The sequence below is a fragment of the Acinetobacter sp. TTH0-4 genome, assembly GCF_015602665.1.
Classification (GTDB): Bacteria; Pseudomonadota; Gammaproteobacteria; order Pseudomonadales; family Moraxellaceae; genus Acinetobacter; species Acinetobacter albensis.
The window spans coordinates 2,593,644-2,651,314 of sequence record NZ_CP059079.1; the positions used below are offsets into that span (position 1 = coordinate 2,593,644).

The 57,671-nt window shown below is 40.2% G+C and carries 53 protein-coding genes, 4 tRNA genes and 1 riboswitch (2 of these 58 cut by a window edge); of the genes, 32 read left to right on the forward strand and 25 right to left on the reverse strand.

Going from position 1 to position 57,671, the window contains the following annotated elements; translation table 11 throughout:
• A protein-coding gene (locus tag H0S58_RS12095; protein ID WP_195726642.1) for a phosphate--AMP phosphotransferase crosses the window boundary here: on the reverse strand, positions 1 to 629 show its 5' end (the start). Its footprint begins 790 nt before the window's first position; only the first 629 of its 1,419 coding nucleotides appear in the window; the start codon lies at positions 627 to 629; its stop codon lies beyond the left edge, outside the window.
• A 203-nt stretch (positions 630 to 832) separates the two neighbouring features.
• Between H0S58_RS12095 and H0S58_RS12100 the strand changes: the two genes are divergently transcribed.
• The 13 genes from H0S58_RS12100 to H0S58_RS12160 all read left to right on the forward strand — a co-directional run bounded on the left by H0S58_RS12100 (position 833) and on the right by H0S58_RS12160 (position 15,529).
• Positions 833 to 1,537 (forward strand): FFLEELY motif protein, encoded by a 705-nt coding sequence (locus H0S58_RS12100; protein WP_195726643.1) that lies wholly within the window; start codon positions 833 to 835, stop codon positions 1,535 to 1,537.
• Positions 1,538 to 1,705: 168 nt separating this feature from the next.
• Entirely contained in the window at positions 1,706 to 2,647 is a 942-nt protein-coding gene (gene ubiE / locus H0S58_RS12105) for a bifunctional demethylmenaquinone methyltransferase/2-methoxy-6-polyprenyl-1,4-benzoquinol methylase UbiE (RefSeq protein WP_195726644.1), read from the forward strand.
• Positions 2,648 to 2,658: 11 nt separating this feature from the next.
• Positions 2,659 to 3,339: an SCP2 domain-containing protein gene (locus H0S58_RS12110; protein ID WP_053578917.1), complete on the forward strand. Its 681-nt coding sequence runs from the start codon at positions 2,659 to 2,661 to the stop codon at positions 3,337 to 3,339.
• 12 nt (positions 3,340 to 3,351) lie between these two features.
• Entirely contained in the window at positions 3,352 to 4,971 is a 1,620-nt protein-coding gene (locus H0S58_RS12115) for an ABC1 kinase family protein (protein WP_195726645.1), read from the forward strand.
• A 162-nt stretch (positions 4,972 to 5,133) separates the two neighbouring features.
• Entirely contained in the window at positions 5,134 to 6,213 is a 1,080-nt protein-coding gene (locus tag H0S58_RS12120; RefSeq protein WP_195726646.1) for a patatin-like phospholipase family protein, read from the forward strand.
• Positions 6,214 to 6,447: 234 nt separating this feature from the next.
• Complete coding sequence (hisIE, locus tag H0S58_RS12125; RefSeq protein ID WP_193889716.1) at positions 6,448 to 7,230, forward strand: bifunctional phosphoribosyl-AMP cyclohydrolase/phosphoribosyl-ATP diphosphatase HisIE; 783 nt, start codon at positions 6,448 to 6,450, stop codon at positions 7,228 to 7,230.
• Between the two features lie 10 nt (positions 7,231 to 7,240).
• Positions 7,241 to 8,746, forward strand: a complete 1,506-nt coding sequence (locus tag H0S58_RS12130) for a UvrD-helicase domain-containing protein (RefSeq protein WP_195727619.1) — start codon at positions 7,241 to 7,243, stop codon at positions 8,744 to 8,746.
• A 561-nt stretch (positions 8,747 to 9,307) separates the two neighbouring features.
• Complete coding sequence (locus tag H0S58_RS12135; protein WP_195726647.1) at positions 9,308 to 12,148, forward strand: monovalent cation/H+ antiporter subunit A; 2,841 nt, start codon at positions 9,308 to 9,310, stop codon at positions 12,146 to 12,148.
• Between the two features lies 1 nt (position 12,149).
• Positions 12,150 to 12,515, forward strand: a complete 366-nt coding sequence (locus H0S58_RS12140) for a Na+/H+ antiporter subunit C (RefSeq protein ID WP_053578922.1) — start codon at positions 12,150 to 12,152, stop codon at positions 12,513 to 12,515.
• The gene (locus H0S58_RS12145) at positions 12,515 to 14,323 is read left to right on the forward strand and encodes a monovalent cation/H+ antiporter subunit D (RefSeq protein WP_195726648.1); all 1,809 of its coding nucleotides are present in this window, start codon (positions 12,515 to 12,517) and stop codon (positions 14,321 to 14,323) included. The genes H0S58_RS12140 and H0S58_RS12145 overlap by 1 nt, the downstream gene beginning before the upstream one ends.
• A gap of 2 nt (positions 14,324 to 14,325) precedes the next feature.
• Entirely contained in the window at positions 14,326 to 14,847 is a 522-nt protein-coding gene (locus tag H0S58_RS12150) for a Na+/H+ antiporter subunit E (protein ID WP_193889710.1), read from the forward strand.
• Positions 14,844 to 15,119, forward strand: coding sequence for a monovalent cation/H+ antiporter subunit F (locus H0S58_RS12155; RefSeq protein WP_092720512.1), 276 nt, complete (start codon positions 14,844 to 14,846; stop codon positions 15,117 to 15,119). Before H0S58_RS12150 ends, H0S58_RS12155 begins: the two co-directional genes overlap by 4 nt.
• A gap of 8 nt (positions 15,120 to 15,127) precedes the next feature.
• Positions 15,128 to 15,529 (forward strand): Na+/H+ antiporter subunit G, encoded by a 402-nt coding sequence (locus tag H0S58_RS12160; RefSeq protein WP_193889708.1) that lies wholly within the window; start codon positions 15,128 to 15,130, stop codon positions 15,527 to 15,529.
• A gap of 105 nt (positions 15,530 to 15,634) precedes the next feature.
• On the opposite strand, the gene H0S58_RS12165 is transcribed toward H0S58_RS12160, so the two are convergent.
• The 10 genes from H0S58_RS12165 to tpiA form a co-directional block, all read right to left on the reverse strand.
• Positions 15,635 to 16,042: a ribosome-binding factor A gene (locus H0S58_RS12165; RefSeq protein ID WP_053578927.1), complete on the reverse strand. Its 408-nt coding sequence runs from the start codon at positions 16,040 to 16,042 to the stop codon at positions 15,635 to 15,637.
• Positions 16,042 to 18,762, reverse strand: coding sequence for a translation initiation factor IF-2 (infB, locus tag H0S58_RS12170; protein WP_053578928.1), 2,721 nt, complete (start codon positions 18,760 to 18,762; stop codon positions 16,042 to 16,044). Before infB ends, H0S58_RS12165 begins: the two co-directional genes overlap by 1 nt.
• Positions 18,763 to 18,772: 10 nt before the next feature.
• Positions 18,773 to 20,257, reverse strand: a complete 1,485-nt coding sequence (nusA, locus tag H0S58_RS12175; protein WP_053578929.1) for a transcription termination factor NusA — start codon at positions 20,255 to 20,257, stop codon at positions 18,773 to 18,775.
• 39 nt (positions 20,258 to 20,296) lie between these two features.
• Complete coding sequence (rimP, locus tag H0S58_RS12180) at positions 20,297 to 20,821, reverse strand: ribosome maturation factor RimP (RefSeq protein ID WP_053578930.1); 525 nt, start codon at positions 20,819 to 20,821, stop codon at positions 20,297 to 20,299.
• 211 nt (positions 20,822 to 21,032) lie between these two features.
• Positions 21,033 to 21,109, reverse strand: a tRNA-Met gene (locus H0S58_RS12185).
• Positions 21,110 to 21,201: 92 nt separating this feature from the next.
• Positions 21,202 to 21,278 (reverse strand) — tRNA-Met (locus H0S58_RS12190).
• Between the two features lie 65 nt (positions 21,279 to 21,343).
• Positions 21,344 to 21,420 (reverse strand) — tRNA-Met (locus H0S58_RS12195).
• Positions 21,421 to 21,466: 46 nt separating this feature from the next.
• Positions 21,467 to 21,551: transfer RNA gene (locus tag H0S58_RS12200), tRNA-Leu, on the reverse strand.
• 53 nt (positions 21,552 to 21,604) lie between these two features.
• Entirely contained in the window at positions 21,605 to 21,934 is a 330-nt protein-coding gene (gene secG / locus H0S58_RS12205) for a preprotein translocase subunit SecG (protein ID WP_053578931.1), read from the reverse strand.
• A gap of 13 nt (positions 21,935 to 21,947) precedes the next feature.
• Complete coding sequence (gene tpiA, locus H0S58_RS12210) at positions 21,948 to 22,739, reverse strand: triose-phosphate isomerase (protein ID WP_193889706.1); 792 nt, start codon at positions 22,737 to 22,739, stop codon at positions 21,948 to 21,950.
• Between the two features lie 280 nt (positions 22,740 to 23,019).
• On the opposite strand from tpiA, the gene pilB reads away from it, so the two are divergent.
• Genes pilB through coaE form a run of 4 tightly spaced genes read left to right on the forward strand, consistent with a single transcriptional unit; the run spans position 23,020 to position 27,452 of the window.
• Positions 23,020 to 24,732, forward strand: a complete 1,713-nt coding sequence (gene pilB / locus H0S58_RS12215) for a type IV-A pilus assembly ATPase PilB (protein ID WP_053578933.1) — start codon at positions 23,020 to 23,022, stop codon at positions 24,730 to 24,732.
• A gap of 29 nt (positions 24,733 to 24,761) precedes the next feature.
• On the forward strand, positions 24,762 to 25,988 hold the full coding sequence (locus H0S58_RS12220; protein WP_195726649.1) for a type II secretion system F family protein: 1,227 nt from the start codon (positions 24,762 to 24,764) through the stop codon (positions 25,986 to 25,988).
• Positions 25,988 to 26,848, forward strand: a complete 861-nt coding sequence (locus tag H0S58_RS12225) for a prepilin peptidase (protein ID WP_195726650.1) — start codon at positions 25,988 to 25,990, stop codon at positions 26,846 to 26,848. Before H0S58_RS12220 ends, H0S58_RS12225 begins: the two co-directional genes overlap by 1 nt.
• A 13-nt stretch (positions 26,849 to 26,861) precedes the next feature.
• Positions 26,862 to 27,452: a dephospho-CoA kinase gene (gene coaE, locus H0S58_RS12230; RefSeq protein ID WP_195726651.1), complete on the forward strand. Its 591-nt coding sequence runs from the start codon at positions 26,862 to 26,864 to the stop codon at positions 27,450 to 27,452.
• Between the two features lie 16 nt (positions 27,453 to 27,468).
• Here the strand turns inward: coaE and H0S58_RS12235 are convergent, their stop codons facing one another.
• The 3 genes from H0S58_RS12235 to H0S58_RS12245 all read right to left on the reverse strand — a co-directional run bounded on the left by H0S58_RS12235 (position 27,469) and on the right by H0S58_RS12245 (position 29,631).
• Complete coding sequence (locus tag H0S58_RS12235) at positions 27,469 to 28,389, reverse strand: DMT family transporter (protein ID WP_195726652.1); 921 nt, start codon at positions 28,387 to 28,389, stop codon at positions 27,469 to 27,471.
• Positions 28,390 to 28,426: 37 nt separating this feature from the next.
• Positions 28,427 to 29,176, reverse strand: a complete 750-nt coding sequence (rlmB, locus tag H0S58_RS12240) for a 23S rRNA (guanosine(2251)-2'-O)-methyltransferase RlmB (RefSeq protein ID WP_092720517.1) — start codon at positions 29,174 to 29,176, stop codon at positions 28,427 to 28,429.
• A 131-nt stretch (positions 29,177 to 29,307) separates the two neighbouring features.
• Complete coding sequence (locus H0S58_RS12245) at positions 29,308 to 29,631, reverse strand: pyrimidine/purine nucleoside phosphorylase (RefSeq protein ID WP_053578939.1); 324 nt, start codon at positions 29,629 to 29,631, stop codon at positions 29,308 to 29,310.
• A 423-nt stretch (positions 29,632 to 30,054) separates the two neighbouring features.
• Here H0S58_RS12245 and recN point away from each other — a divergent pair, with 423 nt between their 5' ends.
• The 3 genes from recN to ruvX all read left to right on the forward strand — a co-directional run bounded on the left by recN (position 30,055) and on the right by ruvX (position 32,823).
• Entirely contained in the window at positions 30,055 to 31,716 is a 1,662-nt protein-coding gene (gene recN, locus H0S58_RS12250; protein WP_195726653.1) for a DNA repair protein RecN, read from the forward strand.
• Positions 31,717 to 31,832: 116 nt separating this feature from the next.
• A complete protein-coding gene (locus tag H0S58_RS12255; RefSeq protein WP_053578941.1) occupies positions 31,833 to 32,387 on the forward strand; it encodes a YqgE/AlgH family protein in 555 nt (184 codons plus the stop codon).
• A complete protein-coding gene (gene ruvX / locus H0S58_RS12260) occupies positions 32,380 to 32,823 on the forward strand; it encodes a Holliday junction resolvase RuvX (protein WP_195726654.1) in 444 nt (147 codons plus the stop codon). The genes H0S58_RS12255 and ruvX overlap by 8 nt, the downstream gene beginning before the upstream one ends.
• 276 nt (positions 32,824 to 33,099) lie before the next feature.
• Here ruvX and H0S58_RS12265 read toward each other — a convergent pair whose 3' ends face one another.
• From H0S58_RS12265 to H0S58_RS12275, 3 genes are read right to left on the reverse strand one after another with little or no spacing between them, the layout of a single operon-like run.
• Entirely contained in the window at positions 33,100 to 34,110 is a 1,011-nt protein-coding gene (locus tag H0S58_RS12265) for an HlyD family secretion protein (protein WP_195726655.1), read from the reverse strand.
• Positions 34,111 to 34,153: 43 nt separating this feature from the next.
• Complete coding sequence (locus tag H0S58_RS12270; RefSeq protein WP_195726656.1) at positions 34,154 to 34,360, reverse strand: DUF1656 domain-containing protein; 207 nt, start codon at positions 34,358 to 34,360, stop codon at positions 34,154 to 34,156.
• 18 nt (positions 34,361 to 34,378) lie between these two features.
• Positions 34,379 to 36,457, reverse strand: a complete 2,079-nt coding sequence (locus tag H0S58_RS12275; RefSeq protein ID WP_195726657.1) for an FUSC family protein — start codon at positions 36,455 to 36,457, stop codon at positions 34,379 to 34,381.
• 474 nt (positions 36,458 to 36,931) lie between these two features.
• Here H0S58_RS12275 and H0S58_RS12280 point away from each other — a divergent pair, with 474 nt between their 5' ends.
• Positions 36,932 to 37,705, forward strand: a complete 774-nt coding sequence (locus tag H0S58_RS12280; protein ID WP_193889695.1) for an IclR family transcriptional regulator — start codon at positions 36,932 to 36,934, stop codon at positions 37,703 to 37,705.
• Positions 37,706 to 38,031: 326 nt separating this feature from the next.
• Here H0S58_RS12280 and H0S58_RS12285 read toward each other — a convergent pair whose 3' ends face one another.
• Positions 38,032 to 38,649 carry an alpha-ketoglutarate-dependent dioxygenase AlkB family protein gene (locus tag H0S58_RS12285; RefSeq protein WP_053578947.1) on the reverse strand — a complete coding sequence of 206 codons (618 nt, stop codon included), beginning with the start codon at positions 38,647 to 38,649 and terminating at the stop codon, positions 38,032 to 38,034.
• A gap of 135 nt (positions 38,650 to 38,784) precedes the next feature.
• On the opposite strand from H0S58_RS12285, the gene H0S58_RS12290 reads away from it, so the two are divergent.
• Positions 38,785 to 40,587 (forward strand): ABC transporter ATP-binding protein, encoded by a 1,803-nt coding sequence (locus tag H0S58_RS12290; protein ID WP_195726658.1) that lies wholly within the window; start codon positions 38,785 to 38,787, stop codon positions 40,585 to 40,587.
• A gap of 56 nt (positions 40,588 to 40,643) precedes the next feature.
• Here the strand turns inward: H0S58_RS12290 and phoU are convergent, their stop codons facing one another.
• Complete coding sequence (phoU, locus tag H0S58_RS12295; RefSeq protein ID WP_053578949.1) at positions 40,644 to 41,363, reverse strand: phosphate signaling complex protein PhoU; 720 nt, start codon at positions 41,361 to 41,363, stop codon at positions 40,644 to 40,646.
• A gap of 95 nt (positions 41,364 to 41,458) precedes the next feature.
• Positions 41,459 to 42,817 carry a TolC family outer membrane protein gene (locus H0S58_RS12300; RefSeq protein WP_195726659.1) on the reverse strand — a complete coding sequence of 453 codons (1,359 nt, stop codon included), beginning with the start codon at positions 42,815 to 42,817 and terminating at the stop codon, positions 41,459 to 41,461.
• 429 nt (positions 42,818 to 43,246) lie between these two features.
• On the opposite strand from H0S58_RS12300, the gene H0S58_RS12305 reads away from it, so the two are divergent.
• From H0S58_RS12305 to H0S58_RS12335, 7 genes are all read left to right on the forward strand, one after another.
• On the forward strand, positions 43,247 to 44,314 hold the full coding sequence (locus H0S58_RS12305) for a hypothetical protein (protein ID WP_195726660.1): 1,068 nt from the start codon (positions 43,247 to 43,249) through the stop codon (positions 44,312 to 44,314).
• Positions 44,315 to 44,400: 86 nt separating this feature from the next.
• Positions 44,401 to 44,532, forward strand: a riboswitch (TPP riboswitch).
• A 110-nt stretch (positions 44,533 to 44,642) separates the two neighbouring features.
• The gene (gene thiC, locus H0S58_RS12310) at positions 44,643 to 46,538 is read left to right on the forward strand and encodes a phosphomethylpyrimidine synthase ThiC (RefSeq protein WP_195726661.1); all 1,896 of its coding nucleotides are present in this window, start codon (positions 44,643 to 44,645) and stop codon (positions 46,536 to 46,538) included.
• A gap of 75 nt (positions 46,539 to 46,613) precedes the next feature.
• Entirely contained in the window at positions 46,614 to 47,234 is a 621-nt protein-coding gene (locus tag H0S58_RS12315; RefSeq protein ID WP_092720527.1) for an NUDIX domain-containing protein, read from the forward strand.
• 10 nt (positions 47,235 to 47,244) lie between these two features.
• Positions 47,245 to 48,054 (forward strand): metallophosphoesterase, encoded by an 810-nt coding sequence (locus H0S58_RS12320; RefSeq protein WP_193889689.1) that lies wholly within the window; start codon positions 47,245 to 47,247, stop codon positions 48,052 to 48,054.
• A gap of 208 nt (positions 48,055 to 48,262) precedes the next feature.
• Positions 48,263 to 48,790 (forward strand): RNA polymerase-binding protein DksA, encoded by a 528-nt coding sequence (dksA, locus tag H0S58_RS12325; RefSeq protein WP_053578954.1) that lies wholly within the window; start codon positions 48,263 to 48,265, stop codon positions 48,788 to 48,790.
• Positions 48,791 to 48,799: 9 nt separating this feature from the next.
• Complete coding sequence (gluQRS, locus tag H0S58_RS12330; RefSeq protein ID WP_227552574.1) at positions 48,800 to 49,717, forward strand: tRNA glutamyl-Q(34) synthetase GluQRS; 918 nt, start codon at positions 48,800 to 48,802, stop codon at positions 49,715 to 49,717.
• 51 nt (positions 49,718 to 49,768) lie between these two features.
• A complete protein-coding gene (locus tag H0S58_RS12335; RefSeq protein WP_193889687.1) occupies positions 49,769 to 50,002 on the forward strand; it encodes a zinc-ribbon domain-containing protein in 234 nt (77 codons plus the stop codon).
• 15 nt (positions 50,003 to 50,017) lie between these two features.
• Here the strand turns inward: H0S58_RS12335 and ftsW are convergent, their stop codons facing one another.
• From ftsW to H0S58_RS12360, 5 genes are all read right to left on the reverse strand, one after another.
• Positions 50,018 to 51,214, reverse strand: coding sequence for a putative lipid II flippase FtsW (gene ftsW / locus H0S58_RS12340; RefSeq protein WP_195726662.1), 1,197 nt, complete (start codon positions 51,212 to 51,214; stop codon positions 50,018 to 50,020).
• A gap of 21 nt (positions 51,215 to 51,235) precedes the next feature.
• The gene (murD, locus tag H0S58_RS12345) at positions 51,236 to 52,582 is read right to left on the reverse strand and encodes a UDP-N-acetylmuramoyl-L-alanine--D-glutamate ligase (protein ID WP_195726663.1); all 1,347 of its coding nucleotides are present in this window, start codon (positions 52,580 to 52,582) and stop codon (positions 51,236 to 51,238) included.
• Positions 52,583 to 52,745: 163 nt separating this feature from the next.
• Complete coding sequence (locus H0S58_RS12350) at positions 52,746 to 52,997, reverse strand: DUF6587 family protein (RefSeq protein ID WP_193889681.1); 252 nt, start codon at positions 52,995 to 52,997, stop codon at positions 52,746 to 52,748.
• 38 nt (positions 52,998 to 53,035) lie between these two features.
• Positions 53,036 to 54,892 (reverse strand): ferrous iron transporter B, encoded by a 1,857-nt coding sequence (gene feoB, locus H0S58_RS12355; RefSeq protein ID WP_053578959.1) that lies wholly within the window; start codon positions 54,890 to 54,892, stop codon positions 53,036 to 53,038.
• Positions 54,889 to 55,152 carry a FeoA family protein gene (locus tag H0S58_RS12360; protein ID WP_053580266.1) on the reverse strand — a complete coding sequence of 88 codons (264 nt, stop codon included), beginning with the start codon at positions 55,150 to 55,152 and terminating at the stop codon, positions 54,889 to 54,891. Before H0S58_RS12360 ends, feoB begins: the two co-directional genes overlap by 4 nt.
• A 170-nt stretch (positions 55,153 to 55,322) precedes the next feature.
• Between H0S58_RS12360 and xerD the strand changes: the two genes are divergently transcribed.
• The 3 genes from xerD to H0S58_RS12375 all read left to right on the forward strand — a co-directional run.
• Positions 55,323 to 56,240 (forward strand): site-specific tyrosine recombinase XerD, encoded by a 918-nt coding sequence (gene xerD, locus H0S58_RS12365; RefSeq protein ID WP_195726664.1) that lies wholly within the window; start codon positions 55,323 to 55,325, stop codon positions 56,238 to 56,240.
• 105 nt (positions 56,241 to 56,345) lie between these two features.
• A complete protein-coding gene (locus H0S58_RS12370) occupies positions 56,346 to 57,158 on the forward strand; it encodes a DsbC family protein (RefSeq protein ID WP_195726665.1) in 813 nt (270 codons plus the stop codon).
• A gap of 123 nt (positions 57,159 to 57,281) precedes the next feature.
• A protein-coding gene (locus H0S58_RS12375) for a homoserine dehydrogenase (protein ID WP_053578962.1) crosses the window boundary here: on the forward strand, positions 57,282 to 57,671 show its 5' portion. It continues 915 nt past the right edge of the window; 390 of the gene's 1,305 nt are visible here — the first part of the coding sequence; its start codon is at positions 57,282 to 57,284; its stop codon lies off the right edge, out of view.

The window sequence follows — 57,671 nt, forward strand, 5'->3', positions numbered from 1 at the left end:
CGCTGTTGCTCATCTTCACAATTTATAATTTGCCAATCATCAGTAAAACGCTGACGCAGTTTTTGCAAATTGTCGTACTGTTTTTTACTGCGCCAGTCCAGTCCATGAAGTTTATGCCAATGCACTTCACTCGGATCTAAATTATCCAACCGTTTCTGTAATGATTTCCACGACAAGTCAAACCAAACTTTAATCACATCGACATGATTATTTTTTAAATCTTGTTCAAAAGCCCGCATATCTTCGACATAACGATCATACTCCGTTTCATCTAAAGGCTTGGAGACGTGCATCGCTGTGACCAGTAAATCACTATACCAATTACCAAACATCACCATCATTTGACCTGTCGCTGGAATAGCATTGGCATAGGCCTGCCAAAAAGGTTGCTGTGGATTAAATATTTTTGGAATATCGGCTTTAACACCTAAATAACGAGGATCGACCCATTCACGCAATTGTTTAACAGCCTCGCCTTTGCCTGCCAATTCAATTCCATTGACCAAAATCATGACACTTTTAGCATTTTTTTGATCACGGGTGTTTTTTAAAAGATATTGTGCTTCAATCAGGTTTAAAGAGAGCTGATCTTCATCTACGATTTGATTTTGCGTGAGTTCTAATGACATATCTTTGTTCTCTTTTTTTGATATCTTTTAATTTATTTCAATATAAAACAAGATTGCAGAAGAAAATATACCGTTTATGTTGTGAAGAATTGTATTTCAACAGCAAACTGACCTATTTAAAGTCATTTTTATCGCATGTTGTCATAGCGACATTGTCCATCTGTCTCTAAAATTTAGCCAACTGAAAAGAATAGAGACTGAGAATGTCAAAACTGGCTGCACTAGATGATTTATTAGCCTTGTATTATCAATTAAATTATCATCAAAACCCTGCTATTTTTCAGCGTTTACAAGATGTACAAGCGTGGCAAAAACAACGTATGCAACGTACCCATGCCAAAACATTTGCAGAAAAACAGAATATTTTAATGTCTGAATATTTTTTGAACCGTTTATATGGTGGCCCCGATTTCGATGCTTTGGCAGGACAAATTGCACGTTTAATGAAATATGTGCACAAAGCAGAAAAACTCATTCCTGAAAATGCGATTAAAACAGGTACATCTGGCGTTGCTTTGGCTATTTTAGCTGTTCGTCTAGATGAACAAGTCGCGATGCAACTGTTACAAGATTATCATCCAAATGAAGCTTTAACTGACGAGATGATGCGCCTAACTTATTTGAAACTAGACCAAGGTCAACAACGCTTAGAACAACTTGATTTACTCGATCAATTGGGTAAGAGTCTAGATAAATATATGCGCTCATTTGTAGTTTATACTGCATTTAAAATGTGTAAAGGAACGGCAAATAAATATCATTTTCAAATCATGTATGAATTTATGCAAGATGGCTTTTTAGCCATGAAACCACTGAAGTCAGCAGAGAAATTTGTCCAAGATTTTACCGCTGTTGAGCGTCAAATTATTCATAAAGTCCATGCAGGTGATCTCGCCCCATTTCAATAATTTTTTCGGATAATTAAAATGGACATCGACATGAAAAATAAAAATACGAAATAGATTTCTGTATATTATTCATAACAATTGCATGCTGATTGCTGTACAACGTCTTAGAATCTGTCATCATGCATGCATTGCCATCTTAACCCTATTTTTATAATTAGGAGCGACTCTATGTCTAATGAAAATCAAGCGCCAACTGCAACTTCTGAGTCGGCACCCAATACAGACAAAGTGAGTCCTTTCTTAACTGAACCTCTGCCACAAGGCACTGCACAAGGTCAGCAACAATCACTACAACAACAATTCACAGATACTCCAACGAATTCAGTGCCGAAATATAACTTACCTCGTGGTGCCAATACAGGCAATGTCGGTGCAACCACTCATTTTGGTTATGCAACGGTCAGCAGCGAAGATAAAGCACAAAAAGTTGCTGAAGTATTCCACTCTGTAGCCAGCAAATACGACATTATGAATGACTTAATGTCCTTTGGTATTCATCGCCTCTGGAAACGCTTTGCGATTAATATGTCAGGTGTACGTCGTGGTCAACATGTACTCGATATTGCAGGCGGTACAGGTGACTTAGCCAAAGTGTTTAGCCGTGAAGTTGGTCCAACAGGTCATGTGGTACTTTCAGACATTAATGAATCTATGCTCAATGTTGGGCGTGACCGTTTAATTGATGCGGGTTGTACCAATGTCGACTTTGTTTTGGCCAATGCCGAAACTTTAGAGCCTTTTGCAGACAACAGTTTTGATTTGCTGACCATCAGTTTTGGTTTACGTAACGTAACCGACAAAGATGCTGCATTGGCTGCCATGTATCGCGTACTTAAACCAGGTGGTCGTTTACTGATTCTTGAGTTTTCAAAACCTGTATTTGAACCTTTCTCTAAACTTTATGACTTATATTCATTCACCGCCTTGCCAATCATGGGTAAAATTATTGCCAATGACGCGGAAAGTTATAAATATTTAGCTGAGTCGATTCGTATGCATCCAGACCAACGTACCTTAAAAGGAATGATGGAAAATGCTGGATTCCAAAACTGTGATTACCACAATTTAACCGCTGGTATTGTCGCAGTTCACCGCGGCTTTAAACTTTAAGGTTTCATGCAATGTGGTCGATTCTCGCACTCGGTGCAGCTGAACGATTAATTCACCATGTGATTGATCTGGATGCGATTAGTCGCATCCAATTAAATAAATTACAAGGCAAAATGCTGCGTGTCGTAATGGACAGTCCGCAGCTTTCAGTCGATGTTTTCTTTGATGAAAACAAAGTTCGTTTAGAACCGACTGTCACTGGACAAAGTGGACACAACTCCATCTTCGAACAACGCCCATTTGATAAAAATGAACAAGTATTTGAAGCGACTGCCACATTACATGTTAAAAATGTGGTTGCACTTTTAAAGCTGTTTTTGGCAGATGAAGTCGGTAATATTCCTTTGCAAGGTGATTATCACCTATTGCAGGATATTCAGCGTATCTTACAACAAGCCGAGCCAGATTTGGCTGCACATTTAAGTCCTTGGATTGGCCCTGCCTTGGCGCATGAACTGGGTAAAATCCAGTTAGCACCTCAACATTTAAAACGCGCTTTGGAAAGTTATGCTTTCTTTGCGGAAGATGCTTTAAAAGAAGACAGTGGTTTATTTGCTTCGCGCTGGCAAATGGACGATTTAAATCAAGACACACGCATCTTTAATCAAAATTTAGACCGTACCGAAGCTAAGATTCAACAGCTTCGTGCAAAAATTGATGCAACGGCAACGTCTGCTTCACCTCAAAATTAGGTAGTTTCACATATGATTCCGCACGTTTCACGTTTACTCGAACTTTGGCGCATTGCGGCGCACTATAGACTCGACACGTTGTTTCCTGCGGAAGAGTTGCCAGAAAAAATGCGTCATGCTTTAAGCCTGATTCGTATGCATCCTGCAGCATGGTCAAGTCGTGAACGTAAAAACTCACTTAAACTTAAACAAGCTTTAGAAGACATGGGCCCCTTGGCGATTAAGCTTGGACAGTTACTCTCGACACGTCGCGATCTGATTGCACCTGAAGTCTTAGAGCAATTGGTGTTATTACAAGACCGTGTCAAACCGTTTGACAATAATGTCGCGAAAATGCGCATTCAGCAATCCCTAAAAGCCGATGTAAATACTCTTTTTTCCCGTTTTGATGAACAACCGCTTGCTGCTGCTTCTATTGCACAAGTGCATACTGCGGCCCTGCATGATGGTCGTGAAGTTGTCGTCAAAGTCACTCGCCCTCATATTCGTCAGCAGATTTTACAAGATTTTGAAATTTTGGAATGGCTGGGTGCAGCATTAGAAAAACGTTTAGAAGCAGCGCGCGCATTGCATTTATCTGAAATTATCCAGAATTATCGTCAAATTATTTTGAATGAACTGGATTTGACCTTAGAGGCTGACAATACCCGTCGTATGCGTCATTACTTCACCGGTTCAAGCATGATGTATGTGCCTGAAGTTTACATGGATAGTAAAGATGTGATGGTGGCTGAACGCATCACTGGTGTACCCATTTCAGATATTGCGACTTTCGACAAAATGGGCATGGATCGTGCAGATTTGGCTGAAAAAGGCTTAACGATCTTTTTTACCCAAGTGTTTCGTGACAACTTTTTCCATGCCGATATGCATCCCGGCAATGTTTTCGTTGAAACCATAAATCCGAGTAATCCACGCTTTATTGCACTCGATTGTGCAATTATGGGTGAGTTGTCCAAACACGACCAAATGACTGTAGCACGCATGTTATTGGCTGTCATGAACAGCGACTTTATGCAGCTCATTTTAGTGGTGCATCAAGCAGGTTGGATTCCACCGGGCACAGATCAAGATGCCTTAGCACGTGAAATGCGCCGTACGGTTGGGCCCATGGTTTCCAAACCCATGCACGAGCTAGACTTTGCTGGCATCCTGATTCAAGTCATGGATATTGCCCGTCGTTTCCATTTAGAAATCCCACCACAATTGATGCTGTTACTGAAAACTTTGGTACATGTCGAAGGCTTAGGCACCGACTTATATCCAGAACTGGATATTTGGAAACTGGCGAAACCAATCTTAACCGATTGGATTAAAACACAAATGAACCCACAGAAAAACTTAAAAGAATTGGGTCAAAAAATTCCTGACTTGTTGCTTGGAGCACAAGATTTACCGAGCTTAATGATCGACAGTTTAAACGGTCTAAAAAATCAGTCTGCTTGGCATTCCAAACAATTGCATGAGCTGCAAAGTATGCGCTTGCAAATGGAACATCAGCAAAAACGCAGCTGGATGTTTGGCAGCATCATGGCTATTTTGTTATCCATTGCCATTATTGCACCGTGGTATGTGTCCATTTTGTTGATCGCACTCTCAAGTATACTGGCAATTTGGCGCGTCGCGAAATAACCCATTTTTTATAAGTTTTCAATATTCAGCAGCCTAATGATAAAAATGATCGGGCTTTTTCCCATCCAGTGACTGTTCAGTCACCAACTGATGTCTCTCGCCATTGTGCCCCACAGCAAACGGATTAAAATTACAGCACACTTGTATATTTAATCGAAGATCATGACGCAAATTATGCAAAAACGGGCTCCTGCATTAAACTTACGTGCAGGTCACCTTGCACGCCAACTGATTGAAAAAGAAGGATTACAAGCCAGTTTTGTCGATATTATACCTGGTGCAGCTGGTGGCCCCAAAGGGATTGGTATTCAAGGTTTAGACCAAGCTATTTTTGGTGATTTTCTTCCTCAAGCACCACAACGCAGAACACTTATTGGTTCATCAATTGGAAGCTGGCGTTTTGCCAGTATTTTGGCTTGGGGCGCACAAGAAGGCACCAAACGTCTTGCTGATTTATACACACATCTTTATTTTCATAAAAAAATGTCGCGAAACGACGTCGGTCATGTTTGTCGCGATATGTTAATTGAACTGATTCAAGGCAAAGAACAACAGCTTATTGAACACCCCGATTATCATTTGGCCATTATTTCGATTAAAGCGCAGCATATATTTCAAAGTGATCATTCTTTGCCACTGCTTGCCTCAGTGGCAGGTATTATAGGAAGTAATGCATGGGGGCGAAAACATAATCGTCTATTTATGCAACGTGTGATTAGTCAACCTGCATCGGCTCAACAGTTTAAAATAGAAGATGACTTTTTTACCCATTATCATGCTTTAAATGAAAAAAATATCACCCCTTGGCTCATGGCCTCAGCCTCTATTCCAGGCCTGATGTCCGCTATTCGTGATATTCCAGATGCACCTAAGGGGAGTTATCGCGATGGAGGCTTAATTGATTATCATCTTGATCTGCCCTTTAAAAGCCAAGGGATTGTATTGTATCCGCACTTTAGCGACACCATTACTCCAGGCTGGTTCGATAAAATGTTGAAAAAGCGTAAAGCTAATCCTGAAAATCAAGCAAGGACATTATTACTTTCACCATCGAAAGAGTATTTACAATCATTGCCGCTCGGGCGTTTACCCGATCGCAAAGACTTTAGCTTAAAAGGTTTAGACCAAAAACAACGTATTCAAATGTGGAACCAGTGTGTGGCTGAAAGCCAACGTTTAGGCGATGAATTTTTAGAGCTGGTCGAAAAGCAAAATTTCCCTCAGTTTATGCACGCTTTATAAATGACGTCAATGTACAGCTTTCTAGGTCTGATGAGCGCTGTACTCTAACGGTCCGTTTTACATCGGGCTGGATGCTAAAAATTGTGGTCGTACTATATCTGGGTAGTGGATCAAGTCAGTTTGAAACGGATCAAATGGATATTTTTTTCTCAAAGCATCGCTTATCACGTACACTATGCAATGGCGATTTTCATTCGCTCTTTTTAATTTTGAATATATTTTGGTGAAATTCTGATGAAAAATCTGCAATGGCTCGATGAAGTAAAATTTAACGAACAAGGTCTCATTCCTGCCATTGCACAACATCATCAAACTGGTCGCGTCCTCATGGTCGCATGGATGAATCGTGAAGCTTTGACTTTAACTGCTGAAAAAAACCAAGCAGTTTATTTCTCACGCTCACGCCAAAAATTGTGGCATAAAGGCGAAGAATCTGGGCATTTTCAAACTGTACATGAAATCCGTTTGGACTGCGATGCCGACGTCATTGTATTACAAATTGAACAACACGGTGGCATTGCCTGTCATACAGGTCGTGAATCGTGTTTTTATCGCAAATTGACAGCCAATGGCTGGGAAATCGTCGATGCACAATTAAAAGATCCAGATCAAATTTATGCGAACAATTCGAGCAATCCACATTCCCTTGCAATGAATGCCTCAACTGCGCAATCTGAACAGATAGAAATACTCGATTATTTGGGTCAAATGATGGCTGAGCGTAAAGCGGCCGATCCTGATTCATCCTACGTAGCAAAGCTTTATGAAAAAGGTTTAAATAAAATTTTAGAAAAAATCGGTGAAGAAAGTATCGAAACCATTATTGCCGCAAAAGATTTTAAATCTGAACCGCAAGAAGACAATAAAAATGATTTGATTTATGAAGTGGCAGATTTATGGTTCCACAGTATTGTAATGTTGGGTTATTTTGACCTTCAACCTCAAGTCATTTTAAATGAACTCGCGCGTCGCCAAGGCTTATCAGGTTTGGTTGAAAAAGCCAACCGTCAACATTAAGCCGATGACTGTGTCTGACTTCAAAAAACCCAGCGCTACTTATGAGCAAGCCATTGCCATAGACAATGCACGTTTGGGCAAATCCTTTAAAGTGATTGCCTATGCAGGTACAGGTAAAACCACCACTTTACAAATGATCAGTGATGCCATGCCCGAACGGCGTGGTATGTATTTGGCGTTCAATAAAGCAATTGCCGCAGAAGCACAAAGTAAATTTCATCGTAATGTTGACTGCCGAACGTTTCATTCACTGGCATTTCGTAGTGTGCCGCGTGGGGTAACGGATAAACTGCGTTTACCCCGATTAAGCCCCAGTTTTATTGCCAAAGAATATCGACTTAACCCAATTACCTTGCGCCGTATGATGGGTGGACGTTATGAAAAATATGTGATGATGCCAAGTCGTTTGGCCAGCTTAGTCGCCAATGCGGTCAGTCATTTTTGTTCGACCAGTTCGCAATACCCTGCTCCGCGTCATCTGCAAGCACCGAGCTGGTTGCATCCAGATGATATTACTGAGCTACAGAATCATCTGTATCCCGCCATTGAACGGCGTTGGTTAGAATCGATTGATCCGAATCATCAGGCGGGTATTGGTCATGATATTTATTTGAAACTTTGGGCCTTATCTGAACCGAATATTCCAACCGATTATGTGCTGTTTGATGAAGCACAAGATGCCGACCCACTCATGCTCGGGATTTTACTGCGTCAAAAAAATACCCAAGTGATTTACGTCGGTGATGCCCATCAGCAAATTTATGCATGGCGCGGTGCAGTTAATGCCATGCAACAACTGCCTTTACCCGAGTCGCGTTTAACCACCTCGTTTCGTTTTGGTGAGGAAATCGCCTTAAATGCCAATGCCATTTTGGGTGCTTTAAGTGAAACTGTACCCCTCTTGGGTAATCCACACCTCAATTCAAAAGTAGTCAATAAACCACATATTAAACAACGTGATGCTATTTTGTGTCGTACCAATGCGCGTGCCATGGAACTGTTACTTGCAGGTTTAGTGCATGGTGACAAAGTTAGCTTACAAGCCGACCATGTTAAATTGAATCGTTTTGTTGATGCGGCCAGTATGCTAAAACAAGGACAGCGCGTTACCGATGTACCTGAATTGGCTTGGTTTAACTCTTGGCATGATGTACATGAATACTGTGAAACCAATGATGGTAGTGACATTAAACCCTTGGTGAAACTGGTAGATGATCACGGTACAGATCCGTTAAAACGTGCACTAGCCAAAATTAGTCCAATTGAGCATGCCGATTATATTATTTCGACCGCGCACAAAGCCAAAGGTCTGGAATGGAATCGTGTGCATATCGAAGATGACTATCAATTTAAGGTCAATGAAAAAGACCATAAAATTAGTGATGAAGAGTTAAGACTACTTTATGTGGCCTGTACCCGCGCCAAAGTCAGTTTGAATATTTACCATATCTACGATTTGGTACAACAACTCAAAAAGCAAATGCCTGTTTCATTGCGTAAAGCGGTAGGAGAATAAGGTGAGCCAATCGCGTTTATACTGAACATAGATATCTTCAGTTCAACGCTGCCCGCCTTTCACCCCAATAACCTTATTTTACTTTTCAAACTCAAAACTTCTGCCCTGAGAAGGTTTGCGTTTAACTCAGAATTTGACTTCAGCAATTGATTGAAACAATAAGAGAGTATTTTTTTCGCCCACAATCAGAGTTTGAAAAAAATAAATTGCATGCATAATTCATGTATAAAATTCAATTTCTAATAACTTTAATGAATAATTTTCAGCCATTAATTACTTCGCCGCATGAAAATCTTAGATGGATGTATAATTATATGGCTCGACGAAAAAAGATTTGATGTTGTTTTACTCATGCAATAAGATCATGTATATTTGAAGTTTGATAGTAAAATCCGATTCTACTATGACTTTCTACAAGCTGCGCAACACAGTTTGTTATTGATTATTTTTCACTACATTTGGCTTTCAAGAATGAACTTTTTTGGACTGCTCTTTGCATTCCTATAATCCTTGAAAGATAACATTCACCCTTTTAGGTTTTAAAAGACCTAATTCACGACAATGGATATGAATGTGCTACCGATTATTATCTTGTTACCGTTAGTACTTGGCACAACCCTTGTCTCGTGGCTGAATCGATTTTCACGCGGGGTAACGGCTTTAGGCGCAATTGCAGTCAGTTTAAGCAGTTTTATTTTGCTACTGACTCAAGCAAAAGCGGTCTTTAATGGTGCCAGTATCACTCAAAGCTGGGCATGGTTACCACAACTTGGTATTCACTTAAGTTTTCGCCTTGATGCTTTGGGTTTAATGTTTTGTTTACTGATTAGCGGTATCGGTACGCTCATTTATATTTATGCCTATTATTATTTAAGTCCCAAAAACTCTCTCAGTAAACTCTATCTGCTTTTAATGCTGTTTATGGCAGCGATGCTGGGTATATCTTTATCGAATAATTTGATTTTATTGCTTATTTTTTGGGAATTGACCAGTATTTCATCTTTTCTTCTGGTCGGTTATTGGAGCAATTACGAAGCTGCACAACGTGGCTCACGCATGGCACTTACCATCACGGGTATGGGAGGGCTGTCGATGCTGGGTGGTTTCATTTTATTGGGTCAAATTACAGGCACCTATGAAATAGACCAAATTTTGGGGATGCGCACACAAATTCAAAATCACTCTCTTTTTGTGCCCACTTTATTGATGATTTTAATTGGTGCATTTACCAAAAGTGCCCAATTTCCTTTCCATTTTTGGTTACCCAATGCCATGGCAGCACCGACACCCGTGTCGGCTTATCTACACTCTGCCACCATGGTGAAAGCAGGCATTTTCTTGCTGGCACGTTTTGCGCCTATTTTTGTTGGTGCGGCGCTTTATCACAACATCGTGACTTTTGTTGGCTTATTTACCCTGTGCATGGCCGCTTTTTTTGCAATCTTTAAAGAAGATTTAAAAGGTCTATTGGCCTATTCGACCATCAGTCATTTGGGTCTCATTGTATGCTTATTGGGGATCGGTTCACCTCTTGCGATTGCAGCAGCCATTTTCCATATTATCAACCATGCAACGTTTAAAGCTGCATTATTCATGCTGGCTGGAATTATTGATCATGAAACGGGAACACGCGATTTACGCAAATTAAACGGTATTTGGCAACTGCTTCCATTTACTGCCACGCTCACCATGATCACCGCAGCATCGATGGCTGGCGTTCCCTTGACCAATGGTTTTTTATCCAAGGAAATGTTCTTTACGGAACTGGTCGCCAATTTGTCTGGACCTATACTGATTTTTTCTATTATCGTCGCTACCTTGGCTGGTGTTTTTGCAGTCGCGTATTCAGTACGTTTGGTACATGGGGTATTTTTCGATGGTCCACTTGGTCCACAGGTTCCCAATCAAAACGCGCATGAACCACCTTTAGGTATGCGTGTACCAGCAATTTTGCTGTCTATTTTATGTATTTTAGTGGGTCTAGCACCTGCCCTTCTGGTTGAAAAAATTGTAAATTCAACCACACGTGCCAGTACCCAGATAGCTGAATTTGAAGGCACACATTTAGCCATTTGGCATGGGTTTAATCTACCTTTACTCATGAGTATAATTGCGCTTTTGGGCGGTATTATTTTCTATTTTGCTCTGGCGAAAGGGGGTAAAATCCGTGAAATTGACCTAGATCCTCTGCTGGGCAAGTTACAAGGTCGAATCTTATTTGACTTATTTTTAAAGCATTTATTACTCAAATCACGTCAATTAAAACGTAAAACTGAAAATGGGTCATTACAAACTTATTTAACGTGGATTGTTTTGTTTAGTGCGGCCTTACTGGCTATGCCACTGATGAATCAAGGACTCACCACGGGCACGCGCGAATTGACACATGCACCCGCGATTGCGATTGTTCTTTGGTTATTATTATTCAGTGCCTGCTGGATGATGTTGTGGTTTCACCATGAGCGAATTAAAGCCGTTTTGATTAGTGGTGCAGTGGGTCTGGTGGTGACCATTGTATTTGTCACCCTTTCTGCGCCTGATCTTGCGCTCACTCAAATTACCGTAGATGTCGTTACGACGGTTTTATTGTTGATGAGCTTATCGCTTTTACCCCAACTTACCCCATATGAATCGAGTATTTCACGTCGTTGGCGCGATGCCCTGATCGCCATTGGCGGTGGCCTAGGAATTGGCTGGATTGCATGGCTCATTTTAACGCGTGATCATAATTCCATTTCATGGTTTTTCTTACAACAATCGATTCCATTGGGCGGCGGTACCAATGTCGTTAATGTTATTTTGGTCGACTTCCGTGGTTTCGATACTTTTGGTGAAATTACAGTACTTGGCATAGCTGCGATTGGTACTTTGTGTCTGATGGATGGCATGCGTGCACATGGCACCACCATGACCCAAGGGTTAACTTATCGTTTCAACCCTTCCCCATTGATGTTCCGTATTACAGCCTCGTGGGTACTGCCTTTGGCACTTGTGGTTAGTCTTTACATTTTTCTACGTGGGCATAACTTGCCAGGTGGAGGATTTATTGCAGGCTTAATTACGTCATTGGCGTTGCTAATTCAATATATTGCATTGGGTCAAGATCAAGCTGAACACATGCTAAAGGCTAAATCGGGGCGCTTATATGAAGTTTGGATTGGTATTGGTCTTTTAATTGCTGGACTTACAGGTCTTGGTGCCTGGTTATGGGGACGACCATTTCTGACCAGTGCCCATTTTTATCTCTCAGCGCCCGTATTAGGTGAAATGCATTTGGCTTCGGCTGCCCTGTTTGATGTGGGGGTATATGTCACTGTCGTTGGTGCAAGCATGCTGATGATTTCAGTTTTAGGCGACTCACGCCACTCCAGCATGGCTGGTCCAGTACGCAAAGGAGAATAGAATGATCAGTCTAGAATTTTTACTTGCCTCTGCGATTGGCCTCCTGACTGCCACTGGAATTTATTTAATTTTACGTGCCCGTACTTTTCCCGTGGTCTTGGGTTTGGCTATGATTGGTTATGCCGTAAATTTATTTTTGTTTGCTATGGGACGACTTCAAATAGATGCACCTGCTGTTTTGACCGAAACCACCAAAGTGACCGATCCTCTACCTCAAGCCTTAGTTTTGACTGCGATTGTCATTGGCTTTGCCACCACCGCTTTTATTGTGCAACTGGCTTTACGCAGTCGTTATGAAACGGGGAATGATCATGTCGACTCCAAAGAAGATATTGTGCCAATTGACCCGCGTGAGGATGAGCCTTAATGAATAATATCCTCGAATTTTGGGCGCAACATACTCCAATCTTTAGTATTTTAATTCCTGCAGTTACCGCATTTTTATTGCTGTTATTGGGCAATCCTGGTTCAGGTGCTTTGGCGCAAGATTGGCGTCAGCCTTGGCGTCGCGGAATTAGCTATGTATCCTCACTCTTAGGTTTAAGCACCGCCATTATTTATTTAATATTTGCCAGTAGCGGTCAAATCAGTACGTATAATTTAGGGGAATGGACAGCACCTTTTGGTATTGTGTTGGTTTTAGACCAGCTTTCGGCCCTCATGCTTGTGCTCACTTATGCCTTGGCTACGCCAATATTATGGTTTGCAAGCCGTGACTGGGATGCGCGCGGACGTTACTTCCATGCTATGTTTCATTTTCTACTGATGGGTTTGTGTGGCGCATTTCTGACTGGCGACTTATTTAATCTATTTGTTTTCTTTGAAATTTTATTAATGGCCTCCTATGTTTTACTTTTACATGGTCAGGGTAAGGCGCGTTTTCAACTCGGAATTCATTATGTCACCATTAACTTGGTGGCCTCTGCCCTATTTCTCATTGGGCTGGGAATTATTTATGGCAGTGTCGGTAGTCTAAATATGGTCGACGTTGCTCGTCTAATGCCGATGTTAGAAGCCGATCAGCACAAACTTGCTGTTGCAGGTGGACTGCTACTGTTTGTGGTTTTTGCCATTAAAGCTGCCCTATTACCCGTCGGTTTTTGGCTGCCTAAAACATATGCAGTGGCCACCACCCCGATTGCTGCCATTTTTACCATTATGACCAAAGTCGGTATTTATGCCATTTTACGTATTAATGGAACTGTTTTTGATGATGAGCTCAGTCATAATATTCTGGCCAGCTGGTTGCTACCGTTAGGTTTAATTACGTCAGTTTATGGTGTTATTGGGGCCATCGGATCTGAACGATTACGTCGTTTTGTCGGCTTTATGATGCTGTCCTCAGTCGGTACACTGATTATTGCGATCTCTTTGTTTAATACTTTGGCGTGGGCAGCAGCGCTTTACTATTTAGTCCACAGCACTCTGATTGCAGCAGCCTTTTATTTACTGTGCGGCTGGATTACATCACAACGCGGTAGTTTCAAAGATCATTTCAATGTTGCACCTCAAATGAAGCAGCAAAAACTGGTCTCTTTAATCTTCTTTATGATTGCCTTAATGATGGCGGGCTTACCACCTTTTAGTGGATTTTTAGGCAAAGTTTTTATCTTGCAAGCCACCGCACATTCACCTTACCAACTTATCATTATTGTGGTGTTACTAGTGGTAAGCTTACTCAGTATTATTGCCTTTACCCGAATTGGCTTTATCCTTTTTTGGCGCGCCACCAAACCTGAGGAACGCCCAGAATCGGCTGAGTTCAAGGCATATCAAGCCCTACCCGAGCAAGCACCTGCACGCAATGATAAAACCATCTATTTGTTGTTATTCGCTTTAGTACTGTTTATGGTATTTGCTAGCCCGATTCAACAGTATATGTTTAAAACAGCAGCACAAATCCAAAATAACACCCTGTATGAAACCGCAATTTTAAAACACGATCATCTTCAGCAAATCATCAGTGTACAACCCTATGATCCTGAGAATTTGCCTGAAACAAAATATGGTGGTGAAACACTTGATCCAAATGCAAATTTAATTCCTTACCTCATTCCTCAAAAAACTTTTGAGGGCGGACATATTTCTGAATATAAAATGCGTCAAATTGAGGAACAGCACATCCAAAAACCCCAGGTTTTAGATGATGCCCAACTTAAACCGATGGAGCCTTAACCATGCAGAAACGAGTGTTTTGGGAAAACTGGTTACCGCATCCATTTGTTTCGGTGATTGTCAGTCTAAGTTGGGTCATGTTGGCACATAATCTTGAGGCAACCACCTTATTTATGGCGGTATTACTTGGAATTTTTATTCCTCGATTAATTCAACCATTTATTGCGCGTACACCTGATATTCAATGGATCTTGGCCTTCAAACTATTTTTTGTTGTGCTCTGGGATATTATTATTTGTAATATCAAAGTCGCTCAACTGGTGCTTGGTCCTACCCGTAAACTTCATCCTAAATGGTTTCGTGTGCCTTTAGAGACTGAACATGAACAGGTAAATGTACTTCTCGCATTAATTATTACCACCACACCTGGTACAGTGACTGCGGGAATTGACCAAGATCGCGGTGATATTCTGGTCCATGCCTTAAGTTCAGATGACACAGAGATCGATATTCAAGACATTAAAAATCGTTATGAAAAACCATTGATGACGATTTTTAATGTAGAAAGAGGAGATGATACATGAGCATTTTGCCGTATGCGCTCGGTCTATGTCTGGTCGCAATTACCCTCTCAATGTTTTTATGTTTAATTCGCTTGGTGATGGGACCATCGATTGTTGATCGTCTCTTGGCTTTAGACACACTTTTTCTGAATGCCACCTGTCTCATTATTATTTTAGGAATCTACTGGGCAAGCACTTCATTGTTTGAAGGTGCTTTATTGGTTGCAATGCTCGGCTTTGTTTCTACCGCTGCGCTTGCTCGCTACTTTACCACTGGCCATGTGGTCGATTAGGAGTGAACATGACGCAACTTATAATGGAAATTCTGGTTTCAATTTTCTTGATGATTGGTGCTTTTTTCACGCTGGTCGGTGGAATAGGTATGGTGCGCCTTCCCGATCTTTTTATGCGATTACATGCACCAACCAAAGCCAGCACACTGGGACTGGGCAGTTTTTTAATGGCCGCCATTATTTTTTCAGCTTTTCATGGACGCTTTGGATTTGCTGAAATACTGATTACGCTATTTTCCTTTATTACCGCACCTGTTTCTGCAAATTTGATGGCTCAAGCTGCTTTACATTTACGTTTACGTTCATCGAGTGGTGAAGTACCCGAAGCTTTAGATCGTCCTTTGCCTTGGCAACGTAGTCGTCGTCGTGTTCCTAAATTAAAAAAGAATGCTGCGAATGATATAGACTAATTCAGATTTGATTTTTATTCTGTCTTCGTCATATGACGTTGATTTAAGGTAAAACAAATACAATAAAAAGCCACCCGAAGGTGGCTTTTTATGATCAATAACGCATTATTTTTCATCTGGTGTTGCATCATCAGCAGGAGGTAAATCCTTGACTGCTTCTGCAATTAAACCAAACATATAGTTACCGTATGCATTGGTTTTATCATAATGAAAACGTAAACGCGGTGTAATACGTGTCTTGATACGACGGCTCAATTCATGACGCAAGAAACCAGAGGCCTTGTTCAGCACCTCTAAAGTTTCCTTATTTGCTGCTTCACTTTGATCATCGCCAAGTTCACGTCCCATAATGGTGACGTAAACTTCTGCATAGCCTAAATCTGCGCTGACTTTGACCGCAGAGATGGTCACAAGACCACCTAAGCGTGGATCTTTAAGCTCTTGACGAATCAGTTCAGACAACTCGCGCTGTACTGTATCGCCCATTCGCTTAAGACGTTGACTACCCGCCATTAAAGACTCCGTTTAATCAATTGAACATCATACACTTCGATTTTATCAAGTGCTTTGATGTCTTTATAACCTTTGACTGCAAGACCACATTCCATACCAGCACGAACTTCTTCAACCACTTCTTTATAACGACGAAGTGATTCAAGTTCACCTTGGAATACCACCACATCATCACGTAGAACGCGAATTGGTTTGTTACGGTGTAACATACCTTCAAGTACCATACAGCCTGCAGCTGCACCAAATTTACTTGAGTGGAATACTTCACGGACTTGCGCTACACCCAGAATCGTTTCACGATGTTCAGGTGCCAGTTTACCGCTCATTGCTGCTTTCACATCATCAATTAATTCATAAATGATGCTGTAATAACGAATATCAATCCCATCTGCATCAGATTTTTGACGCGCAGTCGTATCGGCACGTACGTTAAATCCAAGTAGAACAGCTTCTGAAGACTCAGCAAGACTAACATCAGATTCGGTAATTGCACCGACACCTGAGCCAATCACACGTACACGAACTTCATCAGTAGACAAGCTATTCAATGCAACAGTAAGTGCTTCCAAAGTACCACGTACATCAGTCTTAAGAACCACGTTAACGAATGGAACATCTTTCTTGCCCATTGATGACATGATATTTTCAAGACGCATTGCACTTTGACGCTCAAGACGTTGTTCACGTTCACGCGCAATACGCGCATCCGCAACTTCACGGGCTTTTTTCTCGTCATTGACAACAAGAACTTCATCACCCGCCATTGGCGCTTCAGGTAAACCTAAAATTTCTACAGGAATTGAAGGACCTGCTGATTGAATACGTTTTCCATTTTCATCTACCATCGCACGAACACGACCGTAAGAACCACCAGCAAGGACTAAATCACCTACTTTCAATGTACCATTTTGTACAAGAATAGAAGCAACCGCACCACGATCTTTATCGACACGGGCTTCAATCACTACACCTTGTGCTGCACCTTGTTCAGATGCTTTAAGCTCAAGAAGTTCAGATTGAATGAGGATCAGATCAAGAAGTTCATCAATACCTAAACCAGAGTGTGCTGAAACCATTGCAATTGGAACATCACCACCCCATTGTTCAGGAACAATTTGCTTCGTGGTCAATTCATTCAATACACGATCTGGATCAGCAGATTCTTTGTCCATCTTGTTAATTGCAACAATGATTGGTGTACCTGCAGCACGAGCGTGATCAATTGCTTCAGCAGTTTGTGGCATTACACCATCATCTGCTGCTACAACCAGAACGACGATATCAGTCGCTTTGGCACCACGTGAACGCATTGAGGTAAATGCAGCATGCCCTGGCGTATCAAGGAAGGTAATAATACCTTTCTCAGTTTCAACATGGTAAGCACCGATATGTTGGGTAATACCACCTGCCTCGCCCGCTGCCACTTTGGTACGACGAATACGGTCTAGAAGTGATGTTTTACCATGATCAACGTGACCCATAATCGTGACTACTGGCGCACGAGTGGTTTGTTCACCACGCGCTTCTTCAGCAGCAACCAACAAGTTATCTTCAGCTTGCGTATCTGATACTAGAACTGGGTTATGACCCATTTCTTCAACCACCAGTGATGCAACTTCTTGTTCAATCGCTTGGTTTTGCGTGACCAGTTCGCCCATTTTCATAAGCGATTTGATGACTTCACGAACTTTAACCGCCATTTTCGCTGCAAGATCTGCAACAACAATCGTTTCACCAATTTCTACATCATAAACTTGTTTCTTAACAGGTTTTTCAAAACCATGCTTACCAGCCTGACTGGTTTTCAGACCACGTTTAGGTTGCTTGCTGAAACTTTGTTCTTCCTGACCACGACGGCCACCCTTTTTCGGTGCACGTGTACTGGTCGTGTTACCACCACGCTTAATCTCACGGTCTTCTTTGGCAAATGAATCTTCATATGCCTGACCAACAAGACCAGCTGCTAGTGGAGAATCATCAACAACACGAATGGTGGCTGTAGTATCTTCAGAAGTATACTTAGACGCCATTTGACGCATTTGCTCAAGTGTACGCTGCTGCGCTTCTTCAGCTGATTTGCGACGTGCTGCTTCTTCAGCGGCTTTTAATTGTGCAGATTGAGCTTCACGTACTTTCTTTTGTTCTGCTGTCTCAGTCACTTTAACCGCTTGTTTCACAATCGGTTTATTGTTTGACTTACGTTTTACCACGACAGCAGCTTTAGATACTTCTTGCTTGGCCGTTTCTTGCTTGGCTGCTGCACGCATCGCTTCTAAAGCTTGTTTCGCCTTAGACGCGCCTTGCGTATTTACAGCTGCTTCAGCAGATGTATTTTGTGGTGAATTGTCACTCGCTTTAGATTCAGTACGTGACTTGTCAGCTTCCGCTTTTGCTAAAGCTTCTGCTTTAATTTGTTCTGGATCTGGCTTAACAAACGTATGCTTTTTACGCACTTCTACGTTAATTGTTTTTGCCTTACCTGATGTACTGGCTACTTTAGCAGTACTGGTTGTTTTACGTTTCAACGTGATTTTTCCTGCATTCCCATTGTCTTGACCATGAAGTTTCTTCAAATGATTCACAAGGGTATTTTGTTGTTCAGTGGAAATAATATCGTCAGCTTTACGTTGCGGTAAGCCTGCCTCACGAACCTGCTCTAGGAGCTTTTCAACAGGACGTTCTACGCTGAGTGCTAACTCTTGAATTGACTTGTCCGTCATATATTTCCTCCTAGTTAAACCATGATTCGCGCGCTTTCATAATAAGTTGACCTGCTTTTTCAGCACCCAAACCTTCAATATCTTCAATATCGTCAGTGGCTTGGTCGGCCAAATCATCAACTGTTACCACACCGCGAGCTGCAAGCGCATAAGCAATTTCTTGTGTCATCCCTTCCATTGCAACAAGTTCTGCACTTGGATCTTGGATGTTTTCTTGCTGTTTTAAAGCATCTGCCAACGTAATTTCTTTCGCACGGCTTTGCAATAATTCAACAATTTCAGCATCTAACTCAATTTCATCAAATGTTTCAGCTGGAACATAAGCAATCTCTTCAAGTGAAGTAAAGCCCATTTCAACCAAAGCCATAGCCAAATCTTCTTCAATATCAAGACGTGTTACAAACATGTCTAAATACTGCTGAGCTTCGTTTTGTTGACGCGCGTAGAATTCTTCTTCGAGCATCATGTCCAGTTTGTAGCCTGTCAATTCAGATGCCAAACGAACATTTTGACCTTGTGAGCCAATGGCACGTGCCAATTGATCGCTAGCTGCAAAAATAATATCTGCGCTATGAACATCTTCATCAATCACAATGCTTGATACATCAGCAGGTTCTAAAGCACTGGCAATGTACTGTGCTGGATCATCAGACCAAACCACGACATCAATACGTTCACCATTCAACTCTGACTGTACAGCTTGGATACGCGTACCACGCATACCAATACATGCACCGACAGGATCAATACGGTGATCGTTTGTTTTCACAGCAATTTTAGCACGAACACCCGGTTGACGGGCAGCCGCTTTAATCTCGATGATTTCTTCAGAAATTTCAGGAATTTCTTTCTTCATCAAAGCCATTAACATTTCAGGACGAGCACGGGTCAATAACAATTGTGCGCCACGGCCTTCACGATTTACGCTATATAAAATAGCGGTCAAGCGTTGCTTAGGACGAAGAATTTCTTTTGGAATCATTTCTTCACGAGACAGATAAGCTTCAGCATTATCACCTAAGTCAATAATAAAGCCATCTTTGGTTTGCTTTTTCACTTCACCATAAATGAGTTCACCGACTTTAGCTTCATAAGCATCAGCCACTAACGCTCGCTCAGCTTCACGAATTTTTTGTACAATCACTTGTTTCGCAATTTGTGCAGCAATTCGACCAAAATCAATCGATTCTACTTCAAGCTCACGAATATCACCGATTGACCACTGTTCAGGATCTAAATCAGAAATCGCATCTTGACAAGCAGGCATTTCATGATCTTCATCAGCGACCACTTCCCATTGACGGAAAGTACGGTAATCACCAGTTTTACGGTCAATTTCTACACGTAATTCTGCTTCTTCAGCGTGTGTACCTTCGTAAAATTTCTTTTTAGTCGCAGCAACTAAAGCTTGTTCAAGTGCTTCAAAAATTGCATCACGACTTACACCTTTTTCGTTACTAACCGTCTCTACAACGGTAAGAATTTCACGAGCCATAAGTCACCTATTCGTTCAGATTCTTATTTATTGAATGAATTAATCTTGATAGATCAAATTTGATTTGTCGATATTATGACTGTCTATTTCTAGTACATGTTGATTTTCAACTTCAACTTGAATGATCTCATTTTCAAGATCAACAGCAATCAGTTTTGCTTGAAATTTACGACGGTTTTCTACAGCACTAATCAGGCGTAAAGCAATTTGCTTTCCAATATAAGCTGGCATCTGATGAAGTTGGAAAAATGGACGATCCCAACCAGGAGAAGAAACCTCAAGTGAATACTCTCCAGAGATCGGATCATGGACATCAAGCATTGCGCCGACTTGTTGTGTTACTCGAACACAATCTTGTACGCCAATACCTACACCCTCTTCAAGCTCACCCTCTTCATTCATGACAGGTTGCGTGTTGTTTTCACTCGCTTTGTCAATATAGATACGCAATAAAGAACGTTTACCTTGAGGAATAAATTCAATTCCCCAAAGATCTACATTACAAGCTTGCACTGCAGGAGTTATTAAGTCTTGAAGTGCTTGGGTTTTATTTGATAGCTTCATTTACTCTCGTCATTGTTGTGCGATTCAATTGTCGCTGTGACCGGTTCAGACTAACTCAACTATATTAGTAGTGAAACATGACAATTTGACCAATGGATGTCGACACTACACGATAGCCAATAAAAAAGGGCGTAATCGCCCCTGTGTACACAGAAAAACCAAAGTCCACTGTGCAAAAAGGCCCACCATTTTTGTGAGCCTTTTAGAAACTTGGTAGCGGGAGCTGGATTTGAACCAACGACCTTCGGGTTATGAGCCCGACGAGCTACCAGACTGCTCCATCCCGCAACAACGTGCAAAAATTATATACAATTCACTGAACATTTTCAATCAAAAACTGTTCAACGGTTGCTTGATTTGGTTGCACCCAAATCAAAAAGTGGTAGCGGGAGCTGGATTTGAACCAACGACCTTCGGGTTATGAGCCCGACGAGCTACCAGACTGCTCCATCCCGCAACAACATGCAAAAATTAATCATCATTTAATTTAAATGACCTATTTAGTTTGCTTCTAAATAGTATTGGTAGCGGGAGCTGGATTTGAACCAACGACCTTCGGGTTATGAGCCCGACGAGCTACCAGACTGCTCCATCCCGCATCAACAGATTTGCCGCACACACCAACTTATGTTCTGGATTACAAGTTGGTGCGGAAGGGGGGACTTGAACCCCCACGCCCGAAGGCACTACCACCTCAAGGTAGCGTGTCTACCAATTCCACCACCACCGCAGCTGTGTCGCATTCTATTCGCATCAACCTCAAAAAGGAAGAGCTAAATAGAGTTATTCAGCTGTTTTCGGTGCAACTGGTGAAGTTTCAGCCGATTTGCTTGGTGCAGTTGTCGTGGTTTGAACAGATTTTAAACTATAAGCATCCGTCGTTTGTTTTTTGGCAAATACGGCTAAAGACAAGCTTGTAATAAAAAATAAGGCCGTCAACACCGCAGTTAAGCGCGTTAAAAAATTACCTGACCCAGAAGCACCAAATACGGTAGCAGCACCACCACCACCAAATGATGCACCCGCATCTGCACCCTTACCATGTTGTACTAAAATCAATACAATCATTAAAATCGCTAAAATAATATGTACCACCAGCACAAAAGTTTGCATGCTGAACTCCTCTTTATTTTGTATGTGCAAATGCCTGAGCAATTTTGTAAAAAGATTCAGCATTTAAAGATGCACCGCCGACCAGCGCACCATTAATATCTGGACAGGCAGCCAACTCTACTGCATTTTCAGGCTTAACACTACCACCATAAAGGATCGCAATTTGGGCGCCGAACGGAGTAATTTGAGTTAAACCTTCTCGAATTTTAGCATGCATGGCCTGTGCGTCTTCAGGAGACGCCGTTTTACCAGTTCCAATTGCCCAGATAGGCTCATAAGCTATCACTACTTTTTGCCACTGTTCTGCTTGAACTACCGAGGCAATATCACAAATTTGTTGTAAAACCACTTGCTCTGCCTGACCATTTTCACGCTGTTGTAGACTTTCACCTACACAGTAAATTACAGTTAAATCGGCAGCTAATGCATGTTTTACTTTTTGATTGAGTATAGGCGTGTTTTCTGAAAATATTTCACGGCGCTCTGAATGCCCAATCAGAACGAATTTAATTTGTTGGTCTTGAAGCAGTTGTGCACTCACTTCACCAGTATAAGCTCCTGTACCCTCAATAATTGATACATTCTGGGCAACCGTATAAATTACACGTGTTGCACTGGAGAATTCTGCTTGAATAGCACTTAAAGCAAGCATTGTAGGCGCAACACCTAAATAACAATCTTCTTCTTTGATTGGATTATTTCTCAATAATTCTTTTAAACCACTTACTAATTCTCTGGCCTCTGCCTGCATTGGGTTCATTTTCCAATTACCGACAACCCAAGGAGTAACAGCCGAACCCGACATACAGTAACCCATTCAAGACAATTCATTAAACCGCGCATATTCTACACGTAATTTAGTCACAAATAGATAATTTTTCATTGTGCTTTTTTAATCTATTTTATTTTTTATCCTATATGCCTATATTCTGTATAAAAATATTCATGTCTAATTGCGACTGGTTCAAAGTTTTATCTAATATTAAGTAGATGACAACATTTTCTGATATGGTATTTTGATCTAACAAAAGTATAATTCACAGATACCAATTATAAACAAATGAATTGAACAGGCATACTTAAGCATGGCAGCACTACAGAGTTCACCAAAATTTACGGGATTTATTCGACGTTTAGTTGAGGATGAGATCGTTTCTGCTGAAAACATGCAGAATGCAATATTAAGTGCAAAAAAAGCCCATCAAGATATTGTTCCTTATTTAATTGATCAGTTAAAAATACCGGCCTTACAAATTGCAGAAAAAATTTCTCAGGAATTTGGTGAACCGCTATTCGACTTGAGCATTTATGATCCAGCCCAGATTATTCGTGAAGGAATTGATGAGAAAATTATAACCAAACATCGCATTCTTCCGATTTTTAAACGCGGCAATTTACTTTATATCGCCACTAGCAATCCCACCAATATGGATGCCATGGACGCGATTCGTTTTAGCAGTAAAATGAATGTTGAAGCCATTATTGTTGAATACCCAAAATTACAAAAACTCATTGAGCAAAATTTTGCTGAAGCAGATACATTTGAATTTTCAGATGATGATATCGATCTTAATCTTGAACAGGAGGATATCAGCCAAAAAGAGGATGAAGATGATGACCAGAAGGCAGATGAAGCACCGATTGTAAAATATATTAATAAGTTACTGATTGATGCAATTCGTATGGGTGCGTCAGATTTACATTTTGAACCGTATGAAAAAATGTATCGTGTGCGTTATCGTGTGGATGGTGTATTAAGACAGATAGCCAATCCACCGCTGCAACTTGCTACACGGTTGGCTTCGCGTTTAAAAGTCATGTCGCAAATGGATATTTCAGAAAAACGCCTACCTCAAGATGGGCGAATTAAACTTAAACTTTCGAAAAGTAAAGCCATTGATTTTCGTGTGAATTCACTCCCTACTCTATTTGGTGAAAAATTAGTTCTGCGTATTCTCGATCCTTCAAGTGCCATGCTTGGAATTGACGCTTTAGGTTATGAACCAGAGCAAAAAGAATTGTTCATGCAAGCACTAGATAAACCTCAAGGCATGTTATTGATTACAGGACCTACGGGTTCAGGTAAAACGGTATCTCTATATACAGGTTTGAATATTCTGAACCGTGAAGATACCAATATTTCAACTGCCGAAGATCCTGTGGAAATTAACTTGGAAGGGATTAATCAGGTTAATGTAAATGCAAAAGTGGGATTAACATTCTCTGCTGCACTTAAATCTTTCTTGCGACAAGATCCTGATATTGTCATGGTCGGTGAGATTCGAGATTTAGAAACGGCTGAAATTGCAATTAAAGCAGCGCAAACAGGTCATATGGTCATGTCCACATTACATACGAACAGTGCACCTGAAACCTTGACCCGACTTAGAAATATGGGTGTACCTTCCTTCAATATTGCAACCTCGGTAAACTTGGTGATTGCACAGCGTCTAGCTCGACGCTTATGTCCACAATGTAAAGTACCCGCGAATATTCCAGAACCTAGCTTATTAGAAATGGGTTTTACTGAAGCAGACCTCAAACATCCAGATTTCCATGTTTATCAACCAGCAGGCTGCTCAGAATGCCGAGAAGGCTACAAAGGCCGTGTTGGGATTTATGAAGTAATGAAAGTAACACCTGAAATTTCAAAAATTATTATGGAAGATGGCAATGCACTTGAAATTGCTGCTGCATCTTTAAAATCGGGGTTTAATAATTTGCGTCGTTCAGGATTAATGAAAGTCATGCAAGGAATCACGTCACTTCAAGAAGTGAATCGTGTAACAAGTGAATAACGAAAGCATTTAAAAATAAGGATAAATTCATGGCTGTTAAAAAAGCGCAGATGATGCCAATCTTCAGTTATGAAGGGGTAGATCGTAAAGGGGCAAAACTAAAAGGGGAATTACTCGCGCGTAATATGGCACTGGCCAAAGTAACCTTACGCAAACAAGGTATTACCATTAAAACCATTCGAGAAAAAAGAAAAAATATTCTCGAAGGATTAATGAAAAAGAAGGTTTCTACACTCGATATCACTATTTTTACACGCCAACTGGCCACCATGATGAAAGCAGGCGTGCCTCTGGTTCAAAGTTTTGAAATTGTCGCTGAAGGTCTTGAAAATCCCTCCATGCGTGAAGTGGTTCTTGGAATTAAAGGTGAGGTTGAAGGCGGCAACACATTTGCAGGGGCTTTACGCAAATATCCTCAACATTTTGACAATTTATTTTGTTCTTTGGTGGAATCGGGCGAACAGTCCGGTGCCTTAGAAACGATGCTTGATCGTGTAGCCATCTATAAAGAAAAAAGTGAATTACTAAAACAAAAAATTAAAAAAGCCATGAAATATCCAGCAGCAGTTGTCGTGGTTGCGGTCATTGTGACCATTATTTTGATGGTAAAAGTCGTACCTGTATTCCAAGACCTCTTTAGCTCTTTTGGTGCCGATCTACCTGCTTTTACCAAAATGGTGGTCAATATGTCGGAATGGATGCAAAAATATTGGTTTCTTCTGATTATTGCGATCGGCGCCATTATTGCTGGCTTTATGGAAGCTAAAAAACGTAGTAAAAAGTTTCGTGACTTCTTAGATAGGGCTGCTCTTAAAGCACCCATTTTTGGTGATTTGGTCTATAAAGCCATTATCGCGCGTTATAGCCGTACATTAGCCACTACTTTTGCTGCGGGTGTACCACTCATTGATGCCTTAGAATCTACAGCGGGTGCAACCAATAATGTGGTTTATGAAGAAGCCGTGATGAAAATTCGTGATGATGTGGCAACAGGTCAACAATTACAATTTGCTATGCGTGTGACTAATAGATTCCCTTCCATGGCCGTACAAATGGTGGCAATTGGTGAAGAGTCTGGTGCTCTTGATAGTATGCTGGATAAAGTCGCGACTCATTTTGAAAATGAAGTCGATAATGCTGTAGATGGCCTGACTTCTATGATGGAACCTTTAATTATGGCTGTCCTAGGTGTCCTAATCGGTGGCTTGGTCATTGCAATGTATCTTCCAATCTTCCAAATGGGCTCTGTGGTGTAATGCAAGAATTTCTGAATTATCTGATCAATACTCCAACTGCACTTTATTTGATCGTTGGGCTTTTGAGCCTGTGTATTGGTAGCTTTCTGAATGTCGTGATTTATCGTACCCCGAAAATGATGGAACAAGAATGGCGTACCGACTGCCAATTTTTACTTCATCCAGAACAACCCATGATTGATGAGACTAAAATTACTCTCAGCAAACCAAATTCAACTTGCCCAAAGTGTCAAAGTCCCATTCGCTGGTATCAAAATATTCCTGTTATTAGCTGGTTAATACTTCGTGGTCAATGTGGTTCATGCCAAAATCCCATCAGTATTCGTTATCCTTTTATTGAATTATTAACAGCCGTCTGTTCGTTGGTGGTTGTGGCTGTCTTTGGTCCAACCTTACAGATGCTTTTTGGTTTGTTGTTGACATGGATTTTAATCGCCCTCACCTTTATTGATTTTGATACTCAACTTTTACCTGATCGTTATACTTTAACCTTGGCAGCACTGGGCTTAGGAATAAACAGCTATGCGATTTACACTTCTCCAACCGCTGCTATTTGGGGCTATATTATTGGCTTCTTATGTCTTTGGGTTGTGTATTACCTGTTCAAAATCATTACAGGCAAAGAAGGTATGGGTTATGGAGACTTTAAGTTACTAGCTGCGTTAGGTGCATGGATGGGCCCTTTAATGCTGCCATTAATCGTACTGCTTTCTTCTATGGTGGGTGCAATTATTGGCATTATTCTGCTTAAGATCCGTAAAGAGAATCAACCTTTTGCTTTCGGCCCTTATATAGCCATTGCTGGCTGGATTGCCTTTCTCTGGGGTGAACAGATTATGAAAATTTATTTAGGACAATAATTTAGGCATAAATATGACCTTTATCTTGGGTTTGACTGGCGGTATTGGTAGTGGAAAATCAGCTGCCAGCAAATGGTTTGAAAACCAAGGCATTACTGTGGTCGATGCCGATATTGTGGCACGTGAAATTGTTCAAAAAGGACAACCCGCTTTACAAAAAATTCAGCATGCTTTTGGTGATTGGGTAATTCTAGACAATGGTGAACTTGATCGTCAGGCTTTGCGTGCACACATTTTTAAAGATCCAGATGCTCGACGCGTATTAGAAAGTATTACCCATCCCGCAATCCGTCAGTCCATCATTCAACAGTTACACGCTGCAACCAGTCCTTATGTGATTTTGGTTTCACCACTCCTGTTTGAAACCAACCAACACCTATTAACCCAGCATACTTTATTGATTGATGCTTCAGAAGAATTGCAAATTCAGCGCGCGAGTCAACGAGATGGTCAATCGATTGAGCAAATTCGACAGATTATAAAAGCACAAATGCTGAGGCACAAAAAACAAGAATTGGCAGATGATATTGTGCTCAATGATGATCAGCTTGAACATTTATATCAACATTTACAGCCTTTGCATCAAGACTATTTAAAACGGTAAATGTAAAAGATACAGTCTATTTAAGTTGTTCTTTTTGTTGTTTGATTTTTTGTTGCAAGCTATCTTTGTGCATGAACCAACGCCATGGCTGCAACGCCCCCACAGCCATACCGATTAAACCACAAATAATGGCACGGCTTAAAGGCTCATTTAATAAAGGAACGGCAAGAATAGCAGCAATAAACGGTGCCAGCGTAACAATGCTGCCCGTTTTAAAAGCCCCAAGTCTTTTAATTGCTTCTACATATGCCAATGTTGCAATCATCACCACAAAGATTCCATGAAAAATCACTTGCAACACTAAATGTAGAGGTTGTGGTTCAGTTAAATTTTTGGGTAAAAATACCAAATAGATTGGAACATAAATCAGGGCAGACCAAATGGCGACACTGGTCATAGCGTGCCAAGCAGAAAGTTTCCACTGCCGCAGCAATACCGTAAAAATACCCCACCAAATCGCACTGAAGAAAAATAGCATATCTCCAAAACCAAAAGCGATTCCCGTTTCTTGATACATCAAGAAACTCATTATGCCAATTGCAGCAAGCATAATCATCAGACTGATCCAAGTGTGTCGATCAAATGGCTCTTTAAACAGCAGGAATCCAGCAACGGCAGTACACAGAGGAATACAGCCATTTAAGAAAATAGCCGCATGTGCAGCAGGCACATAATGAAATGCAGAGTATGACGTTAGACAATATCCAACGCCGCCAATCATCGCCAAAAGAAAAGGCTGTTTTTTCCATAAAAAAGCAGTGTCTTTTTTATAAATCAAAATGGGCATTAAAATACAGAAGGCTAAGGCAAAACGTAAAGCTGTGATGTCCCAAGCACTAATCCCCCACTGCGCATTCAAACGCGAGGTGACAGTAAATCCTCCCCAAATACACATGGTAATTGCGACAAATACATAACCTTGAGCACGGGGAGACATAGCAAAACTACTTTGGTGTTAAAAAAAATAAATATATTTATACGTTACGCTGACGACACGCTTCATATAAAGCCATACCTGTTGCAACACTCACATTTAAACTTTGCAAATTTCCTGCCATTGGAATAAATACAGTTTGATCACACTGTGACTGAGTAATCGGACGTAAACCAGTATCTTCAGCACCCATCACAATACAAATACCCGTCCCAGTAAAATCAAACTCTTGCACAGGGAGTGCTTTTTCATCCAGCATAGTACCCACTACGCGTACATTAAATTCATCTTTAATATTACCTAAAGTACGAGCCAAATTGGTCACTTGAATAAATTTGACTTTTTCTGCACCACCAGCAGCAATTTTACGTGCTGTTGGGGTTAAGCTCGCAGAGCGATCACGGGATACAATTACCGCTTCGACGCCCATGGCCGCTGCTGTACGAATACAAGCACCCAAATTATGTGGGTCTGTGACTTGATCAAGAGCCAGCAAAAGTGCTTGCGGATTTTGATTGAGTAAATCTTGTAAGTCTTGTTCATTCAACGTCGGATGTGGACGCACAGCAGCAACAACACCTTGATGAAAGGGCTGACCTGCCAATTTTTCTAATTTTTCACGACTGGCTTGCTGCACACTAATCCCAAATGGGTCAGCCAAAGCCAGTACATTTTTCAAACGCTGATCGTCACGACCTTTTAAGGTAAATAATGTCAGTACACGCTCTGGCTCAAGCTCAAGTAATGACTCCACTGAATGAACGCCATAAAAATATTCTGTTTTTGCCATGAACGGCCTCTAAAAAATGTGAGTATGATGCAAAAAAGAAAAATCCTGCAAAGCTAACTTTACAGGATTGATGCTTAAATCTAGTTTAACTGATTCAGACTAAAATTTCTTTGCCTGAATACAGGTGATGCTTATCCTTCTAAGTGACACACATAGTCGAGCACGTCATCGGTCTCAATTCTAAAACGGCTATTGCCTGGTACATAAAAAGATTGGCCGGCACGAAATAATTCACTTTCGGTACTATCTGCAATATGGACGCGACATTCTCCTGAAATAACTTCCATACGTTCAGGCACATGTGTTTCAAAAGTAAGTGCTTGTTCCGTTGGTAAAATTACCCCTAAAGTTTTTTTAGTGCCATCTTCAAATTGAACGGTATGACTAATACATAATCCACCGAAATATACATTCGATTTTTTGATAACAGACACGTGATCAAACTGATTTGACATGCGTATTCTCCAGATAATGCGCATTTATATTTTTTAACGGATGTAGTTTAAAGCCGAGCATTCAACTAATCAATCAATCTTGCATAAACTTAAATGAATATTTAGTGAATATTTGATATTTTTTTTGTAGTCACATTTAAAAAAGAATAATCAGATAAACATTATAAAAGAATGATCTGATACAAGGCTGATGAGTTTTTACACTTGTGTTGAACGGACATTGAATATTTTTCTAAGCATTTTCTTTAATTTATGTTTATATAACTTAATATCACGTTTCTTCAAACATAGATCGATTCATCTGTAGGATGAAACTCAGGTAAAATAGTGTGGTTTTACGTCGCCTTAAAATAAAAGCTGTCTTGTGACTTAAACCAAATTTCACTATCTTAGATTTAAACTTTTCGCAGCTCGGATGCGTTTATGCTGACTCACTTAACTCTGATTAATTTTGCTTTAGCTGACCATTTGGCTATTGATATTGAACAAGGTTTCAATGTTTTAACGGGCGAAACTGGCGCAGGTAAATCGCTTCTACTAGATGCACTTTCGGCCTGTTTAGGCGAACGAACAGACACCAATTATGTGCGTTTTGGAACAGATAAAGCGGATGTCACCGCTGTTTTTAGCTATCAAGATAAAAGTGCAGAAGCTGAATGGCTCAAAGCACATGAGTTGGATGATGAATCTGGAGAAATCCATTTAAGACGCGTTATTTTTGCAACAGGTCGCAGCAAAGCATGGATTAACGGTCGTCCGAGCAGCTTATCTGAACTGAAAGAAATTGGTCGTTTATTGGTACAACTATACAGTCAGCACAGTCAACAACAATTACTTGAACCCCCCTACCCAAAACACTGGCTAGATCGTTACAGCAATTTTTATGAGCCTGCACAGGATGTACGTCATGCTTATAGCACGTGGCAAAAATATATTCGTCAGCATCAAGCGGCTTTAGATGCACAGGCCACGCGTAAACAGCGGATCGAAAGCTTAGAATTACAGCTCGAAGAACTCGAAGAAATTACCTCAATTGACTATAAAGAGATTGAACAAGAGTTTGATCGCTTAAGTCATCATGAACATATCACGCAAGATTGTAGTTATAGCCTAACGGTCTTGGATGAAGCTGAACAGAATTTGATCCAAGAATTGGCCTCAGTTATTCGTCGTTTAGAATCACATGCGGGGCGCAGTGAGCAATTGGCAGAAATTTATAATTCACTTTTAAATGCACAAAGTGAAATGGATGATGCCACAGCAAACTTGCGTCAATTTATTGATCGTCAAAGTTTTGACCCTGAACGCATGGATCTCCTGAATTCACAGCTTGAAAGTTTCCATCGTTTGGCCCGTAAATATCGGACTCAACCCGAACATCTTCAACAAGATTATTTGAATTGGCAAACAGAGCTTGAGCAGCTGCATCAACTTGAAAACCCTGAAACTTTGGCTGAACAAGTTGGTTTGTCTTATCAAGCATTTTTAAATAAAGCACAATATCTTGATCAAATTCGTCGTGAAGCGGCTTTACCTTTAGCAAAACACTTGACCGAACAAGTTAAACAACTGGCTTTGCCTGAAGCTTATTTTGAATTTAAATTTGAACCTTTAGAGCAAGCTTCAGCGGAAGGCCTGAGTTTTATTCAACTGTTGTTCACAGCCAATAAAGGTATGCCTGCACAACCGTTAGCACGTGTTGCATCGGGAGGTGAACTTTCAAGAATTGCTTTGGTCATGCAAGTCATGAATGCTGAAAAAACAGAATCTGAAGTTTTAGTGTTTGATGAAATTGATGTCGGTATCAGTGGTGGTACAGCTGAAATGGTGGGCCGTTTACTGGCAGATTTGGCACAACATGTTCAAATTTTATGTATTACCCATCAGGCACAAGTTGCGGCGCAATCTGATCAACACTTATTGGTAAAAAAACGACAAACAGACCCTGCCAGCAGTACCATTATCAGTCTTGCGGAAGAACAGCGTATTGATGAACTCGCACGTATGACGGGCGGCGTCGAAATTAATGACACCACTTTACAACATGCTAAACAATTACGACAGCTCAAGTTTCAGCAGGTATAAAATTGTGATGTAAATCATAAAAAAGCATTGGCTAAACTGAATTAGTTTAGTAAGTTGGTGATAAGAAGAGAATGATTTATTTATTAGCAGTTTAATTTTTAAGGGGGAATGGCTAGATGACTAAACAATATCTGACCCATCGCTGTTTAATTGCACCTCCTGACTTGGCTCATGATTTTTTTGCCAATACTGTCATATATTTGGCACGCCATGATGAAGATGGTGCTCAAGGCATTATTCTTAACCGCCCTTCTGATCTTTCCATTAAAGAATTATTAATTGATTTGGACATCGAAGCGGATAATGTCAATCCTCATGCTGTATTACAAGGTGGCCCTTTACGGCCTGAAGCCGGATTTGTACTCCACACAGGTCAACCGACTTGGCATTCCTCGATTGCAATTGGGGATAATGTGTGTATCACCACCTCTAAAGATATTTTAGATGCCATTGCACACAATGAAGGTGTTGGCCGTTATCAAATTGCGTTGGGTTATGCCAGTTGGGGCAAAAACCAGCTAGAACAAGAAATGGCGCGTGGTGAATGGCTGATTTGCGATTCCGACATGGATCTTATTTTTAATCTGCCTTATGATGACCGCTGGGATGCAGCCTATAAAAAAATGGGTGTTGACCGTACTTGGCTTTCATCAGAGATTGGACATGCCTGAAATATCAACACCTCAGCTTATTATGGCATTTGATTTTGGTACACAAAAAATGGGCATGGCCGTGGGCCAATCATTGATTGAAAGTGCCAGTCCACTGGCACTGTTTCCCATGAAAGATGGCATTCCAAACTGGGATGAATTACTCAAAATTGTTAAACAGCATCAACCTAACTTATTTTTAGTCGGTTTACCGCTGAATATGGATGATAGTGAATCTGAATTATCTACCCGTTCACGTAAATTTGCACGTCGCTTGCGCCATCAAACCAATATCGAAACTCTCATGGTGGATGAGCGCTTAACCACTCGTGAAGCACGTGATGAGTTAGAGCACTATCAAGCTCAAGGTCGTGCTAAAAAACTGGCTGCTGACAGTATTGCAGCAGCACTTTTGATTTCAAGTTGGTATCGGAACTCTCAAGGCATAAGCCCTTAATCTCTAAAATCTTGTGCTCAACCTTTACGTTAATAAACGAAATTGCAATACAGTGATTTAAAATGGCTTAGATTTGATTTGCCCTATCTAAAGCAACGTGTGAAAAATTAACTGCTGTCATTTGAACAAAACCTGATGAAATAAACATGCTGAATATTTCTATCTCTCAAATCATTTTTATGAATATGCGTTAAAATTCATTATCAGCTGCTTAGTTTTCAGTGACTCCCCGATGAATTTTTCTCCTGTATCACTTTTCGTATGCTATCTAAAAAATTAGAATACTTTCGTTTTTCCAATATGAATGGTGGCCGTTCGGCCTGCAACAAAAGCCAATTGATTTTTGGGCATTTCATCTAAAATAATTTTTACAGGTACACGCTGCGCTAGACGAACCCAACTAAAGGTTGGATTTACATTGGCTAAAAGTCCAGATGTCGTGGTACGTTCACGATCTTCGATACCAGATGCAATTCCCTGTACATGTCCTTTTAACTTTTCAGAACCGCCCATCATCTGAATGGTTGCAGGCGCACCCACATAAATTTTATCTAGCTTCGTTTCTTCAAAATAACCGACGATATACAGCTGATGACGATCGAGTAAAGCTGCAACTGCTTGTCCCACCTTGATATAGTTTCCGACACGTAATTCAAAGTTAGACAGCGTTCCATCTGCGGGTGCAAGCACTTCAGAACGGTGCAAATTTAATTGTGCAATATGTAAATGACTGGTGGCTACTTCAATCAATGAATGTTGTTGTTTAATATTTGCTTCAGCTTGTTCTACTGCTGCCTTTATCTGGCTATGTTCTGCATGGGATTGATCTCGCACTGCAAATATCTGATCTTGTTCTTGTCTAGAAATTGCACCATCCATCAAATTGGCATAACGACCTGCATTTTTATCTGCAAAGTCAATATTCGCTTGTGATTTAATCACATTGGCCTTGGCCTGAGCCAAACTTGCTTCTGCTTCCGCCAAACCTGCTTTAGCTCTAGCTAAATCAGAGATCGCCTGTTCGACATCTAAGGCCTGACGGGCAGTGTCTATTTTAAACAGTACTTGCCCTTTTTTGACCGTTTGATTGTCTTGCACTAAAACATCGGTCACTAAACCTGAAACATCAGATGACACCTGAATGACATCACCACGCACACGTCCATCACGTGTCCAAGGTTCGGCATTGTAATAATTCCAAATATGAATAATGGCAAAAACTGCAATTAAAATCATCAGCAATAAAATTATTGGTCTGATCGCTTTGCGTAAATCCACAGCTGTCATTTCAGGTTTACCTCATTCATTTTGTAGGATGTCGATATATTCGTTAAGCAGCAGATAAAACAAACAGGCCATGAATCATAAAAAGCAGCACGATATAAAGACATAAATTAAAGATGCTCGGCCACACGATCCAACCTTGACTGCTCCACTGATCTGTTTTCAGTCTCATAACTTGCAGCAATAAGTAAGCAAAAATAGCTTGAACCAGAAATATTGGGACATATACCCCATAAATATTTATTTCACCCATCTAGATCTGCCTCGTCTTTTATTCAGCGCTATAGACAGTGCTTTGATGGCACAAACTGCTACGAATATTGTTGAGAGAAATATTTAAACGCTGTGCAATATCGATATTTTTCAACTGGCCCGTTGCCTCTTGTAATCGCTGTATTTGCTTTAACACCTGGGCTAAAATATCAAGCTGAGGTTGCTGCATTTCTTTGGCTCGAAAATATTCATCAAGTAACTGTTGTAAATTTCCAATGCTGGAAACCAGAGGATTTAGGCCAGATAACTGCTCAGCCAATTCCTGTAAACGAGTCAAATCGACCACCGCACTGGTTTCAATCAGCGCCAAATTCATTTCCTGCTTCAAATTCTCGGACTGGACTAACTTGCTGTTGAGTACCCCAATCCGATCTAACATACTGCGTAAATGTCTTTTAAAATCGACCCCATAAGGTAAATACAGCGCATTTCTCACCGCTTTATAATGTAGGCTTAATATACGTTGGACCGTCATATCTGGTGACATTGAACGGACCATTTGAATGATATAAACGGAAATAATTGGGCCAATGACCGTTCCAATGGCAGAATCGAAAAATGCCACTTGATCCAGAGCATAAGTATTATGCAAATTTAACCCCATAATCATGCCCATAATTAAAGGTAAACCTAAGCCTGCCAGAGGTGGATGTGGAAATAACAACAGACAAAATATAATGAACGGCGCAAGAACCACGGCCAATTCCCAAAAACTGCTGACATGCGGAAAAATACCGTATGCATAAATGAAAACAATAACCGCCGCATAAATAGTCGCCCGAATAAACAGTTTTAATGCAGGAACTGGATTATCCATTGCCGTTAAAATGCATGCACTAATAGCAGCCATGACGGCCATCATAAACCCAGACTTCCAACCACTTAAAATCCAAAATGACGTCGCAATCAAAATCACCAAAAAAGCCGAAATACCACCACGGACAGCCACGCCATGATCTCGATGTAAACTAGGATATGGCGTGGTTAATGGAGTGATGCTTTTGGGTAAGGAATCATCTCCGTTTTGAATACGCTGCCAAATCAGTTTTACGGCTCGAACATTCTGAATAAAATGTCGAATATCCATTTTTAAACTTTGTAAAGCCAAGCGCTGTTCGGGTCGTGCAGAGTCCATCAGCAGGTTAAAATCTCGCTCAAACTGTTTGGGTAAATCATTCAATTGATGTTCTTGAATGCCGTGATCATCATGTAAAAATTCTGCGATATGCACATGCATCTGGGTTAAATCGGCTCGATATGTCATATCTATTTGATCTAACTGTTTCATACGTTCAGAAATGGCCACCAAATTTGCCACCAACAGGGTGAGTTGATGCAACATTTCTTGTAGTGGTTTGGTCATGCCTTGCAGCGCTGATTTTTCATAGGACAAATGCACTGCCATTACATGGATCTCGGAAGTATCACGTGTAATATTTCCCAGTAACTGCGTGTAGTCATAGTGCTGTTTTTCTTTCTGTAATTGTTCACCCACCAAAATTTGATCAAATAATAATTTAGTATCTTGAATAGCTTGGCTCACCCGAGTTTCGACCGCAGGCCCAATATGGAGTGGAAAAAAACAGGTCGAAATGACAGCACTACACACTACACCCAAAGTGATTTCTAGAAATCGTCCGATTGCCATATCAAATATGGAAACGGTATCGGCCAGATAAATAATGTTGTAAGAAATAATCACAACGGTATAGCCAGCCAACATAAACACATAACTACGTGAAGTTCGGTCTAGCATCGAAATATACAAGCACACCCCGACCCATGCTGCTAAAAAAAAGGTAAATAGCCAAGGGGTATTAATTAAAAAGGGGGTTACTGCAATCGAAACAATAGCACCTATCAATGTTCCTAACACACGATAAAGACTTTTAGAGGAAGCCATACCTGAATAAGGATTGGCAATGATAAAAACGGTGCCAATGGCCCAAATTGGATAAGCCAAATCTAAAGAGAATGCGATATACAACGCCAATATGCCTGCAACACACGTTTTAATCGCAAAAATCCAGTCCAATCTAGTAGGACGAAATGCGAGTAATTGTCTGGCCAATAGCATTGCTTAATCTCAAAGTCAGGTGTGAAAACTTGTGTTCATGTTTTTTAGCCCTGACTAAAATACACAACCTATCTCAAAGATAAATTGTGTAGACAAAAGCAGATTGGAACATGTGATCCAAACATGATTAGCATTTCAAGGATTGATGAAAAACAATCAAGTTAAATTCTTATGAGGAGAAACAGTATAAAAAATACTCGATGCAAAGCGGTTAAAGATTCAATCTTAAATCTTGATTTATTCTCCAAGCTCGAAAACACCAATATTTTTAAATATAATATCTCATTGTGATAATCAATACTATATATTTTAACTATATTGAATTTTAAACCACCATTTTCTCACAATAGTCGTGACTTTTTTATGACCAGAAATATATTAAAATTCCAACAAAATACGCTTCAACTTCAGTTTTTGTTATAAAGTAATAGGCTTTATTTTTTATTTTTTTGTGCTTTCATTAAGCAGGTACTTATGACACTTTCTAGTTTTGGTAAGATTCTGACTGTTTTAGATCTCTTTTCGGTATCTCGCCCGATTATTAATGTCGACCTGATTAGTGAAGAATTGGGTTTATCCAAGCCGACCAGCTATCGTTATTTAAAAGAATTAGTTTCAGCAGAATTACTGCAACGTTTAAGTGGAACATCAGGGGATTACACCTTGGGTTCAAAAATTGCAGTTCTGGATTATATCTCCCGTACGACAGATCCTCTGGTACAAATCAGCATCCCTTTTATGCAACAAATTGTCGAACGTACCGAATTTAGTTGTTTGCTCACTCATTTAAACCATAATTCATGTATCGATCTGCATCATGAGTTATTTAAAGACATTACTTTGCTGTCCTATGGCCGAGGTTGTCCACGTCCTGTATTTATTGGTTCCTCACCTAAAGCGATGATTTCAAATTTACCCAAACAGAGTATTTTGGACTATTACCGTCGTTTTTCGACCGAACTGGATGAAGTTGGTTTTGCGCAAAATGAAGAGCAATTTTTACTGAAAATGAAACAAATTAAGAAACAAGGTTATTACTTTTCCAATGGTGAACTAGATCCTAATATTGCAGGCTTATCTATTCCAATTAAATTTTCTGCAAAAGAACCGCCTTTAGCATTGACTTTATTGGCCTCTAAAAATCGCTTTGAATTTGTAAATCTGCAAAAATTAATCGATATTTTGAAAGAGAATGCGGCGTTAATTGAAAAAAAATTTGAAGCGTTGGCTCAAAACCCAGATAGATAAAACAATATTTTCGATTCAAATAGATAGATTTAATCTATAAAACTATCAAATTTAGCGTTGTATTTTTAATTATATTCTCATAATATGATTATTGTTCTTCATGTGGCCAATTGTATTCCATGACAATTTGCAACATCCTTAGAGAAAAGCTTATGTTCTACATAAGCTTTTTTTTATGCTCAAAGAGCCTCATCTTTTATTTCTCTTGCCTCAACGCTTGAGTTCAATCTTAAAACATCAATCTGACAAAAAAGAAATAACAGTCACAACGCGTATTTAGAAAATCTCTAGGCTCAAATTGAGCACCTTTCATTGTTAAACATATTTTAGAAAAAATGACGAAAAGTAAGATTAATTCGAGGTTCGACTATACGTGTTGATTTCATCAACGCATGTTTCCAATACTGCTGCGTATCGCCTCGCATCACAATCAGCTGACCGCTCTGTAACAGGACATCTACTTTTTTTGCGGTTTGCTTATGTTTGAAACTAAATTTTCGTGTTGCACCTAAACTTAAAGAAGCAATGATGGTTTCTTGGCCTGTTTTAGAGACTAAAGCAGCTTCATCATCGCTATGCCAACCGACGGCTTGTGTACCATTTTCATATAAATTGGCCAAACAAGAATTAAAATGACAACCGACCAAACTTTCAATGTGCTGTTTTAAACGCCATAATCCAGATTGCCATGGATGTGCCTGTTTTAAAGTCCCTGAATAATGATATTCATAATGTTCATCCCCATACCAAGCCACTTGTCGTGCTGTTTGATAATGCTGACCAAATAAAAAAACTTCGTCTTGTTGCCACGCTAAATGTTTTAAAAAGTAATCTAAATATCGTGTGCTTTGTTCCGCAGTTAAAATTAATCCAAAGTCTTCGACCACTCCCGCATAAGGCAAAATATTGGCTTGAGCTTCAGGCTTAAATAATTCAAAGTTCATGGTCAATCATCAAATTACCGATTTAATTTATTTTAGCGCAATGTCCTGAATGACAATTCAAAACATTGTATGCGCTTGTGACATTGAATAATCCCGCTTAGACTCAAACCAAGCTGAACAATAAAAATATTACATATGAACTTATGGCATCTTTTTCATAAACTTCGCCCTTTTGTAAGACCGTATCGCTTACTGGTGATTGCAACCTTACTGCTGACATTAATTGGTTCATTCACAGCTCAGGTCAATGCGCTCACCTTACAATATGCCGTCGACAGTATTAACCAACTGATTGAAGCAGGTTTTGGTCTGTCTGAAGGCTGGCATATTCTCATCACCATTACAGCTATTTTACTGGGCAAAGAAGTAATTAATGCATTTGTTCAGTTTGGACAAAAGTTTTATGGTGAAAAGCTACGAATTTTTGTTTCACAAGATTTAGCGCAAGGTATTATCGAAAAATTCCTCACCTATCGGCTGAGCTTTTTTAATGATGAGAACAACCAAGCAGGTAAATTACAAACCCGTATAGACCGCGGAATCGGCTCGTTAACACGCTTGGTACAAATCTTCTTTATTGATATTTTACCGTTATTTACCAGTGCGATTGTCGCACTGGGTTTAATGTTCTATGCCAATGTTTATGTCGGTTTAGTAGCATTAAGTATTGTCCCGATTTATTTTTGGCTGACCTTTAAACAAGCACAAAAACTGGGCGGATGGCGACGCAACTTAAGAGATGGACGCGAACGAAAAAGCCAAGGTATTTTGAGTATTATTAATTCAATTACTGTCATCAAATCTTTTAACCGCGAATCCATTGAATCAGAGAAGCAACTCAAATTACAAAAAGAATTGACCAATAATCAAATGCAAACCCGTCAAACCAGTTTTCTATTTGATGGTTTAAAAACTTTTATTGAGCAAATTGGCATTGTGCTCATCATTATTTTAACCGCTTATTTTGTCTTAAACGGAGAAATGAGTATTGGCATGATTATGTATCATGTACTGCTGTTCAATAACGTGTCTGCACCGATTCGCTCATTACATCGTATTTATGACGAAGTGAATGACGCCATGATTTACTCTGAAAGTTTCTTTGCAATTTTAGAAGCCGATCATGAAAGAGAACCAAGTGGTGTGCAAAAACCAATCATCACAGGAAAATTTGAACTGAAGCAGGTCGATTTTTATTATCCCAACGGACATCATGCGTTAAAAAGTATCAATATGGTGATTCAACCGAATAAAATTACTGCTTTGGTGGGATTATCAGGTGCAGGAAAATCGACCCTGATCAGTTTATTGGATAAATTTTACCAACCTGCTTCAGGACACATTCAACTCGATGGTATCGATTTGGAGCATATTGACACACAATATTTACGCGATCATATCGGTCTGGTACTACAAAAAAACCATATTTTCCAAGGGACTATTTTTGAAAATATCCGTTATGGTAAAACCGATGCCAGTTTAGAAGACGTCATGCATGCTGCAAAAAAAGCATCGATTCATGAACAGATTTTACAGCTTCCACATGCCTATGATGCCGATGCGCTCATGCTATCAGGCGGGCAACAACAACGTATTGCACTGGCTCGAATGTTTTTAAAAAATCCACCGATTATTTTTTTGGATGAACCTACGGCCAGCCTAGATGCCATTGCCTCCGAACAAATTAAACAAAGTCTGGATCAGATTAAACAAGGACGAACAGTAATCATCATTTCACATAGTTTGTCGCAAATTATTGACGCAGATTATACCTATGTCATGAAAGAAGGACATATTGCAGAACATGGTGAACACAACACGCTTTACCATCAAGATGGCGTATATAAAGAAATTTTTGATGCGATGGCAAAAAGTTTGAACATTGATAAAATTGCCAAAACGTTTGAAGATGATACCGAGGAAGAAACCCACAGTTAAAAATCAGCTACAAAAAAAAGCCTCAAATGATGTCGAGGCTTTTTTTGTAGAAAAAATTAGCGCACTTGAACTTTTTCTTCAATTTCTTCTACGCTAATGTGACGTACATCTAAACCTTTGACCATATAAATCACTTGTTCAGAAATATTTCGAGCATGGTCACCAATTCGTTCTAAAGAGCGCAATACCCACAGCACATTAATTACACGTGAAATATGACGTGGATCTTCAATCATATAGGTCATTAAGGTACGGGTAGCTGACTGATATTCACGGTCAATGTCTGCATCGGCCAATAATACCCGTAGCGCTTGTTCGACATCTAAACGGGCAAAAGCATCTAATGCATCATGGATCATGACACGAACCTGATTACCGATATGGCGAGTTTCCATATAGCCACGCGGTGAACTGCCCTCTTCACATAAGTTTTGTGCAATACGGGCAATTTTAGCTGCTTCATCACCAATTCGCTCTAAGTCCGTATTGGCTTTAGACATCGCAATCACCATGCGCAAATCGATTGCTGCTGGATGGCGACGTGCCAAAATAAGGGTTAAAGCTTCATCAATTTCGGTTTCTAGACGATTCACAATATTGTCTTGAAACTGTACGTCTATGGCTAAAGTTTCATCGGTATCTAATAAAGCACGAATTCCGTTGGCAACTTGCTGTTCGACTAAGCCGCCCATCGTCATAAACTTTGTATTCACACCCTGTAAATCTTCATTAAATTGTGAAGAAATATGGTGATTTAACACCGGATTATTTGGCAAGAGGCATACTCCAAAAACAGCAATTTTAGATTTAAATAAATTGTTTAATATTAAAGCACATCTACTGTGAAGCTTTCATGACAAAAGTCGAACGTTTAGTTTATTCGCTGAAATGATGAATCAACAAGCCATGTATTCATTTCGCTTAAGTCTTGTGTGGTTAATTTCCCGACCGCTGCTTTTAGTCGTAGCACATTCATTAAATAATCATATTGTGCATTTAAATATTCTTGCTTGGCTGAAAAAGCATTCCTTTGTGCTAAAAGCACATCAACCATGGTTTTTAAGCCTTCTTGGTATTGGGCTTTAGATGCCTGAGATACAATTTGTGATGAATCCATCGCTGCTTTACGGGCTTGTAATTTGGCCTGATCAGTTTCAACTTGCAGATAAGCTTTTTTGACATCGGTATTGGCTTTACGCATAGCAGCATCTAATTGTGCTGTACTTTTTTCCACATTTACCGCTGCTTTCTGCACCGATTTTTGAGTTCTGCCACCACTGTAGATATTCCAATTCATCTCGATCCCAATCTGGTCAAATTGACCATCACTGGAAATAATATTTTGTGGAGATTGTTTGGTATAACCGTAACTGCCGACTGCCTCAATTTGTGGATAGGATGCGGCCTTTTCTACCCGTTTTTGATCTTGTGCATAACGCTGCTGTAATCGTGCCTGCTGAATCGATAAATTTTGGCTTTGTGCCAAATCTGTCCACGCTGACAAGTTTTCAGGATAAGGTTTTTGGAATTGAAAATCTGTACTTAAAACTGCCAGATTTTCCCGATAAGGTCCAATAAACTGCGCTAACTGTTCCTGAGCCAAAATCAACTCCACATGAGTAGCAATTCGATTTGCGCGTGCATTTTCGTATTGTGCTTTGGCTTCACTGACATCACTTTTTGCCACTAAACCTTCTCTGAGTTTGGCATTCATCATATCCAACTGTTTCAGTAACGCCTGTTCTTCTTGTACATTGGCCTTGGTCAGACTTTGTTGCCGTAGCACATTAAAATAGGTTTCAGCAACATTTAAAATATGTTCTTGTTGTTGTAACTGTAGATTGATTTCACTCAAACTCAGCGAAGTTTTGACCTGTTTTAACGCCTCCCAAGCATCCCAACGAAATAACGGCTGGCGTGCAGTCAGAGCAATCTGACGAGTGGTTGATGAAGAAGACATCAATAGGTCTGAATTAAAAGGCAAATCAGTATCTAAATTGGAATTGGTTTGCTGACTTTTACGGGTTACATTCCCTGAAAGCGTAATGGTCGGCAGCAGGTTACCTTTTGCAATGCCTAAATCTAATTGCTCTGCTTCATATTGCAACAGCTTGGCTTGCCAGTTAGGATCTGTACTTTGAGCACGTTGATAGGCTTCCACCAAATCCAAAGCATACGCCCCTGAACTGAGCAGCAACAAAGAACTACTCAAAACAATTTTAATCTTCATTTTTATTGTAAATTCCTGCACCCAAACATCTCAATCTTGATTTTTTTATCCATACTACACCTATTCATGGCTAACAGTGGTTATCTAGGTCGTAGATTTCTATTTAGTTGCAGAGGGTCGGATAAAATCAAATGTCATGACACTCTATTTTTAAGTCTGCTATAAAATATGGAATATTGAATGCAGTTAGATATATAAAAATAGTCCGCAATATTTAGTTTAATCTGAAATATATCAATGACATTTCTGCCATCTTTCCTCTTTATTTTATCTGCTATCAAATCAAGAAAATCAACTGTGTCATGTTATTTTTATATAGTCACATCACGTTAACTAAATTCCTTCACAATACTACACAGAAAAAATCGGTATTAGCGATAAAATACTGACCTTCACTCCCTTTCATTGCCTGATATATCCACATATAGAATGACTCTGCCCTTCAAAATGCTGCTTTCTGCAAAGCAATACCTCCCTTTAATCGTATTTATTTTTTTGCTTGGATGTCAGAAACCTGAACCAGAGCCTGTTCCAAAACAATTAGAAAAACAGTTACAGCAAGAGGAACCAGTTGATTTATCCTTGTTGTGTAAAAATATCGAAAAAAATATGTTGGCGATTGATGCGGATCGAACCACTTTCGCCTTGGAACAAGTCAATCAAGATTTAAAATTATGCTTGCCGCTTTCCACCTTTGAAGAACAAAAAAATTTACTCACCTTATCGAATCAAATGTATAAAAACTTTTTAAGTGTGGAAAGAACGGCTTCTCAACAGACCGCTTTTGAAAATTATGCCTTCGACTTGGCCCAGCATCCCACCGTTCAGCAAAACCATTTTGAACAACTGACGTTACGTGATCAATATTTGCTAAAGCATAAAGGTCAGGCCTATGTTGAACTCTTTGATGCAGGCAAAGGACAACTCAATTATCGTCGTAGCCCTGAATATCTAGCGAGAATTTTTGCGCCTTATATGCCTGAAGCAGAACAAGCTTTTATAGAAAACTTGGCTGCACAAAATATGCAACCGGTCTGGGTTAAACAAAGCTTAATGATTGAACCGTATGAAATTGTCGTCCGTGCTTTATTTTGGGAAGACTATTTAAAGCAATATCCGAAAAGTAGTTATCGTCAAAATGCTGAATATCTGATGCAAATGTATGCGCTATTTTTATTTATTGGTACACCCGCTTCACCCGTTTCTGATAATTTTCTTAATTCATACGCTGTTCAAAGTAGCAGCTTAGATGAAATTGAAAAACTGGCTCAACTCAAAAATTCAGCTTTAGCAGTTCAGGCTGGAAAATTTCTTCAATTTCTGCAACTCTCTGAAGAGCAAAGAATTAAACACATTCCAGTTCAGCTCAGTCCATCTGAACAGGGAGCAAAAAATGAAAATTTATTGGCTCAGAAGCAATTGAAACACTATTTAGGTTTAAAAAATTTAAGCCTGTCCGTACCACGTGATTGTTTTAGCGATGCCATTTGCCATTAAAAAATATCTATTTTTAACTGAGGATCAAAGGTTTAAAAACGAGCTTTAATGCACGTGTTTTTATCTGATCTGCATGTTAACATCAGCCTAGCTTGACGGAGCGCGAGTAATTTCTCGCTGAGATCACCAAAATGCATGATTAATGATGGCATTTGATGGTGAGTACCGTTGAACCTGATCAGGTTAAGACCTGCGTAGGAATCAAGCCATCTAAAAACCGAAGCCTTTGCTTTATCTGTATCGGACTATTGAAGTCTAATTCACAGGTAATTCTGCCACGTTTTTGGTCGTGCTTGATTCGTTGATGTCATTCATAAGGATCCAAGCAATGAACCAATTAACGAATCTCTCTGCAACAGATATTTCTGCTCAACATGAGCAAGATGCAAAAGATCTGACCCGTATTTTACCCGCTTCAAAAAAAGTTTACATTCAAGGCTCACGTCCCGACATTCAAGTACCCATGCGAGCCATTGAACTCACCGATACTCCAACTGGTTTAGGCGGCGAACATAATCCTGATATTTTGGTCTATGACACCTCAGGCGTGTATACCGATACAAAAGTTGAAATTGACCTCAATAAAGGTTTACCCAATGTTCGTGAACACTGGATTGCAGAACGTGAAGATACTGAACGTCTAGATACTCTCACCTCGCAATTTGGACAAGAACGCCTAAAAGATATTCGCACCGCAAATATACGCTTCGCGCATATTCAAAAACCACGCCGTGCGAAATCTGGTCAAAATGTCACGCAAATGCATTATGCCCGTCAAGGTATGATTACGCCTGAAATGGAATACATTGCCATTCGTGAAAATCAACGTCAAATGGCAGGTACAGATGTCCGCCAACATGCAGGTCAAAACTTTGGGGCAAAAAATCTCACTGAAATTACCCCTGAATTTGTGCGTAAAGAAGTGGCTGAAGGGCGTGCGATTATTCCTGCCAATATTAACCACCCTGAAATTGAACCAATGATCATTGGGCGTAACTTTTTGGTCAAAATCAATGCCAATATTGGTAATTCAGCACTCGGTTCAAGCATTGATGAAGAAGTCGCAAAAATGACTTGGGCGACCCGTTGGGGTGCAGACACCATCATGGATTTATCCACAGGAAAAAATATTCATGAAACCCGTGAATGGATTATCCGTAACTCGCCTGTTCCGATTGGTACGGTTCCTATTTATCAAGCCTTAGAAAAAGTGGATGGCGTAGCCGAAGACTTAACGTGGGAAATCTTTAAAGACACCCTAATTGAGCAAGCTGAACAAGGCGTAGATTACTTCACCATTCATGCAGGCGTACTGTTACGTTATGTCCCGATGACTGCACAACGTTTAACAGGCATTGTGTCCCGTGGTGGCTCAATCATGGCGCAGTGGTGCCTCGCACATCATGAAGAAAATTTCCTATATACCCATTTTGATGAAATCTGTGAAATCATGAAAGCTTATGACGTATCGTTCAGTCTAGGAGATGGTTTACGTCCTGGTTGTATTCAAGATGCCAATGATGAAGCGCAATTCAGTGAGCTCAAAACGCTGGGGGAATTGACTCATCGCGCATGGAAACATGATGTCCAAGTGATGATTGAAGGTCCAGGTCATGTGCCGATGCATATGATTAAAGAAAATATGGATTTACAACTTGAAGTCTGTCAGGAAGCCCCTTTTTATACCCTTGGTCCTTTAACCACCGATATTGCTCCGGGTTATGACCATATTACCTCAGCCATTGGTGCAGCCATGATTGGTTGGTATGGTACCGCAATGCTGTGCTACGTGACGCCAAAAGAGCATTTGGGCTTACCAAACAAAAAAGATGTGAAAGACGGCATTATCACCTATAAAATTGCAGCACATGCTGCCGATTTGGCCAAAGGTCATCCGGGTTCACAAGTTCGTGACAATGCACTGTCTAAAGCACGTTTTGAATTCCGTTGGGAAGATCAGTTTAATTTAAGTCTTGACCCAGACACTGCACGCAGTATGCATGATGAAACCATGCCCAAAGAAGCGCATAAGTCTGCCCATTTTTGTTCAATGTGCGGACCAAAATTCTGTTCAATGAAAATCACTCAAAATGTGCGAGATTATGCCAAAAACCAAAGTGAGGCGCAGCAGAGTCAAATACAAGATGATGAAATTACAGCAGGATTTAACGCTATGAAAACCACTTATCAGGAACAGGGTCAAAAACTGTATCACAAACTCTAATTTTGTAAAAAATCTTTTATTTCCATAAAATTCTCAGTTAGGATGAATGCATACTTTTCATCCTAACTGCATGATATGAATATTCTTCAACAAGCGACTTATCAGAGCAACGAAGTTCATATTCAGTCACGTGAATATTTATATCGAGGTTTTATTCAGGTTGAGAAAGTCAGTCTAAAACACCGTTTATTTCATCAAGTCGAATATACACCAATTCTGCAACGTGAATTGATTCAACGATCTGAAGCAGCAGGTGTCCTCATTTACAATGATACTCAACAAAAATTTGCCTTAATTGAACAATTCCGTGTTGGTGCAATTGATGATACAGATTCTCCTTGGCAACTCGAAATTATTGCCGGTGTGTTAGATGGTGATGAATCTCCTGAAAGCTGCATCCGCCGTGAAAGCTTAGAAGAATCGGGCTGCCAGATTAATACCTTGCAGCATTTATTCAGCTTTTATCCATCAGCAGGCGCATGTTCAGAACTGTTTCATTTATATAGCGCAGAAGCCGAACTTCCAGAAAAGGGCGGCATTTTCGGCATGCCCGATGAAGGCGAAAATATCAAATTACATCTGATTGACTATCGTGATATTGCAAGCTTAATCCTTAATGGTCGATTAAAAAATGCGCCCGTTATTATGGCTTTGCAATGGTTACAACAGCACATAAACACCTCAAGGAATGTCTAAGGAGCTGGACATGACTTTATCATCGAACCATGACAACCAACGTGACTGGACCATTATTCAGATTTCAGATACTCATTTGATGGATCAGGCAGATTTAGAATTTGTGCACATGAATCCTGAACACAGTTTTCACACCGTTTTAAAGCAAGTTCAACAACAATATCCACATGCGGACGCCATCATACATACAGGCGATTTAGCTCAAGTTCCCGTACCAGAAACATATGCTCGTTACTTAAGCTTTATGCAAACTACAGGTATACCGTTTTATCAAATTCCGGGCAATCATGACCACGCTGAACACTTCCCATTCCATCAAAATCAAAATCAAGTCCATGTCCTTCATTTTGGTCAATGGAGCATTGTACTGTTAAATACCGCAGTTCCTGATCAAATTGATGGCTGGGTTGCACAACAGCATTTGCATCAACTTGAACATATTTTAGAAACCTATTCACAGCAATTTATGATTGTGGCTTGTCATCATCATCCTTTTGATATGCAGTCAAAATGGATTGATCAACACAAACTCAAAAACACAAATAACCTCTTAGACGTTTTAAATAAACATAGCAATATCAAAGCCGTTATATGTGGTCATGTACATCAAGATTCTTTAAGGGAGTGGCAAAATATTCAGTTTTTTTCTACCCCATCCACCTGTGTACAGTTCAAACCTTTAAGTGATCATTTCGCTTTAGATGATGAAAGTCCGGGGTTTCGCGTATTATCTTTAAAAGAAAATGGTGAATTAGACACAGTAGTGCATCGGGTTGCAAATACACAACAAAAAATTAATATTGAAATTTCAGGTTATTAACTTTTCATTTGCCTTCTTTTCCATTATTTTATGGCTTCGAAAGGAAACGTGATAGATAGAATCCCGACATCAAAGACTATCAAAAAGCACAAAAAGTCTATATGATGACGCCCCTCGAAGGAGAATCTCCTAAGGGTTGGATAAAAACACTTGCATATCACCATATTTTTTGCGTATAGATATACGTATATGATGAGGAATGCCCTAAATGGCGAATGACAACCAAAACCAAGTCTTGGACGAACAAACTGATGTTGTAGAGGAAAAGTCTACAAAACGTGTGCGAAAAACCAAGCCAAAAGCATCAGAAAGTGGTTCTACTGCTAGCTTATTTGGTATTGCACCTTATCAGCCGAAAAAAAATGAAGAATACATGTCCGAAGGACAACTTGAGCATTTCCGCCAAATTTTACTGGCATGGAAAGAAGAGTTAATGTCTGAAGTGGACCGTACCTTAAACACAATGCAAGATGAAAATACTGCATTGCCCGATGTAAATGATCGTGCGACACAAGAAGAAGAGTTTGCGATTGAACTCCGTACTCGTGACCGTGAACGTAAATTAATTCGCAAAATTGAGCAATCAATCGACGCGATTAAAAATGACGATTATGGCTTTTGTGAAACTTGCGGTATTGAAATTGGTTTACGTCGTCTTGAGGCGCGTCCAACTGCAACCCTTTGTATTGACTGCAAAACTTTAGCAGAAATCAAAGAGAAGCAAAATAACGGCTAATTACAGTTTATGCTTAATAATCCAGCCCTAATCCCTTCTTTATTTAAGGAAGGAGATAAAAGGATGGCTTATGTGGGTCGGTTTGCGCCATCGCCAACCGGCCCTTTGCATTTTGGCTCACTCATCACAGCAGTTGCGAGTTATTGCGATGCCCGTGCACATAACGGTCAATGGCTTGTTCGCATTGAAGATACTGATATTCCGCGTATTTATCCCGGAAGTGAAAATCACATTCTAGCTTGTCTTGATGCATTTCAGTTTGAAATGGACGCAGATATCATTTTCCAAAAAAATCGTTTGGATATTTACGATGCCATCATCGATCAATTACATCAAAAGCATCAAGTCTATGCCTGCCAATGTACCCGAAAAATATTGGGTTCCAATCATATTTATACAGGTACTTGCCTTAATTTAAATCTGTCTTTTGAACAAAAGGCTATTCGGGTCAAAGTGCCAGATCAAAACATTTGTTTTAAGGACCGCTTACAAGGCATACACTGTTCCAATCTCCAACAAGACTTAGGCGACTTTGTTCTCAAGCGCCGTGATGGGATTATGAATTATCAACTGGCAGTCGTGGTAGATGATTATTTACAAGGCATCACCCATGTGGTTCGTGGTGCAGACTTACTGGATAATACTGAACGGCAAATTTGGTTGGGTTCACTTCTGGGTTATCCCACACTTCAATATATGCACTTGCCGCTTGCCATGAATGCACAGGGGCAAAAACTGTCTAAACAAAATTTGGCGCAAGCGATCGATCTCAACCGCGCACCTGAATTACTCCAACAAGCAATTCATGCTTTACATCAACCTCATGTTGATTTGGACACGCCAAAACATATGCTCAAGCAAGCCATTGCGCAATGGGATATACAACAGATTCCACACACAATAGAACTGCAAGGCACTTATTTATAAAATTAAAAATGCGCTAAGCTAAAAGACAAAACTTAAAAAAGAGTTCAGTCTATGTTTTTTATTTTTGGAATCGGTCCAAAGACCAAAATCGTTGAGAAAAGTCAGTTCCTTTGTCCCGTATGCAGAACCCAAAGTGCATATGAATTAAGACAACAGCGTCATTATTTTTCTTTATTTTTTATCCCATTGATTCCCCTTTCAAAAGCAAAAGGAGAATTTGTGAAATGTCTGCATTGCGGCACTGAAATGCCAAGCACAGTGTTAAACCATGCTCAGCAGGATTGATCATCAGAATCAAAACTAGAAACTTGATTCTTCTTTACTTGGGTTCACTTTTTGTGTGGTTGCATCAATTTTTAAAATCAAGCTAATCATAACCGCGCACATAATTAAAGATGACCCGCCATAACTAATAAATGGCAAGGTTAAACCTTTGGTCGGAAGCATCCCCATATTCATACCGGCGTTGACCAAAATTTGCAGCAAGAAAATAATACTGATGCCATAGGCCAAATAGCCAGCACGTAAATATTGATTTTGTAGGGCACGATGACCAATTTTGATACAACAAACCAGCATTGAAAAAGACAATATCAACACGGTGCTAATGCCCATAAAACCAAACTCTTCACCTAAAATCGCCAGCATAAAGTCTGTATGGGCTTCAGGAAGATAAGCCATTTTTTGGATACTATGTCCAAGCCCCACTCCGACCCACTCACCTCGTCCAAAAGCCATTAAAGCATTGGACAGTTGATAGCCTGTGCCTAGCGGATCTGCCCACGGATCGGTAAAGGATAAAGCACGTTGCAAACGGTAAGGCTCGAACACAATCGCGACGACTAAACCAATAATAATCGCCCCCATAAAAATGATAAATTGGATCGGCGGCGCACCTGCCAAAAAGAACACGCCTAAAATCATCAGGACAATCACTGCTGTTGCGCCCAAATCTGGTTCAGCCAGAATCAAACCGACGGTGATCACCATAACTGCACCTAAACGAAACAGTCCAGATAGATTATTACGTACCTCTTCTGCCCTACGTACCACGTAGTCAGCCGTAAAAATGGCCATCATGACTTTAGCGACTTCCGAGGCCTGTAAAGTAAAGCCTGCTATACGAATCCAACGGGTTGAACCATTCACTTCTGTCCCGACAACCAAGACGACACCCAACAACAAAATGGTCATTAGCCACAATGGGAAGGTATTATTGAACCAAATATTCAGCGACACTTTATAAACTAAAAATGCAGCAATGGCAGCCACCAAAATTGATATTCCATGTCTGATCACAAAGTGAAATGGATTTTCATGCAAGCGGTCAGCATACGGCATTGATGCAGAAGCCACCATAATGGAGCCAATACAGAGTAAGGCAATCACACAAAAAATGAGTACATTGCGTGGAGTCATTTCAGCAGGAATTTTTGGTCCCCACGTATTATAAACCTGATTAATTTTATTTATGGTCGCCTGAGCTAAGCCAGCCATACAACTTTCCTTATCATTCTTTTAAGCAAGAGTGTTTACACATTCAACGAACTGGTGTCCACGTTCACTATATCCTTTAAACATATCAAAACTGGCACATGCAGGTGACAATAACACCACATCATGCGCTTGCGTATGTTGTTGGCCTAATTCGACTGCCTCTTTTAAAGAGTCCGCATGGATAATCGTGGTTGTACCTGCAATTGCTTTTTCAATTACAGTACGATCTTCACCGATCAACACTGCAAGCTTTGTATATTGGCTTAAGGCATTACGTAAAGCCCTAAAATCTTGTCCTTTACCCTGACCACCCAAAATAATCGCAACTTTACCCTGTTGAGGGGCTATAGCAGCGCCCAAACCTTCAATCGCTGCTAAGGTCGCGCCGATATTGGTGCCTTTTGAATCATTGTAATAACGTACGCCGTTCAATTCTTTTACAAATTCACAGCGATGCTCTAAGCCTTTAAATGTCTTTAATGTATTCAGCATCGATTCAAGGGCCAAGCCAATTGCTTCACCAAGGGCCAAACATGCCAAAGCATTTGCAATATTATGTGTTCCTTGCATATACATGTCCGTACTTTTCAGTAAACGTTCACGGCCACGAGCTAACCAAATGGTGCCATCATCTTCTTTTAAAATGCCATATTGATTCATATCTGGCGCATTTAAACCAAAGCTTTGCATTGGCGTCACATCTGGCACCAAAGGGCGAGTTAATGAATCATCACGGTTATGTACTACTTTTTTGACACCTTGAAAAATACGATGCTTGGCCGTGTGATATCCCATCATGTCACCATGACGATCTAGATGATCTTCACTCAAATTCAGTATCACAGCCACATCTGCGGCTAAATTAGACGTCGTTTCTAACTGAAAACTGGAAAGCTCTAAAATATACAATTCTGGATCATCTTTGGTTAAATCCAGTGCAGGACGTCCCAGATTCCCCCCCACAGCAACCTTAATACCCGCATCTTTGGCCATTAAGCCAATCAGTGTGGTTACTGTACTTTTTGCATTTGAACCCGTAATCGCCATAATCGGCTTGTCAGTGGCGCGGCGTAAAATCTGAATTTCACTGACGACAGGAATGCCTTTTGCGATAGCGGCTTGAATTTCAGCTAGCTTCGGATCCAATCCTGGACTAATCACAATTTCTTCAGCTTGTAACAACAGCTCTTGATCAAGCTGGCCAAAGCTGGTTTGTACTTCGCTAGGAATTTGATCATAGCCTGGCGGGGTCGGTCTAGAATCTGTTACTGCAACGCGGTAGCCTTGTTCATGTAAGAAATTTACTGCCGCAACACCTGATATTCCTAGTCCTGCAACGACTTTTAATCCACCACGTTGAATTAACATTTTTACCCCATATTCTGGTTTATTTTTAAAACTGGCAAAATGTTAGCACTTTGCTGTTTTGAATGCTTTTTCTGTTTTGACTTTATCTGCCTTTTTTTGTGTCAGTGCGTAAAAAAACCGTCATAAAGATGACGGTTTTTTTAAATCGGGACAAACTTGCGTTTTATTTCCATTTTACTGCTTGGATTTCTGGCTGTTTTACTGTCTTTTCTTCAGTTACCGCACAGCCACAACCTCCACCACAACCTGAAACTTCAGCAGGCTTTAACCATTTTGCCAAGGTGTGCCAACCCTGTTTATTACACAAATTAGATAAGTGCATAAAGACTGAATTTGCACTTGTAGGAAATACTTTTTTGAACACCACAATCGTGCTCCATATTACCAGTACAGCAACTATAATTACTTCTATCATTTCAATCTCCGCTCGCTATTATTTTGAATCAACGTCACTTAACCCCAATAATGCGATGCAACTTGATAAGTGAGAAAAGACATCAAATAGGCCAAACCAAATAAATAGGCCGTCATAAAACTGACTGTTTTCCATGAACCCGTTTCACGTTTTACTGTAGCCAAAGTCGCTAGACAATGCGGGGCATAAATAAACCACACCAAAAGTGAAAGACCAGTAGCCAGTGACCAACCCAGGCTCCCATCACTGCTGATAATAGAGGATAGACCTTGTGATATGGCATCATCATCTGTTGCAGACAAGGCATATACCGTACCAAGTGCAGCCACAACAACTTCACGTGCGGCCATCGCAGGAATTAACGCAATACAGATTTGCCAGTTAAAACCGAGCGGTGCAAAAATCGGTTGCATGACATGACCCAGCATACCCGCCAGAGAATAATCAATCGCAGGTAAAGTCGCACCTTCAGGTGGTTGAGGGAACGTACACAAAAACCAAAGTAAAATTGAAAGCGCAAAGATGATGCCACCGACGCGTTTTAAGAAAATTTTGGCACGATCTAGCAAGCCGATCCAAAGACTTTTTATATCAGGAAAACGATAACTCGGTAGTTCCATCAACAACATATGCTGAGACTTATCTTTTTGGAAAAATTTCAGAATAAACGAGACCACTAGCGCACTCACAATTCCAGCCATGTATAAAGCAAACAAGACCAGCCCTTGTAAATTGAAAATACCCCACACCATATATTCAGGAATGAACGCAGCAATCAATAAAGCATAAACAGGGAGTCGTGCCGAACACGTCATTAAAGGTGCAACAAAAATTGTGGTCAGGCGGTCACGTGGGTCGCTAATACTGCGTGTGGCCATAATGCCAGGCACAGCACAGGCAAAACTGGATAATAAAGGAATAAAAGCACGACCACTTAAGCCTGCCTTAAACATCAATTTATCTAATAGGAAAGCTGCGCGGGGCAAATATCCAGATTCTTCTAACACCAAAATGAAGAAAAATAGAATCAAAATTTGTGGTAAGAATACGACCACACCACCAGCGCCTGCAATGACACCATCCACCACCAAACTGTTTAAGAGTGGATGTGAGATATGCTGTCCAATAAATTCCCCCAACCAACCAAAGAACGTCTCGATCCCATCCATAAATGGTGCAGCCCAAGCAAAGACTGCTTGGAAAACCACAAACATCATGACCGCAAGACTCACCAGTCCCAAGACTGGATGTAAAAAGATTTTATCTAAAAAATCTGAGCGCTTATCTTCTTCATCGACTGAGTTGACCACATCATGCAAAATTGTCTCAATTTTATGATGATTATTTCCTTTTAAACCACTCAGTTCAGTATGGGGCGTCGAATATTTAGCTTGATCAAGTGCGCTCATCAGGTTTTCAATGCCTGAATTTCGCACTGCAACGGTTTCTACTACTGGAATCCCTAAGCGTTCTGAAAGTTTTTGGGTATTAATTTGCATGCCACGACGACGTGCTTCATCCATCATATTGAGAACAAGTAAAATTGGACGACCCAATTCAATCATTTCTAGGACTAAACCTAAATGTAACTTGAGATTGGTTGCATCCACCACACACAAGAATGCATCTTGTTGTTTTTCTTCTGCAATTTTACCTTGAACGACATCGCGGGTAATGGCTTCATCTGGACTGGTAGCATCTAAGCTGTAAGTTCCGGGTAAATCCAGAACACGAACCGCTTGACCAGAAGGTAAATTAAACTGTCCAACCTTACGTTCGACAGTCACACCAGCATAATTAGCAACTTTCTGACGGGTGCCTGTCAAGTGATTGAACAAGGAAGTTTTACCACAGTTTGGGTTACCAACTAAGGCAATACGTAGCGCATCACTCATGTCGCCACCCCATCAAGATGTATGTCAATTTTTTCAGCTTCAACTTTACGCAGTGCGAATCGGGTAAATCCAACTTGAATCAAAATTGGGTCTCCCCCAAAAATACCTTTGGTAATCACTTGTACTTTTGTACCAGGAACAAAACCTAATGTCTCTAAACGGCTTGCAACCAAATCATGTTCAGAAATGCCCGCTTCCAAAGTTCGATTAACTTTGCTAATTATCGCCGTTTGTTTCACTTTTAAATCAGATAAACGCACTACATCTAATCCCAAAATATTTTAACCAGTATACAAACAAATGAGAATAATTACCAAATAAGGTTTGATTCTAATTCTCATCTTGCACTGATGCATCGACTTTATTCAGGAATTGTTCTAAATTAATCTATACCAAGAAAACTTGGATGTTCATTCAATGTAGACCTCATATGCTCAATAAAAAACCTCGAATACCAGCACCCGTAAACATTCCTAAACATTTAAGTTTTTTGCAGGGTTTTCGAGATTATCTAATTTCACAAACTGTGAGTCCACACACTCGGAATGCTTATCTCTCTGATTTAATTCAAGCAAGTGAATGCCATTCCAATCATATGCCACTGTGGTCAGGCGACGATATTTCAGATGTTTTACTGGCCTTAACCAAACAGGGCAAAAGTCCGCGTTCGATTGCGCGTTCCCTTTCCGCACTACGTTGTTTTTACAAGTTTTTACGTGAACAAAAATTACGTTCAGACAATCCCGTAGCGACTCATAAAACCCCAAAGATTGGACGAGCGTTACCCAAAGATATTTCTGAACAAGAAGTCGAAGCTTTGATTCATGCACCCAACATTGAAACGGCTTTAGGTTTGCGTGATCGTGCCATGCTTGAAGTACTTTATGCGTGTGGTTTACGAGTGACCGAATTACTCAATTTACGACTTGAATTGATTAATTTAAAGCAAGGTTATTTGCGTATTGTCGGTAAAGGCAATAAAGAACGCTTGGTGCCTTTAGGTCAAGTTGCCTGTGATTGGATTGAACAATATTTACATCAAGCACGACCACAGTTATATAAATCTGCAACAGATTATGTGTTTTTAACGCAGCATGGCGGCATCATGAGTCGGCAAAATTTTTGGTATGCGATTAAAAAATATGCCTTACAAGCGGGTGTTCAAGCTGAACTTTCACCCCACACATTGAGACATGCTTTTGCCACACATTTGCTCAATCATGGCGCAGACTTACGGGTCGTACAAATGTTGCTTGGTCATAGTGATTTATCTACGACCCAAATTTATACCCATGTCGCTCAAGTTCGCATGCAACAATTACACGCTCAACATCATCCTCGCGCTTAGCGGTTTTTTTAATCTATGCTCTACGACCAAGAAGTGTTAACGAGCAGTGCTTTTTTTTTGCTATGCTAAGCCACCTGTTTTCTTTATCGCTTAAAAGGGTTATTTATGTTATTTACCCGCTCAAAAATTTTGATTGCATGCACCTTAGCCAGCAGTCTCGCAATTACGGCTTGTTCAAATTCAAATAATGATGACAAGCAAAGTCCTTTAACAGCAAGTACACCTGCAACAGGTAAAGCATCTAATCTTTCTGAACGTAACGCACAACAACGCCTGATGAATACTTTGCAACAACACTTTAAAAAAGCCAACATCAATGCCAAAGTTTTAGATATTAAAGCCACTGAAGTGCCTAGTTTGTATTGGGTCAATCTTGAAGGTATGTCTTCTGTATATGCTACAGCAGATGGTCAATACATTATTCAAGGCGATGTGCTGCGCTTAGGCGACAGCAAGATTCACAATGTCAGTGAAAACTTACAATCTGAAGCCAATAAAAAGTTGCTTGCCAACTTAAAAACAGAAGATTTATTGGTGTATAAAGCAAAAGGTAAGACCAAACATGTGGTCTATGTCTTTACGGATGCAAGTTGCCCATATTGTCATAAACTTCATGAACACCTAAATGACATTAACGCTAAGGGTATCGAAGTCCGTTATATCGCTTGGCCGCGTGGTGAACAATTCATGCCAGCCATGGAAAGTGTCTGGTGTAGCGCAGACCGTCAAGCGGCTTTTGACCAAGCTATTACTGGTGCACCTTTACCACCTGCGACCTGTAAAAATCCTGTAAAAGAGCAGTATCAACTTGGATTAAATATGGGTGTAAATGGTACACCTGCCATTTATAATGCAGAAGGTGTGTATTTGGGTGGTTACCTTTCTCCTGAAGAATTGGTAGAACGTTTAAATAACTAATTTTTATTCGTTAATTTACTTATTTTTATAGTTGAAGATAAAATTATTTCTTTCCTAGAGTCTGATGCTTTTTTTAGCTATGATCTAGGATTGCTTAAAATTGATTAGATATTGGAGTATGACGTGAAACCAGTTCGTCTGGCAATCCTAGGTCTTGGTACTGTAGGTGTTGGTGCCCTTAAACTATTAAAAGAAAACGCTGCTGAGATTAAACGTCGTACGGGTCGCGAAATTCAAATTACGCACGTCGGAACACGTCGTCCGCGTCCAGATTTAGATCTTCCAGAATCAATTCAATTAAGCGCAGATCTTCTTGAAATTGTGCGTCAGCCTGATGTCGATGTGGTGGTTGAAGTCATGGGTGGGATTCATCCTGCTTATGAAGTCATTATGGAAGCCATGAAGCATGGCAAACATATTGTGACTGCAAATAAGGCTCTACTTGCAGAACACGGTAATGAGCTGTTTAAAGCTGCAGAAGATAATGCTGTACAAATTACTTATGAAGCTGCG

Excerpts from the sequence above, each read along its gene's own strand:
- H0S58_RS12275 (WP_195726657.1), bottom strand. The coding sequence starts at position 36,457 with ATGCTATTGGCCAGACAATTACTCGCATTTCGTCCTACTAGATTGGAC.
- H0S58_RS12350 (WP_193889681.1), bottom strand. The coding sequence starts at position 52,997 with ATGATAGAAGTAATTATAGTTGCTGTACTGGTAATATGGAGCACGATT.
- H0S58_RS12225 (WP_195726650.1), top strand. The coding sequence starts at position 25,988 with ATGCAAGAATTTCTGAATTATCTGATCAATACTCCAACTGCACTTTAT.
- H0S58_RS12115 (WP_195726645.1), top strand. The coding sequence starts at position 3,352 with ATGATTCCGCACGTTTCACGTTTACTCGAACTTTGGCGCATTGCGGCG.
- ruvX (WP_195726654.1), top strand. The coding sequence starts at position 32,380 with ATGCCTGAAATATCAACACCTCAGCTTATTATGGCATTTGATTTTGGT.
- H0S58_RS12320 (WP_193889689.1), top strand. The coding sequence starts at position 47,245 with ATGACTTTATCATCGAACCATGACAACCAACGTGACTGGACCATTATT.
- H0S58_RS12220 (WP_195726649.1), top strand. The coding sequence starts at position 24,762 with ATGGCTGTTAAAAAAGCGCAGATGATGCCAATCTTCAGTTATGAAGGG.
- H0S58_RS12370 (WP_195726665.1), top strand. The coding sequence starts at position 56,346 with ATGTTATTTACCCGCTCAAAAATTTTGATTGCATGCACCTTAGCCAGC.
- H0S58_RS12150 (WP_193889710.1), top strand. The coding sequence starts at position 14,326 with ATGCAGAAACGAGTGTTTTGGGAAAACTGGTTACCGCATCCATTTGTT.
- ubiE (WP_195726644.1), top strand. The coding sequence starts at position 1,706 with ATGTCTAATGAAAATCAAGCGCCAACTGCAACTTCTGAGTCGGCACCC.
- hisIE (WP_193889716.1), top strand. The coding sequence starts at position 6,448 with ATGAAAAATCTGCAATGGCTCGATGAAGTAAAATTTAACGAACAAGGT.
- murD (WP_195726663.1), bottom strand. The coding sequence starts at position 52,582 with ATGTTAATTCAACGTGGTGGATTAAAAGTCGTTGCAGGACTAGGAATA.
- pilB (WP_053578933.1), top strand. The coding sequence starts at position 23,020 with ATGGCAGCACTACAGAGTTCACCAAAATTTACGGGATTTATTCGACGT.
- H0S58_RS12315 (WP_092720527.1), top strand. The coding sequence starts at position 46,614 with ATGAATATTCTTCAACAAGCGACTTATCAGAGCAACGAAGTTCATATT.
- coaE (WP_195726651.1), top strand. The coding sequence starts at position 26,862 with ATGACCTTTATCTTGGGTTTGACTGGCGGTATTGGTAGTGGAAAATCA.
- H0S58_RS12280 (WP_193889695.1), top strand. The coding sequence starts at position 36,932 with ATGACACTTTCTAGTTTTGGTAAGATTCTGACTGTTTTAGATCTCTTT.
- ftsW (WP_195726662.1), bottom strand. The coding sequence starts at position 51,214 with ATGGCTGGCTTAGCTCAGGCGACCATAAATAAAATTAATCAGGTTTAT.
- H0S58_RS12305 (WP_195726660.1), top strand. The coding sequence starts at position 43,247 with ATGACTCTGCCCTTCAAAATGCTGCTTTCTGCAAAGCAATACCTCCCT.
- recN (WP_195726653.1), top strand. The coding sequence starts at position 30,055 with ATGCTGACTCACTTAACTCTGATTAATTTTGCTTTAGCTGACCATTTG.
- H0S58_RS12160 (WP_193889708.1), top strand. The coding sequence starts at position 15,128 with ATGACGCAACTTATAATGGAAATTCTGGTTTCAATTTTCTTGATGATT.
- thiC (WP_195726661.1), top strand. The coding sequence starts at position 44,643 with ATGAACCAATTAACGAATCTCTCTGCAACAGATATTTCTGCTCAACAT.
- H0S58_RS12245 (WP_053578939.1), bottom strand. The coding sequence starts at position 29,631 with ATGTCAAATCAGTTTGATCACGTGTCTGTTATCAAAAAATCGAATGTA.
- tpiA (WP_193889706.1), bottom strand. The coding sequence starts at position 22,739 with ATGTCGGGTTCGGCTGTTACTCCTTGGGTTGTCGGTAATTGGAAAATG.
- H0S58_RS12135 (WP_195726647.1), top strand. The coding sequence starts at position 9,308 with ATGGATATGAATGTGCTACCGATTATTATCTTGTTACCGTTAGTACTT.
- H0S58_RS12100 (WP_195726643.1), top strand. The coding sequence starts at position 833 with ATGTCAAAACTGGCTGCACTAGATGATTTATTAGCCTTGTATTATCAA.
- H0S58_RS12255 (WP_053578941.1), top strand. The coding sequence starts at position 31,833 with ATGACTAAACAATATCTGACCCATCGCTGTTTAATTGCACCTCCTGAC.
- H0S58_RS12145 (WP_195726648.1), top strand. The coding sequence starts at position 12,515 with ATGAATAATATCCTCGAATTTTGGGCGCAACATACTCCAATCTTTAGT.
- H0S58_RS12110 (WP_053578917.1), top strand. The coding sequence starts at position 2,659 with ATGTGGTCGATTCTCGCACTCGGTGCAGCTGAACGATTAATTCACCAT.
- H0S58_RS12140 (WP_053578922.1), top strand. The coding sequence starts at position 12,150 with ATGATCAGTCTAGAATTTTTACTTGCCTCTGCGATTGGCCTCCTGACT.
- feoB (WP_053578959.1), bottom strand. The coding sequence starts at position 54,892 with ATGAGTGATGCGCTACGTATTGCCTTAGTTGGTAACCCAAACTGTGGT.
- H0S58_RS12265 (WP_195726655.1), bottom strand. The coding sequence starts at position 34,110 with ATGACAGCTGTGGATTTACGCAAAGCGATCAGACCAATAATTTTATTG.
- H0S58_RS12235 (WP_195726652.1), bottom strand. The coding sequence starts at position 28,389 with ATGTCTCCCCGTGCTCAAGGTTATGTATTTGTCGCAATTACCATGTGT.
- H0S58_RS12290 (WP_195726658.1), top strand. The coding sequence starts at position 38,785 with ATGAACTTATGGCATCTTTTTCATAAACTTCGCCCTTTTGTAAGACCG.
- H0S58_RS12155 (WP_092720512.1), top strand. The coding sequence starts at position 14,844 with ATGAGCATTTTGCCGTATGCGCTCGGTCTATGTCTGGTCGCAATTACC.
- rimP (WP_053578930.1), bottom strand. The coding sequence starts at position 20,821 with ATGAAGCTATCAAATAAAACCCAAGCACTTCAAGACTTAATAACTCCT.
- gluQRS (WP_227552574.1), top strand. The coding sequence starts at position 48,800 with ATGCTTAATAATCCAGCCCTAATCCCTTCTTTATTTAAGGAAGGAGAT.
- H0S58_RS12300 (WP_195726659.1), bottom strand. The coding sequence starts at position 42,817 with ATGAAGATTAAAATTGTTTTGAGTAGTTCTTTGTTGCTGCTCAGTTCA.
- H0S58_RS12120 (WP_195726646.1), top strand. The coding sequence starts at position 5,134 with ATGACGCAAATTATGCAAAAACGGGCTCCTGCATTAAACTTACGTGCA.
- rlmB (WP_092720517.1), bottom strand. The coding sequence starts at position 29,176 with ATGGCAAAAACAGAATATTTTTATGGCGTTCATTCAGTGGAGTCATTA.
- H0S58_RS12165 (WP_053578927.1), bottom strand. The coding sequence starts at position 16,042 with ATGGCGGGTAGTCAACGTCTTAAGCGAATGGGCGATACAGTACAGCGC.
- secG (WP_053578931.1), bottom strand. The coding sequence starts at position 21,934 with ATGCAAACTTTTGTGCTGGTGGTACATATTATTTTAGCGATTTTAATG.
- nusA (WP_053578929.1), bottom strand. The coding sequence starts at position 20,257 with ATGGCTCGTGAAATTCTTACCGTTGTAGAGACGGTTAGTAACGAAAAA.
- H0S58_RS12335 (WP_193889687.1), top strand. The coding sequence starts at position 49,769 with ATGTTTTTTATTTTTGGAATCGGTCCAAAGACCAAAATCGTTGAGAAA.
- dksA (WP_053578954.1), top strand. The coding sequence starts at position 48,263 with ATGGCGAATGACAACCAAAACCAAGTCTTGGACGAACAAACTGATGTT.
- xerD (WP_195726664.1), top strand. The coding sequence starts at position 55,323 with ATGCTCAATAAAAAACCTCGAATACCAGCACCCGTAAACATTCCTAAA.
- H0S58_RS12270 (WP_195726656.1), bottom strand. The coding sequence starts at position 34,360 with ATGGGTGAAATAAATATTTATGGGGTATATGTCCCAATATTTCTGGTT.
- infB (WP_053578928.1), bottom strand. The coding sequence starts at position 18,762 with ATGACGGACAAGTCAATTCAAGAGTTAGCACTCAGCGTAGAACGTCCT.
- H0S58_RS12285 (WP_053578947.1), bottom strand. The coding sequence starts at position 38,649 with ATGAACTTTGAATTATTTAAGCCTGAAGCTCAAGCCAATATTTTGCCT.